Annotated in this window: 49 protein-coding genes, 1 tRNA gene and 2 riboswitches (2 of these 52 running past the window's edge); of the genes, 27 read left to right on the top strand and 23 right to left on the bottom strand. The window is 40.5% G+C overall.

Annotated features, from left to right (window positions below; genetic code table 11):
• The 14 genes from DC083_RS09540 to scpB form a co-directional block, all read right to left on the bottom strand.
• On the bottom strand, positions 1-648 hold the 5' portion of the coding sequence (locus DC083_RS09540; protein ID WP_109189968.1) for an aminotransferase class V-fold PLP-dependent enzyme. Its footprint begins 570 nt before the window's first position; only the first 648 of its 1,218 coding nucleotides appear in the window; its start codon is at positions 646-648; its stop codon lies off the left edge, out of view.
• A gap of 217 nt (positions 649-865) precedes the next feature.
• Positions 866-1,948 carry a SufB/SufD family protein gene (locus DC083_RS09535; protein ID WP_157954924.1) on the bottom strand — a complete coding sequence of 361 codons (1,083 nt, stop codon included), beginning with the start codon at positions 1,946-1,948 and terminating at the stop codon, positions 866-868.
• 10 nt (positions 1,949-1,958) lie between these two features.
• Positions 1,959-2,729, bottom strand: coding sequence for a Fe-S cluster assembly ATPase SufC (gene sufC / locus DC083_RS09530; RefSeq protein ID WP_109189966.1), 771 nt, complete (start codon positions 2,727-2,729; stop codon positions 1,959-1,961).
• 75 nt (positions 2,730-2,804) lie between these two features.
• Entirely contained in the window at positions 2,805-4,262 is a 1,458-nt protein-coding gene (gene sufB, locus DC083_RS09525; protein WP_109189965.1) for a Fe-S cluster assembly protein SufB, read from the bottom strand.
• A 109-nt stretch (positions 4,263-4,371) separates the two neighbouring features.
• A complete protein-coding gene (locus DC083_RS09520) occupies positions 4,372-4,794 on the bottom strand; it encodes an SUF system Fe-S cluster assembly regulator (RefSeq protein WP_109189964.1) in 423 nt (140 codons plus the stop codon).
• 184 nt (positions 4,795-4,978) lie between these two features.
• A complete protein-coding gene (gene eno / locus DC083_RS09515; protein WP_109189963.1) occupies positions 4,979-6,265 on the bottom strand; it encodes a phosphopyruvate hydratase in 1,287 nt (428 codons plus the stop codon).
• Between the two features lie 113 nt (positions 6,266-6,378).
• Entirely contained in the window at positions 6,379-7,656 is a 1,278-nt protein-coding gene (locus DC083_RS09510; protein ID WP_109189962.1) for a citrate synthase, read from the bottom strand.
• Positions 7,657-7,838: 182 nt separating this feature from the next.
• On the bottom strand, positions 7,839-8,870 hold the full coding sequence (locus tag DC083_RS09505) for a quinone-dependent dihydroorotate dehydrogenase (protein WP_109189961.1): 1,032 nt from the start codon (positions 8,868-8,870) through the stop codon (positions 7,839-7,841).
• A 395-nt stretch (positions 8,871-9,265) separates the two neighbouring features.
• Positions 9,266-9,508 (bottom strand): type B 50S ribosomal protein L31, encoded by a 243-nt coding sequence (locus DC083_RS09500; protein WP_026879614.1) that lies wholly within the window; start codon positions 9,506-9,508, stop codon positions 9,266-9,268.
• A 192-nt stretch (positions 9,509-9,700) separates the two neighbouring features.
• Complete coding sequence (gene rho, locus DC083_RS09495) at positions 9,701-10,957, bottom strand: transcription termination factor Rho (protein WP_109189960.1); 1,257 nt, start codon at positions 10,955-10,957, stop codon at positions 9,701-9,703.
• A 213-nt stretch (positions 10,958-11,170) separates the two neighbouring features.
• Positions 11,171-11,842, bottom strand: a complete 672-nt coding sequence (locus DC083_RS09490; RefSeq protein WP_109189959.1) for a DedA family protein — start codon at positions 11,840-11,842, stop codon at positions 11,171-11,173.
• A 137-nt stretch (positions 11,843-11,979) separates the two neighbouring features.
• The gene (gene lolD / locus DC083_RS09485) at positions 11,980-12,714 is read right to left on the bottom strand and encodes a lipoprotein-releasing ABC transporter ATP-binding protein LolD (protein WP_109189958.1); all 735 of its coding nucleotides are present in this window, start codon (positions 12,712-12,714) and stop codon (positions 11,980-11,982) included.
• Positions 12,707-14,044 (bottom strand): lipoprotein-releasing ABC transporter permease subunit, encoded by a 1,338-nt coding sequence (locus tag DC083_RS09480; protein ID WP_109189957.1) that lies wholly within the window; start codon positions 14,042-14,044, stop codon positions 12,707-12,709. Before DC083_RS09480 ends, lolD begins: the two co-directional genes overlap by 8 nt.
• 164 nt (positions 14,045-14,208) lie before the next feature.
• A complete protein-coding gene (gene scpB / locus DC083_RS09475; RefSeq protein ID WP_109189956.1) occupies positions 14,209-14,814 on the bottom strand; it encodes an SMC-Scp complex subunit ScpB in 606 nt (201 codons plus the stop codon).
• Between the two features lie 838 nt (positions 14,815-15,652).
• On the opposite strand from scpB, the gene DC083_RS09470 reads away from it, so the two are divergent.
• From DC083_RS09470 to DC083_RS09460, 3 genes are all read left to right on the top strand, one after another.
• A complete protein-coding gene (locus tag DC083_RS09470) occupies positions 15,653-16,945 on the top strand; it encodes an L-cysteine desulfidase family protein (RefSeq protein WP_229822538.1) in 1,293 nt (430 codons plus the stop codon).
• Between the two features lie 128 nt (positions 16,946-17,073).
• Positions 17,074-18,516: a cation:dicarboxylate symporter family transporter gene (locus DC083_RS09465; RefSeq protein ID WP_109189955.1), complete on the top strand. Its 1,443-nt coding sequence runs from the start codon at positions 17,074-17,076 to the stop codon at positions 18,514-18,516.
• Between the two features lie 144 nt (positions 18,517-18,660).
• Positions 18,661-19,995 (top strand): CoA-disulfide reductase, encoded by a 1,335-nt coding sequence (locus DC083_RS09460; protein ID WP_109189954.1) that lies wholly within the window; start codon positions 18,661-18,663, stop codon positions 19,993-19,995.
• 196 nt (positions 19,996-20,191) lie between these two features.
• On the opposite strand, the gene holA is transcribed toward DC083_RS09460, so the two are convergent.
• Complete coding sequence (gene holA / locus DC083_RS09455) at positions 20,192-21,229, bottom strand: DNA polymerase III subunit delta (protein WP_109189953.1); 1,038 nt, start codon at positions 21,227-21,229, stop codon at positions 20,192-20,194.
• A 128-nt stretch (positions 21,230-21,357) separates the two neighbouring features.
• Entirely contained in the window at positions 21,358-21,945 is a 588-nt protein-coding gene (locus tag DC083_RS09450) for a TetR family transcriptional regulator (protein WP_109189952.1), read from the bottom strand.
• A gap of 126 nt (positions 21,946-22,071) precedes the next feature.
• Between DC083_RS09450 and DC083_RS09445 the strand changes: the two genes are divergently transcribed.
• From DC083_RS09445 to DC083_RS09405, 9 genes are all read left to right on the top strand, one after another.
• The gene (locus DC083_RS09445) at positions 22,072-23,580 is read left to right on the top strand and encodes an MFS transporter (RefSeq protein WP_109189951.1); all 1,509 of its coding nucleotides are present in this window, start codon (positions 22,072-22,074) and stop codon (positions 23,578-23,580) included.
• A gap of 317 nt (positions 23,581-23,897) precedes the next feature.
• On the top strand, positions 23,898-25,184 hold the full coding sequence (locus DC083_RS09440; protein WP_109189950.1) for a M20 family metallo-hydrolase: 1,287 nt from the start codon (positions 23,898-23,900) through the stop codon (positions 25,182-25,184).
• A 139-nt stretch (positions 25,185-25,323) separates the two neighbouring features.
• Positions 25,324-26,508 (top strand): amidohydrolase, encoded by a 1,185-nt coding sequence (locus DC083_RS09435; RefSeq protein ID WP_109189949.1) that lies wholly within the window; start codon positions 25,324-25,326, stop codon positions 26,506-26,508.
• 367 nt (positions 26,509-26,875) lie between these two features.
• Positions 26,876-28,366 carry an AbgT family transporter gene (locus DC083_RS09430; RefSeq protein ID WP_109189948.1) on the top strand — a complete coding sequence of 497 codons (1,491 nt, stop codon included), beginning with the start codon at positions 26,876-26,878 and terminating at the stop codon, positions 28,364-28,366.
• A gap of 195 nt (positions 28,367-28,561) precedes the next feature.
• A riboswitch (PreQ1 riboswitch) is annotated at positions 28,562-28,606 on the top strand.
• 4 nt (positions 28,607-28,610) lie between these two features.
• The gene (gene queC / locus DC083_RS09425; protein ID WP_109189947.1) at positions 28,611-29,264 is read left to right on the top strand and encodes a 7-cyano-7-deazaguanine synthase QueC; all 654 of its coding nucleotides are present in this window, start codon (positions 28,611-28,613) and stop codon (positions 29,262-29,264) included.
• Between the two features lies 1 nt (position 29,265).
• Positions 29,266-29,691 carry a 6-pyruvoyl trahydropterin synthase family protein gene (locus DC083_RS09420; RefSeq protein WP_109189946.1) on the top strand — a complete coding sequence of 142 codons (426 nt, stop codon included), beginning with the start codon at positions 29,266-29,268 and terminating at the stop codon, positions 29,689-29,691.
• Positions 29,688-30,410 carry a 7-carboxy-7-deazaguanine synthase QueE gene (gene queE, locus DC083_RS09415; RefSeq protein ID WP_109189945.1) on the top strand — a complete coding sequence of 241 codons (723 nt, stop codon included), beginning with the start codon at positions 29,688-29,690 and terminating at the stop codon, positions 30,408-30,410. The genes DC083_RS09420 and queE overlap by 4 nt, the downstream gene beginning before the upstream one ends.
• Before the next feature lie 432 nt (positions 30,411-30,842).
• Complete coding sequence (locus tag DC083_RS09410) at positions 30,843-32,570, top strand: thiamine pyrophosphate-dependent enzyme (protein ID WP_109189944.1); 1,728 nt, start codon at positions 30,843-30,845, stop codon at positions 32,568-32,570.
• A 223-nt stretch (positions 32,571-32,793) separates the two neighbouring features.
• Entirely contained in the window at positions 32,794-34,521 is a 1,728-nt protein-coding gene (locus DC083_RS09405; protein ID WP_109189943.1) for a thiamine pyrophosphate-dependent enzyme, read from the top strand.
• A 221-nt stretch (positions 34,522-34,742) separates the two neighbouring features.
• On the opposite strand, the gene DC083_RS09400 is transcribed toward DC083_RS09405, so the two are convergent.
• A complete protein-coding gene (locus tag DC083_RS09400; protein WP_109189942.1) occupies positions 34,743-35,102 on the bottom strand; it encodes a DMT family transporter in 360 nt (119 codons plus the stop codon).
• Positions 35,099-35,455, bottom strand: a complete 357-nt coding sequence (locus DC083_RS09395) for a DMT family transporter (protein ID WP_229822540.1) — start codon at positions 35,453-35,455, stop codon at positions 35,099-35,101. Before DC083_RS09395 ends, DC083_RS09400 begins: the two co-directional genes overlap by 4 nt.
• Before the next feature lie 342 nt (positions 35,456-35,797).
• On the opposite strand from DC083_RS09395, the gene DC083_RS09390 reads away from it, so the two are divergent.
• The 7 genes from DC083_RS09390 (at position 35,798) to icd (ending at position 43,370) form a co-directional block, all read left to right on the top strand.
• Positions 35,798-35,874 (top strand) — tRNA-Met (locus DC083_RS09390).
• 82 nt (positions 35,875-35,956) lie between these two features.
• Complete coding sequence (rimP, locus tag DC083_RS09385; protein ID WP_109189941.1) at positions 35,957-36,433, top strand: ribosome maturation factor RimP; 477 nt, start codon at positions 35,957-35,959, stop codon at positions 36,431-36,433.
• Between the two features lie 22 nt (positions 36,434-36,455).
• Positions 36,456-37,949 carry a transcription termination factor NusA gene (nusA, locus tag DC083_RS09380; protein WP_109189940.1) on the top strand — a complete coding sequence of 498 codons (1,494 nt, stop codon included), beginning with the start codon at positions 36,456-36,458 and terminating at the stop codon, positions 37,947-37,949.
• A gap of 58 nt (positions 37,950-38,007) precedes the next feature.
• Complete coding sequence (gene infB / locus DC083_RS09375) at positions 38,008-40,677, top strand: translation initiation factor IF-2 (RefSeq protein WP_109189939.1); 2,670 nt, start codon at positions 38,008-38,010, stop codon at positions 40,675-40,677.
• Positions 40,677-41,096 (top strand): 30S ribosome-binding factor RbfA, encoded by a 420-nt coding sequence (gene rbfA / locus DC083_RS09370; protein WP_109189938.1) that lies wholly within the window; start codon positions 40,677-40,679, stop codon positions 41,094-41,096. The genes infB and rbfA overlap by 1 nt, the downstream gene beginning before the upstream one ends.
• Positions 41,080-42,012: a tRNA pseudouridine(55) synthase TruB gene (gene truB, locus DC083_RS09365; RefSeq protein ID WP_109189937.1), complete on the top strand. Its 933-nt coding sequence runs from the start codon at positions 41,080-41,082 to the stop codon at positions 42,010-42,012. Before rbfA ends, truB begins: the two co-directional genes overlap by 17 nt.
• 104 nt (positions 42,013-42,116) lie before the next feature.
• A complete protein-coding gene (gene icd, locus DC083_RS09360) occupies positions 42,117-43,370 on the top strand; it encodes an NADP-dependent isocitrate dehydrogenase (protein WP_109189936.1) in 1,254 nt (417 codons plus the stop codon).
• A gap of 389 nt (positions 43,371-43,759) precedes the next feature.
• Here the strand turns inward: icd and DC083_RS09355 are convergent, their stop codons facing one another.
• Positions 43,760-43,963 (bottom strand): cold-shock protein, encoded by a 204-nt coding sequence (locus DC083_RS09355; RefSeq protein ID WP_094568408.1) that lies wholly within the window; start codon positions 43,961-43,963, stop codon positions 43,760-43,762.
• A 149-nt stretch (positions 43,964-44,112) separates the two neighbouring features.
• Here DC083_RS09355 and folK point away from each other — a divergent pair, with 149 nt between their 5' ends.
• The 7 genes from folK (at position 44,113) to truC (ending at position 51,310) form a co-directional block, all read left to right on the top strand.
• Positions 44,113-44,607, top strand: coding sequence for a 2-amino-4-hydroxy-6-hydroxymethyldihydropteridine diphosphokinase (gene folK / locus DC083_RS09350; protein ID WP_109189935.1), 495 nt, complete (start codon positions 44,113-44,115; stop codon positions 44,605-44,607).
• 120 nt (positions 44,608-44,727) lie between these two features.
• Positions 44,728-45,321: an RdgB/HAM1 family non-canonical purine NTP pyrophosphatase gene (gene rdgB, locus DC083_RS09345; RefSeq protein WP_109189934.1), complete on the top strand. Its 594-nt coding sequence runs from the start codon at positions 44,728-44,730 to the stop codon at positions 45,319-45,321.
• 422 nt (positions 45,322-45,743) lie between these two features.
• Positions 45,744-47,066 carry a branched-chain amino acid transport system II carrier protein gene (gene brnQ, locus DC083_RS09340; RefSeq protein ID WP_109189933.1) on the top strand — a complete coding sequence of 441 codons (1,323 nt, stop codon included), beginning with the start codon at positions 45,744-45,746 and terminating at the stop codon, positions 47,064-47,066.
• A gap of 399 nt (positions 47,067-47,465) precedes the next feature.
• A complete protein-coding gene (locus DC083_RS09335) occupies positions 47,466-48,236 on the top strand; it encodes a transporter substrate-binding domain-containing protein (protein ID WP_109189932.1) in 771 nt (256 codons plus the stop codon).
• 461 nt (positions 48,237-48,697) lie between these two features.
• Complete coding sequence (gene aroA, locus DC083_RS09330; RefSeq protein WP_109189931.1) at positions 48,698-49,987, top strand: 3-phosphoshikimate 1-carboxyvinyltransferase; 1,290 nt, start codon at positions 48,698-48,700, stop codon at positions 49,985-49,987.
• 14 nt (positions 49,988-50,001) lie between these two features.
• The gene (gene gspG / locus DC083_RS09325) at positions 50,002-50,451 is read left to right on the top strand and encodes a type II secretion system major pseudopilin GspG (RefSeq protein ID WP_109189930.1); all 450 of its coding nucleotides are present in this window, start codon (positions 50,002-50,004) and stop codon (positions 50,449-50,451) included.
• A gap of 37 nt (positions 50,452-50,488) precedes the next feature.
• Positions 50,489-51,310, top strand: coding sequence for a tRNA pseudouridine(65) synthase TruC (truC, locus tag DC083_RS09320; RefSeq protein WP_109189929.1), 822 nt, complete (start codon positions 50,489-50,491; stop codon positions 51,308-51,310).
• A 196-nt stretch (positions 51,311-51,506) separates the two neighbouring features.
• On the opposite strand, the gene DC083_RS09315 is transcribed toward truC, so the two are convergent.
• Together DC083_RS09315 and DC083_RS09310 are read right to left on the bottom strand one after the other, a co-directional pair.
• Entirely contained in the window at positions 51,507-53,996 is a 2,490-nt protein-coding gene (locus tag DC083_RS09315; protein ID WP_189364607.1) for a tetratricopeptide repeat protein, read from the bottom strand.
• A gap of 536 nt (positions 53,997-54,532) precedes the next feature.
• Positions 54,533-55,747 carry an MFS transporter gene (locus DC083_RS09310; RefSeq protein ID WP_026879578.1) on the bottom strand — a complete coding sequence of 405 codons (1,215 nt, stop codon included), beginning with the start codon at positions 55,745-55,747 and terminating at the stop codon, positions 54,533-54,535.
• A gap of 318 nt (positions 55,748-56,065) precedes the next feature.
• Positions 56,066-56,110, top strand: a riboswitch (PreQ1 riboswitch).
• 3 nt (positions 56,111-56,113) lie between these two features.
• On the opposite strand from DC083_RS09310, the gene queF reads away from it, so the two are divergent.
• The gene (gene queF / locus DC083_RS09305) at positions 56,114-56,587 is read left to right on the top strand and encodes a preQ(1) synthase (protein ID WP_109189927.1); all 474 of its coding nucleotides are present in this window, start codon (positions 56,114-56,116) and stop codon (positions 56,585-56,587) included.
• A 228-nt stretch (positions 56,588-56,815) separates the two neighbouring features.
• Here the strand turns inward: queF and DC083_RS09300 are convergent, their stop codons facing one another.
• Positions 56,816-57,211, bottom strand: a complete 396-nt coding sequence (locus DC083_RS09300; protein WP_109189926.1) for a DUF1622 domain-containing protein — start codon at positions 57,209-57,211, stop codon at positions 56,816-56,818.
• Positions 57,212-57,216: 5 nt separating this feature from the next.
• On the bottom strand, positions 57,217-57,671 hold the 3' portion of the coding sequence (gene pyrE, locus DC083_RS09295; RefSeq protein ID WP_109189925.1) for an orotate phosphoribosyltransferase. 211 nt of this gene lie beyond the right edge of the window; the window shows 455 of its 666 coding nt (coding positions 212-666); the start codon falls outside the window, past its right edge — the gene reads right to left on this strand; the stop codon is at positions 57,217-57,219.

Below are 57,671 nucleotides of genomic sequence, written 5' to 3'. Positions count from 1 at the left end.
AGCATCAAGCGCCATAACATCCAAAGGCTGATGCACTACACCTTGTGCGCCATCAATCAATACTTTTGCCCCAACCTTGTGCGCCTCATTAACAATTGTAGCAACATCATTGATTGTGCCTAGTACATTAGAGACTTGGGTTACTGAGACAATTTTCACTCGATCATTCAACATTGCTCGATATTGATCCATCTCTAGTTCACCGGCATCATTGATCGGAATCACCTTTAAAATAGCCCCTTTCTCTTCACAGATCATCTGCCAGGGCACTATATTAGCGTGATGTTCCATCTCTGAAATAATCACGATATCTCCTGCTTGTAGCACTTTACGTCCATAACTTTGCGCCACAAGATTAATACTTTCAGTTGTCCCTTTGGTAAAAATAATCTCTCTTGGATCTTCCGCTTTAATAAACGCTCGAACTAACTCACGAACCGCTTCATATTCTTGCGTTGATTTTTCACTAAAATAGTAAACACCCCGATGAATATTGGCATAATAGTGCTCGTATACCGCTCTTTCAGCATCAATCACCTGTTGCGGTTTCTGTGCTGAAGCACCGGTATCTAAAAATGCTACCGTTTGGCCTTTCACCGCTTGTTGTAAAATTGGAAATTGCGCTCTTATTTCAGGTAGTGCGATCATGATAACGTCCCCACTTATTTGAATGATGAAATCTTTCGATTAATTTTCGAGATTAATAATTTTTTGATTTTTGGCGATGAGTAGATTGTGAGTAAAAGGCGTATGTGTGGCTCACAATTATCCGCTATTGCACTCACCCATTATCTATACCGTATCTCTCAATGTAAGAAGAGGGATAAATTCCCTTTATCCCCCCAATAATATTGCCTATTTTGACTTATAGTAAAATTGCAATATCGTGATCTAATCTATGCGCTAACCAGTCACGAATAGATTCACTACGAATTGTATCCACAATCTCAACCGCATAAGCCCGAATCAACATCTTCTTCGCTTCTTCCGCAGAGATACCCCGAGAACGAAGATAGAATAGATGATCAGGTTCGATAAAACCGACCGTAGCACCATGAGTACAGCGCACATCATCCGCATAAATTAATAAACGAGGAATGGTCAATGCACGAGCACCATCATTCAAAAGTAGTGAACGAGTCATCTGGTCCGCATCGATCTTTTGTGCATCTTGAAAAACATGAATTTGTGCATCAAACAGTGCTTCGGCACGATCTTTTAAGATGTTTTTGACCTGTTGATTACTGCTACAATTAGGTACTTTATGATCTAAATCGACCACATGCGAGATATGTTCCCGACCTTCAGCAATATTGAGCACATTCAGTTCACTATAAGCACCTTCCCCTTCTACAGAGAAAGCAATATCAGAGCGGGTAATCGCTCCTTGAGATTGATAGCTCATATAGTGCAATTGACTCTCTGTTGCTTGTGTTGCCACAAAATCAAAAAGGCTCGAACCCACTTTGCTATTAATCCCCGCATGGACAAATTCAATATTCGCTGATTCAGCTAGTGAAACACTCATTGTGCCTAAGTTAAGATATTCTCCATTACCCGCTTCTACTAATAGAAATGAGGCTTGAGATCCCTCTTCAGCGGTTACGACGATATTAAAATCAACTTGTACTGCTGCATCTTGCCCATCTGTTACGTGATAAATCACGATCGGGCGATCAACCACAGCACCATTCATTAGGCGAATTTCTAATAGATTACTCGTTGCTCGTACTAAAAGGCTTTCTGGTAATGAGAGTTCATGAATCCAACGGGAAGCAACTTCACCATTGTAGATGGGGAGAATAATAGCACCTTCCGGCAATGTTTCATTAACCGGCGCTGAAGCTTCTTTTGACACAGGCGCTTGCCACGCTGTTGAAAAGAGCTTCCGCAATGGCGTATCTCTAAAGCGCTCACGATGCGCATTATCTTGATATTTTGTTAGCATGATGATCTCCTTATTTATGAACTCGAGTACCGCCCGCTTCTTCACCGCGGAATGCAACATACCCTTCTTTCTCAAGTTCAAGCGCTAACTCTTTACCCCCACTTTTCACAATTCGACCATCCGTCATTACATGAACAAAATCTGGCTGAACATAATCAAGTAGACGTTGGTAATGGGTAATTAATAAGAAGCCACGATTGGCATCCCGTAACGAGTTGATCCCTTCAGAAATTACACGAAGTGCATCGATATCAAGCCCTGAATCCGTTTCATCTAACACCGCAAATTTAGGCTGAAGTACTAACATTTGTAAAATTTCGTTGCGTTTCTTCTCACCACCAGAGAAACCTGCATTGACAGCACGCTTGAGGAATGAAGAATCCATTTTTACAGTTTTCATCTTCTCTTGCAGCATCTCATAGAATTCAAGCGCATCAACTTCCTCTTCCCCTCTTGAACGGCGAATCGCATTAAGCGCGCTGCGTAAAAAATAGTGATTATTCACGCCTGGTAATTCTGCAGGATATTGGAACCCTAAGAAAATCCCTAATTGTGCTCGTTCATCAGGATCCATCTCTAAAATTGAACGTCCTTCAAAAAGGATATCGCCTTCAGTGATTTCATAACCCTCTTTTCCCACGATCACATTTGCAAGAGTACTCTTCCCTGAACCATTAGGCCCCATAATTGCGTGTACTTTTCCTGCTTCGATCTCTAAGGTCACGCCTTTAAGAATCTCGGTACCATCAACTTCTACATGTAAATTTTGAATGCTTAACATATTTTCTACTCTCAATTAATTTTTATAAATTCTGTTATAAACGCCGATATAGGTTTAACTGGTCAAAATCAACGATTAACCCACACTACCTTCTAATCGTAGCTCTATCAAACGTTGCGCTTCTACGGCAAATTCCATCGGCAACTCATCAAAGATCTCTTTACAATAACCATTCACAATAAGGTTAATTGCATCTTCTTCTGATAATCCACGTTGTTGACAATAGAAGAGCTGCTCTTCTGAAATCTTCGAAGTAGAGGCTTCATGCTCTACTTTTGAACTTGAATTACGGACATCAATATAGGGGAAAGTATGTGCCCCACATTTATCTCCCATCAAGAGCGAATCACACTGAGAGTAATTGTAAGAGCCTGTTGCATTAGGACTAATTCTCACTAATCCACGGTAAGAGTTCTCAGAGTAACCTGCAGAAATACCTTTTGAGATAATCGTCGAGCGAGTATTTTTACCTAAATGGATCATTTTAGTACCGGTATCAGCTTGCTGACGGTCTTTGACGAGTGCCACAGAGTAGAATTCGCCAACAGATTCATCCCCTTTGAGGATACAGCTTGGATATTTCCAAGTAATCGCCGAACCTGTTTCTACCTGTGTCCAAGTGATTTTAGATTGAAAACCTTCGCAAATACCCCGTTTTGTCACGAAGTTATAGATTCCACCCTCTCCATTTTCATCGCCAGGATACCAGTTTTGAACCGTAGAATACTTAATGGTTGCCTTCTCTTTTGCCACCAACTCAACAACGGCTGCATGGAGCTGATTCTCATCCCGCTGTGGCGCTGTACATCCTTCAAGGTAAGAGACATAACTCCCCTCATCTGCCACGATCAATGTTCTTTCAAACTGACCGGTATTAGAAGCATTAATTCGGAAATAGGTAGAAAGTTCCATTGGGCAACGAGTGCCTTTAGGAATATAGACAAAAGAACCATCGGTAAATACTGCCGCATTCAGTGCAGCAAAGTAGTTATCATCGTGTGGCACAACCGTACCGAGATGCTCTTTTACTAATTCAGGATACTCTTGAACCGCCTCACTAAAAGAGCAGAAAATAATGCCTTGCTCTAACAAACGCCCTTTATAAGAGGTTGCCACAGAAACTGAGTCAAAAACCGCATCTACGGCTACACCGGCGAGGATTTTTTGTTCTGAAAGTGGAATCCCTAAACGCTCGTAAGTGTAGAGTAATTCAGGATCTACCTCATCTAAACTCTTAGGACCATCGGCCATTGATTTAGGCGCTGAATAGTAAGATATCGCTTGATAATCGATCGGATCGATCTGTAAATGTGCCCAATCCGGCGCTTCCATCTCAAGCCAAGCACGATAAGCGGTTAAACGATATTCTAATAACCACTCTGGCTCTTCTTTAATCTTAGAGATATGACGAATCACATCTTCATCTAAGCCGGGGGGAAGCGTTGTCTGTTCAATATCAGTGGTAAAGCCATATTTGTACTCTTCACTGGTGATCGCTTCAATTCTATCTTTTTCTGTAATTTCTGCTGTCATAATTTGTTATAGTCATCCATCAATTAGATTTATCAAGGATCTATTCTTATCTTCTACCCTATCTATATATTGTTATATACAATCAGTGCCTAAAAAGTGATTCCGTTACTTACTCTACTAGCTTCCTTAAATCTTGTGCTGATCCAAGCAGCGATTTTAAAGTCACTTCCGAGAAACTCTCGTAAAGCTTATGATTAATCACTCTCCAATGCGGTGCTAATGTGCAAACAATCGCTTTATCACAAGGATTCTCCATGTCATTACACGCATTCACTGCTACCGGCCCTTCGATCGCTTCAATAACTTCCAATAAAGTGATCTCTTCAGGATCTCTTTGTAATTGATAGCCACCGTAAATCCCGCGAGTAGAGGTTAAAAGCTCTGCTTTAACCAGTAATTTTAAAACCTTACTCACTAGCGAAACATTGAGCTCACATATTTCAGCTAAAGCCGAAGCGCTTAGCTTCTCTTCACGAACCGCTAATTTCGTCAGTACTAACAGGGCATAATCTGTTTCTCGAGTAATTCTCAATGTATAGACTCTCTAAAAATAAATATAGGACTAATATAGTACTATATTAGTCCTAATTCAAATTTGTTTTACTAATGATGCTTAATTAAAGCTTAAATCTAAAGTTTATTTCTCAAGCGCCAAGATCAAAATAGCGATCTAAAACGATCAGATCCTCACTTTAATGCATCAAGACAATCGTTGCTTAAAACTTCACCGCTTTAAATGCTTTTTGACCCGCATATTCCGCTTTATCACCAAGTTCTGCTTCGATACAGATTAAACGGTTATATTTTGCAACCCGATCTGAACGGCAGAGTGAACCTGTTTTGATCTGCGTTGCTACTGTTGCAGCTGCAATATCCGCAATGGTCGTATCTTCCGTTTCACCAGAACGATGCGATACAACTGCAGTGTAGTTCGCATCATTTGCCATATTGATCGCATCGATTGTTTCAGTCAATGTCCCAATTTGGTTTGGCTTAATAAGAATTGAGTTGGCAACGCCTTCTTTGATACCACGTTCAAGAATTTTGGTATTCGTCACGAAAAGGTCATCCCCAACGATTTGCACACGATCGCCGATACGCTTAGTAAGGATATCCCAACCCTTCCAATCTTCTTCATCCATACCATCTTCGATGGTGATAATAGGATAACGATTTACCCAATCTTCTAAGAATGCTGCAAATTCTTCAGAGGTAAAGGCTTTGTTTTCAGAAGCCAATACATATTTACCATCTTTATAGAATTCAGAAGCGGCAATATCTAAACCTAAGAAAACATCTTTTCCTGGCTCATACCCTGCACGTTTAATCGCTGTCATAATGACTTCTAATGCTTCTTCGTTAGAACCTAAGTTTGGCGCAAAACCACCTTCATCACCAACACCTGTAGAAAGGCCTTTTTCCGTTAATACTTTACGTAGCTCATGGAAAATTTCAGAACCGTAGCGAATCGCTTCAGCAAATGTGGGTGCGCCTACAGGAAGAATCATAAACTCCTGAACATCAACAGAGTTATCCGCATGTGCGCCACCATTAACGATATTCATCATCGGTACAGGAAGTGTATATTTTGCACGATCTGCAAGATATGCATACAGCGGTAGACCTTTCTCATTCGCAGCTGCATGCGCACAGGCAAGTGATGCCCCTAATAGTGCATTTGCACCTAATTTGGACTTATTATCGGTGCCATCTAATTTGATTAAGATCTCATCGATTTTTTTCTGATCTGAGACTTCAACGCCCTTTAATGCTTCAAAAATAGGACCATTGACATTACTACAAGCTTGCAACACACCTTTACCGCCATAGCGTTTTTTATCACCATCGCGAAGCTCTACAGCCTCTTTAGCGCCGGTTGATGCACCGCTTGGAACTGCAGCCTCACCCGAAATGCCTGAATCTAAAGTTACTTTAACCCAAACTGTTGGATTTCCACGTGAATCTAAGATTTCTCTTGCGATAATCGAGTTAATTGCTGACATATAATATCTCCAAATAGTTATTATTGAAAAAATCAGAGGGTGTAGCTACAAAGCAGCTACACCCTCTATTATTTATTGTTCTTGATGAAATATCAAATTGGACTTACCAAAACTTATTTTACATCACGAATTTTAGGTCCAATATAACGTTGACGTGGACGACCAATCTTCATATTAGGATCTGCAATCATCTCTGCCCAATGGCTAATCCAACCACTTGTCCGAGCAATAGCGAACATTGGGGTAAACATCTCTACAGGAATACCCAATGCTTTATAGATAATACCTGAGTAGAAATCCACATTTGGATAGAGTTTACGTTCAACGAAGTATTCATCTTTCAATGCGATCTCTTCTAAGCGAACGGCAATCTCCATTAATGGATCTTTACCATATTTTGCTAATACTTGATCCGCGATGCCTTTAATAATACGTGCACGTGGGTCGAAGTTTTTGTAAACACGATGCCCAAAGCCCATTAAACGGAATGGATCATCTTTATCTTTCGCTTTTGCCACATATTTATCGATATTGCTGACTGAGCCGATCTCTTCAAGCATTACCAATACAGCTTCATTCGCACCCCCATGTGATGGCCCCCAAAGTGAAGCGATCCCTGAAGCAATTGCCGTAAATGGATCCGCACCTGAAGAACCTGCAAGACGTACAGTTGAAGTCGATGCATTTTGCTCATGGTCTGCATGAAGTGTAAAGAGCATATCGATTGCTTTCTCTGCAACAGGATCAATCTCATAATCAGAGCAAGGTGTTGAGAACATCATTTGCAAGAAGTTACCTGCATAAGAGAGATCATTGCGAGGATAACGAATCGGTTGACCTTTTCCATGTTTATAACAAGCCGCAGCAATCGTTGGCATTTTTGAGATCAAGCGATGTGCGATAATCATACGATGCTCAGGATCAAAAATATTCATCTTGTCATGATAGAATCCCGCCATTGAGGCTACTGAACCTACTAACATCGCCATAGGATGAGAATCATAGCGGAAACCTTGTAAGAAGCGTTTCATGTTCTCATGCATCAATGAATGCGTCATGATGATCTCTTTGAATTCTTTCGATTGAGATGCATCTGGCAATTCACCATTCCAAAGTAAGTAAGCAACATCAAGATAATCTTTCTTCGCTGCTAATTGCTCGATTGGGTAGCCACGATAAAGTAACTCACCTTTCTCACCGTCGAGATAGGTAATGGCACTTTCACAACTTGCCGTTGAAACATAACCTGGGTCATAACTGAACATCGACATCTCTTTATTGAGTTTAGCGATATCGATCACAGAATTGCCATACACAGAATCAAGAATAGGAAAATCTGCTTCCACACCTGTTCTATTGTTAATAAAGGTCACTGTATCTTTTTTACTCATACTAATAATCCTCCGACTAGTCAGTCGCCATTCCCCTGCATAGAAAACAACTTCTACTTCGAAAAATAGTGAGTGCTAGCATACTTTTATAAAAAAACTCAAACTTGAGATAAATCATATATTCCGACCATAGTAGTACATATAATGGGAATTTAAAATAGATAAACCGCTTAGTGAGCTATTCAATTTTCTAATCGGTCTAGTAAAGCTTGGTTTATTTCCTCAATTAAAGCAGGACCTTCGTAGATAAAACCTGTATAAATCTGTACTAATGAAGCACCAGCATCGAGCTTATCTAAAGCATCTTGAGCCGACATTATGCCGCCTACACCTATGATAGGGAATGCACCTTGACTCTCTTTCGCTAAAAAACGGATCACTTCTAATGAGCGTATAGTTAAAGGTGCACCACTTAAACCACCCGGTTCCGCGCTATCTGGTGACTGCAATCCTTCCCGATTAATTGTCGTATTCGTTGCAATAATGCCGGCAATTTTAGCCTCTAATACAATATCAACAATTTCCCGAAGCTGATCTTCAGAGAGATCCGGCGCAATTTTTAATAGGATCGGTTTAGGTTGATCATAACTTTGATTCTTATTCTGCAAGGTTTTTAGTAGATGCAATAACGGCTCTTTTTCCTGTAATGCTCGCAAATTAGGGGTATTAGGAGAACTCACATTTACCACAAAATAATCCACCACATCAAAAAGTGTTTCAAAACAGATCAGATAATCATTGACCGCTTCATCATTCGGCGTTGCTTTATTTTTCCCGATATTACCACCAATAATAAGCTGATGACCCCGTTTTAAGAGCCGAAGTTTCGCGGCATCTACACCATCGTTATTAAACCCCATCCGATTGATAATCGCTTGATCTTCTACTAAACGAAAAAGTCTCTTACGAGGATTACCCGGTTGCCCTTTCGGGGTAATCGTACCAATCTCTATAAACGAGAAGCCAAGCTTTCCTAGCGCATCATATACCTTCGCATCTTTATCAAATCCGGCAGCAAGTCCTACAGGATGACGAAAATGTAGCCCCCAAAGTTCTTGCCCTAATCGTGAATCATTCGATGCGGTCTGTTTGCCAAGCACTAACTGCGTTAGAAAGGGAAGCGCTGTCAAAGCACGAATCCCCCAAAATGAGAGATGATGTGATTTCTCAGGATCAATTTTAAAGAGCATTTGTTGAATGATCGATTTAAGCATAATGATGATCTCCCCATTTTATGCACATAAATAGATAACCGTTTTGCTTATTCTTATTAAAGCTCATAACAGTCAAAATCGTTGTATAGTAATATCAGTTCAAAATAAGCTTATTTAAATGCCGGCGAATCAACTGATAGAGGCAAGAAAGCTGTTATATCCGGCATCTTGCAAGTGTTGGTGAGTCAGGTTTGATGTTCTTTCAAAACCCCACAATAGCTGTTTAAAAACTATTTTTCTTAAACCCAATTTACTATAATTCGCAAAGTTACTTTAGGATATTAAGGATTTTTGGATACGAAAAAAAAAGCATCTCTAAGAGATGCTTTTCTAACTCTAAAATAGTACTGCGTTGTTCATTAACAATCCGCCAGTCATTAGGAATACAATTCCCATTAACGACCGTATTTTTTACGGAAGCGATCAACACGACCTTCAGCGTCAAGAATATTTTGTTGACCTGTGAAGAATGGATGTGATGCAGAAGTAACTTCCATACGCACTAATGGGTACTCGTTACCATCTTCCCATTTGATTGTATCTTTAGTTTTGATTGTTGAACGCGTTAAGATTGCAAAATCGCTTGATGCATCTTGGAACACAACAGGGCGATAGTTAATTTGATTTTCTTTTGACATAGTTATTTATCCATTAATTAATGTTATGAAGCTATTTTCTAAATACGCCGGAAAGATTCGTCAATCTTCAGCTTAATGTATTAAAAAATAATCAAGAGGGGAATTTTACTGCAATCCCCCACTCTTTGCAAATTTTTAAGATTTTGTCAGCTCAATGGTAGGCAACTGTCTGCCCTTTTTGAGCGGGATATCTTAACCTTTCATCATTTGGAAGAATTCCGCATTTGTCTTTGTCTCTTTCATTCGATCAAGTACAAACTCCGCTGCTTCAATCTCATCCATTGGATGAATTAATTTGCGTAAAATCCACATTTTTTGTAACTCTTCAGGATTCATCAAGAGCTCTTCACGACGGGTTCCTGAACGATTGACATTAATCGCCGGGAAAATTCGTTTCTCAGCAATACGACGATCAAGTTGAATCTCCGAGTTACCCGTTCCTTTAAATTCTTCAAAGATCACTTCATCCATCTTCGAACCTGTATCGACCATTGCCGTAGCAATAATCGTGAGGCTACCACCATTTTCAATATTTCGCGCAGCACCAAAGAAACGCTTAGGACGGTGAAGCGCATTCGCATCAACCCCACCCGATAATACTTTTCCTGAAGATGGAACCACGGTATTGTAAGCCCGCGCAAGACGTGTCATCGAATCGAGTAGGATCACAACGTCGCGACCATGTTCAACTAAGCGACGCGCTTTTTCAATCACCATTTCAGCCACTTGAACATGTCGAAGTGCCGGCTCATCAAAGGTTGAAGCGACCACATCTCCTTTCACAAGACGTTGCATCTCCGTTACCTCTTCAGGACGCTCATCAATCAAAAGAACAATCAAGTACGCTTCAGGATGATTAATCGCAATTGATTGAGCGATATTTTGCATCATAATGGTTTTACCCGCTTTAGGCGGTGCCACGATCATGCTTCGTTGACCTTTACCAATCGGTGCAACGATATCGATCATTCTTGCGGTAATATCTTCGCTAGAACCATTCCCAAGCTCCATTTTGAGCGGTTGATCAGGATGGATCGGCGTTAAATTTTCAAATGCAATTTTCCGGCGATTTTGGCTGACAGGCTCATAGTTGATCTCATTGACTTTCACGAGCGCAAAGTATTTTTCATTATCCTTCGGCGCGCGAATAACCCCTGAAACAGTATCACCCGTACGAAGATTAAAGCGACGAATTTGTGAGGGACTAATATACACATCATCGGGGCCGGCTAAGAAAGAGCTATCTACACCCCGTAGAAAACCATAGCCATCATTCAGGACTTCAAGCACGCCATCGCCGATGACCTCGCCCCCTTTCTCAGCTTGCGCCTGCAAAATAGCGAAAATTAATTCATGCTTTTTAGCACGCATTAACCCTTGGATATCCATAGCTTCAGCAATATCAACGAGCTCTTGCGCGGTTTTCTGTTTTAATTCTGTTAGATTCATAGATTGATGGTAGATATTTATTAAATATATAAAAAGGGTTCTAAACGACGTTAGAATCTGATAGATCAATAATGGGTGATAAGTGGGCGATACAGATGCCCGAACAGCCTTTTCTCAACAAGTCTTTTAATTTTAAACTTGCACATAACTCAAAAAGGGCGAAAAGAAAATTGTATAAAAAATCTGTATAGAAAATCTATATTAGCGGAAAGTTTATGCTTTATTATCTTTTCGTGCAACTTTATTTCTTGAACGAGCCCACATCGCCTTTAAAATTTCAATTCCGATAGGCAGTGCCGAGATAATCACAATGCCTATAACCACTAAGGAGAAATTTTCTTTCACAACCGGCATAGTTCCGAAAAAGAACCCTGCACCTAGCATACTCGTTGTCCAAAGTAGCGCTCCCGTTACATTATAAAAGCCAAATCGGCGATAACACATCTGACTTGCGCCCGCGACAAAGGGGGCAAAGGTTCTCACTATCGGAATAAAACGCGCCAAAATAATCGTTTTACCCCCGTGACGTTCATAAAAGGCTTCCGTTTTTTCAAGATATTTGAGCTTAAAGATCTTTGCATCAAGTTTAAAAGGCTTAACCCCTAAATGTTTACCGATCTGATAATTAACCGCATCGCCGAGAATCGCCGCAATCAGCAATGTTCCCCATAATACCCAAATATTCATTGCGCCAATCGCCGCAAGTGCGCCGGCCGCAAAAAGTAACGAATCGCCCGGCAAAAATGGGGTAACAACGAGCCCTGTTTCGCAAAATACCACGAGGATTAAGATAGCGTAGATCCAATACCCATACTCCGCAACGATCACTTCAAGATAGCGATCAATATGCAGAAAAATATCTATAAATTGTGTGATCCACTCCATCTCTTTTCCTTAATCAATTATCCAATAAAGGACTCATCATAAATCATTAATAATAACGTGCCATATCGCTCAAGCAATATCAATCTCGCTATACCAACCTAGCCCGAACAACATTGGTGAATAAACATTCAATTGCCTTAAAAATCCGTAATGGGATTAAGCTGTAGATCCTTTAATTGCCAACATTGATCCATTTTTCGTGCAAGTGATAGATCATGCGTGACGACAATTAAGGCCGTTCCTACTTCATCATTAATTTCACACATCAAATCAAAAATCGCATGCGCATTATCTTCATCCAAATTCCCCGTTGGCTCATCTGCAAGTACTGCCGCCGGCTTAGTCACTAAAGCTCGCGCAATGGCAACCCGTTGCCGCTCACCACCCGAGAGTTTTCCAGGACGATGACTTAAACGATGAGAAAGCCCTACTCGCCCTAACAATACTTCAGCTTCCGCTCTTGCCGCCTGAATATTACCGCCACCAATCACTAAGGGCAATGCCACATTATCAAGCGCCGTAAACTCCGGCAATAGATGATGAAACTGATAGATAAAGCCCAAATACTTATTACGCAGATAGCCCCGTTTCGCTTCAGATTCCCGATTAAAATGGTGCCCGTTGAGATAGATTTCACCGCTTGTGGGTTTATCAAGTCCCGAGATCACGTGCATCAAAGTACTCTTACCTGCACCCGAAGCGCCGACAATCGCAATACGATCCCCTTTATGAATTTGAAAACTCAAATCTTTAAAGATCGCAATCTCCTCTTTCTGATCAATAAAGACTTTTGAGATTTTCTCTACATCCAGCACGACCTCATTTGAAGTAGATGATGCCCCTGAAAGTGACGAGGATAATAATTTACTCATAGCGTAGCGCCTCCGCAGGTTGAGTTCTTGACGCTTTCCAAGCGGGATAGAGGGTTGCTAAACTTGCTAATAGGAAAGCAATACCGGCAATCGTTGCCACATCTGAGAAGAGCACAATTGACGGGATTTCTGAGATCGGATAAATACTGGGTTCAAAGAGTGTTTTACCCACTAAGTGCTCAATCCAATGGACAATATCCGCCACATTAAAGGCAATGAGCAATCCTAAAATGATCCCGATAACCGCACCAAAGAATCCAATAAAGGTGCCTTGTACCATAAAGATTGCCATAATTTTCCGAGGAGGAAGACCTAGCGTACGCAAAATCGCAATCTCTGAACGTTTCTCGGTTACCACCATTACGAGCATTGATACCACATTAAACACAGCAACAGCGACAATCATACTCATAATAAGGAACATCGAGATCTTTTCGATCTCAATCATCTTAAAGAGTGCCGCAAATTGATTCACCCACGTATAGACAGCGTAAGATTCTTCAACATTATTACCCTCATTCATCCCTTGATGTTGCAATTGCATTTGGGCACGATCTTGTAATTTAGTTTGTAGATAAAAGGCGGTTTCTCTCGCCTTCATTGGCTCGGCTAATTTTAAACGAACGCCGGTCACACTCTCTTTCGGTAAACGGTAGAGAATCCCTGCATCTTTAAGATTCACAAAGATATTACTAATATCATATTCATATACGCCGGCTCTAAAGAGCGCCACCACTTTTAAGCGCTTCATCCGCGGGGTTGCGCCGGCAACGGTAACATTAATATCTGAGGTAATCAGGGAAATATAATCGCCGATACGCACCCCTAAGCGATTGGCCATATCTTGACTAATCATCACTCCAAAGGGTTGTGTTGAGAGAATATCAAAAGTCCCTTCTGTCAGTTGGCCATTATCATCTTGAATGGTAATCGTGTTTGCAATCGGCGATACTTCCGCCTCATATTGTGGATCAACACCATAAACTTGAACGGGCAACATCAATCCTGAGGCATTAATCAAGCCTTGCCCTTCAATAAAAGGCGCACCCCCAATCACGTTATCCTCTGCTTTTGCTATCGGAATCAATGCTTCCCATTCAGCAATATGACCTGTGCGATCATTGAGAATTTGATTATGAAAAGCCATCGCAATACTGCGTTCAGCCACCTCTTTTTGGAAGCCATTCATCACCGATAACACCACAATCATCGTCATTACGCCTAGCGCAATCCCCCCGATTGAGACAAAAGAGATAAACGAGATAAAATTATTTTTGCGTTTAGCGGCGGTATAACGTAAGCCGATAAAGAGCGGTAAAGGTCTAAACATAATCACTCATTTTATAGGTAAATTAAGGGGTTATTATAAAGCAAAAAACGATGCTGTCAGAAGATATTCCCTAACAATAGGTAAAACTGATCAGGCAATGTTCTTTGAGTATAACTGATAGAGACATTATAGAAGATCAAATATAGAGGATTAAATATAAAGGATTAAATCACAAGATCTTCTTCCTCACCGGCAAGCTCTTTAAAGAGGGTTTCTAATTCCGGCAATGGCGGCAGTTCTTTGAGAGATTTGAGGTTAAAGTCATCTAAAAACTGCTCTGTCGTTCCATAAAGAATCGGCCGTCCCGGCGTCTCTTTGCGCCCTACCACCTTAATCCATTCCCGATCTTCTAAGGTTTTAATAATATTACTATTGACCGCGACGCCACGAACAGCTTCAATATCGCCGCGAGTCACAGGCTGTTGATAAGCAATCAGGGCAATGGTTTCAAAAAAGGCGGTGCTATAACGCTGTTGTCTCGCTTCAAAGAGCTTACCGACCCAAGGTGCAAAACGCTCCGGCACTTGAAAACGCCAACCAGAAGCGACTTCGACTAATTCGATTCCCCCTTTTGCTTGACGATAATGATGTTCTAACTCAAAGAGCGCGCGAATAATATCACTCTCACCGTATGCTTCACTTTCTAAAATGGACAGAATCTCCCGCAGGGATAGCGGTACTTCTGAAGCCATCAAGATCGCTTCTAATAATGCTTTTAAGCTCTCATCACTGCGCTCTTGCTCTTCACGCTTCTCAGTTATCTCCTGCATACTTCCTCTCTTCTTACGCTATCTTACACATTATCTTATAGATCTTGTTGATCGCTACATTGATCACTCAGATCGTAATTTTATGTTCTTTTCCCCTAAAAACATAGCCCAAGATCACGATGATTGCTGAAATATTACGATCTATCTCCTCGATACAACTCTCATAAATTCTCAATTACACTCTAACAAACCCCCAATTATGCGTTAATTAATGAAATTAATTGATCATCTTTAAAATGTCACTCGGTCAAAAACAGCTTGATAGGATTATCAATAGGCATTGATTTAAAATAAGCTCCTGTAAGCTCAAAATAAGATTGAGCACAACCGATTAACCTTATACCTTTCAACAAGCTATCTATTCGATTCTATCTGTTTTATAGACCTTGAGCTCCAATTTCTAGATTGTTTTCTAGCATTATTGAGAGAATATACCTCTATTTTCATTAGGTTAGCGTCTAACGAAATAATTCCCTAGGCAAATACTTTTTAGATATAAGGGCTCATCACGCATAGTGCAATAGAAATCGATATTGTTCTGAAAAAGCTAATTCACTATAAATCACAGTAAATTACTGAAAATAAATTATTTTAAAAAGGGTTTTCCCGCTAAATATTCAACAATATTTGACGCTTATCATAAACAATATAATAACTTTTTATTATTAATAATAATCGTGATAAATTTTTAATATCTTATTACTAGGATGATTATGTGAAGTTACTTCTCTCATTTGAAATTAAGCAACCTTACATAACCCCAAGAATCTGATAAAAAATGTGAAACTATACCCTAAAAGGTTTCATACAAATCCATCGCATTATTGAGGAGATTGCTATGCGAGACAATCAAAAATGGGTCGAAATGCTCAAAGCGGTCAAAAAAGAGGTCTTACCTGCTTTAGGTTGCACAGAACCAATTTCACTCGCTTTAGCCTCTGCTATTGCAGCCTCTCATCTCGAGGGTGAGATCGATTATATCGATGCCAAAGTCTCCCCTAACTTAATGAAAAATGGGATGGGCGTAACGGTTCCCGGCACAGGAATGCAAGGTTTACCTATTGCAGCTGCGGTTGGGGCTCTCGGAGGCGATCCTGAAGCGGGGCTTGAAGTGCTCTCAACCTTAACGCCAGAGTTAGTCTCTGCCGGTAAAAAGCTATTAGAAGAGAATAAAGTATCCGTCAGCATCTCACCAAAACCGAAACTTCTCTACGCCGAATCAACTGTTGTTTCAGGCGATCATAGTGTCAAAGTCGCCATTGCTGATTCTCATACTCATGTCATTCTCATTCAAAAAGATGACCAGGTTCTCTTTGAAGAGATTGAAGAAGTTGGACAAGAAGAGAGTAGTGCTTACTCCTTTGACGGTATTAATACCCACGATCTCTTTGAGTTTGTGAGTAATGTACCCTTTGAAGAGATTCAATTTATTCTACAAGCCGAAAAACTGAACGATGCCCTATCTCAAGAGGGACTCAAAAATAGTTATGGTCTTCATATCGGTGCAACGTTAAAACGGCAGATGGAAAAGGGTTTCCTTGCAGATGACCTTCTCACCAAAGTATTGATTCGTTCCACTGCGGCGGCAGATGCCCGAATGGGAGGTGCGACATTGCCGGCCATGAGTAATTCTGGTTCTGGTAATCAAGGTATTACAGCAACAATGCCGGTGGTAGTGGTCGCCGATTTTATCGATGCTTCACCTGAGGATCGGGCTCGTGCGTTAATGCTCTCGCACTTAATGGCGGTCTATATCCACGATAAATTACCCCGTCTGTCTGCGCTTTGCGCCGTTACCACAGCAGCAATGGGTGCAGCGGCAGGTATGGCTTATCTTTTAGGCAAAGGTGAATATGAACCGATTAGCCGAGCGGTTTCGAGCATGGTGGGGGATCTAGCCGGCATGATCTGTGATGGCGCTGCAAATAGCTGTGCTATGAAAGTTTCCACCTCTGTAGGCTCTGCATTTAAGGCGGTATTAATGGCATTAGACAATACCGGCGTAACAGGCCAAGAGGGAATCGTCAGTCATGATGTCGATGATTCTATTGATAATTTATGCGCTTTAGCAAGCGGCAGTATGCAACAAGTAGATACACAAGTTCTACAAATTATGGTGAATAAGAAATAGTGCGTCATAACAAAATCCCTAGTTAGCTAACTAATATTTTGTTATTTCACGTTACGCTCGTTTCAATTTCACCGCTTCAGCTTCACTTTGTTTAATTTCACTTCTTCAACTTCTTTAGGGGTAAACTTATGAACGTGTTCGATTCTGGCCCAATATTTGAAGGGACCTTCTTTGATAAATTCCTCGCGATTACACACTATCAAACATTGGTCTGTATCTTTATTCTTCTAGTCTGTTTCTATATTATGAAGCAGCTCCAGAATAGAAAGATGACCTTCTCAATGCGTATGCTTGTAGGCCTTATTTTAGGGGCTGTGCTTGGTTTAGTGATTCAACTTGTGGCGGGCTTCCCAGATAGTCCTGCAGTTTGGATGAAAGAGACTTCCGTTTGGTACGGGCTCTTTGGACGCGCCTTTATTGCCTTCATCCGAATGCTCGTTATTCCACTGATCTTTGTATCGATTGTAAAAGTCATCATCGACTTTGCAGGTAAAGAGAATCTACCGAAAATTGCTTTTAGAGGGATCTTCTGGTTACTCTTCACTACGGGAATAGCCTGTATCGTGGGCATTATTCTCGCGAATATCTTTAGTCTTGGTGAAAATCAAACCAATATTGAGATCGCAACCACCGCAACTGCAAAACAATATACCAATCTTGTAGATACCTTTATCCGCCTCATTCCAAGTAATATCGTTTCAGCAATGAATACTGAGAATATCGTGGGTTTAGTGATCTTCTCTGCACTACTCGGAATTGCGGCAAACCGTATGGAGAAAAAGAATCCTGAAGCCATCGGGGCTTTTAAACTCTTCATGCAAGGTTTCTATAAAATTGTGATGTCTGTGGCAATGACCATTATTAAATTCATGCCTTATGCAGTGATTGCATTACTTGCAAATACAATTGTTTCAAATGGTATTCCGGCGATTATTGAAGCATCTAGTTTCGTCTTAGCCGTCTATATCGCTATGATTGTTATGGTCATCGTTCATATTATTATCGTTGCGATCCATGGTGTCTCTCCGGTGATGTTTGTGAAAAAATCATTAGGCGTATGGTTAATGGGATTCACTAGTCGCTCATCAGTCGGAACTTTACCGATGACCATTTCAACCTTAACAGCTCGTATGGGGGTTAACGATGGTACAGCTAACCTTGTAGGTTCTTTAGGAACAACCATGGGGATGAATGGTTGTGCTGGTTTCTTCCCTGCACTGATTGCCGTCATGGTCGCCCACATGGTAGGGATTGAGACAGATCTACAGTTCTATGTCATGATGGTTATTGTTGTGGTCATTGGCTCTATCGGTATTGCTGGTATTCCAGGTACAGCTACCGTTGCGGCAACAATCGTCTTATCAGGGATGAATATGGCAGAGTACTTCCCACTAATTGGTATGGTATTAGCTATTGACCCAATCATCGATATGGCGCGGACATTAACAAACGTATCAGGCACCTTAACTGCAGCTGTGGCAACAGATAGAGAGGTGGGTACGATGAATATGGAAGTCTTTAATGATCCCAATGCAACCTTAGAAAACTTAACAGATGATCATATGGATTAATGGAATAGCATAATATTGATCTTCTACGTGACTCTAAAAGAGTACACTAAGGAAATAGGTTAAAACTTAAATAAAAGTATTCAATCAGAATCGCCCCTTTCGAGGGGCGAATTGTTACCGAAATCTCGTTAGAGGTGAAATAAAATGAATTATCTAATTTTAGGGGCAAATGCAGCCGGAATGTCTGCGGCTGTCAGAATTCAAAAATCGGACAAATCCGCAAAGATCACTGTACTTGAAAAGAGCGATGTAGTCTCCTTTGGTTCCTGTGGTATCCCTTACTTTGTTGCTGGAGAATTTACCTATATTGAGCAGATGACTGCGCGCCCCTTAGAAGATTTTCTAAAAACAGGCATTGATATTCGTTGCTTTCATCAAGCTATTAAGGTTGACCCTGAGCAAAAAAGCGTAACGGCTCGCAATCTCCAAACAGATGAGACTATTCAATTTTCTTTTGATAAGCTCCTCATCGCAACAGGCGCATCACCAAGTGTTCCGCCGATTACCAGTTTAGATGCCGAACATGTCTATACAATGCATTCTCGATATGATGCGAAAGCGCTCGTTGAACGTTTACCTCATACACAAAATGTGGTCATTATTGGGGGTGGATTTATCGGTGTTGAAGCGGCAGAAGCATTTCAAGAGCGCGGCAAAAATGTCACGCTTATTGAGTTTGCACCTCGTATTCTCGAAAAAACCTTTGATGCCGAAATTACACCGCTATTAGAAGCAGAGCTACGACAAAAAGGGGTGAATCTTCGTACGGAAGAACGGGTCATCGAAATTGAAAAAGAGGCTACCGGCAAAGTCAGCCACGTTATCACGAATCAAGGTCGTTATGCTGCGGATTTAGTTGTGTTAGCCACAGGGTTTAAACCCAATACCGAGTTTCTCCAAGGTGTGATCGACATGACGCCGCAAGGGGCCATTATCATTGATGATCTATGCCAAACCAATCAAACCGATATCTATGCTGCCGGTGATTGTGCTACCGTACAACATCGTATTGCCGGCGATCGTTATCTTCCACTGGCCACAACGGCTAATAAACTTGGTCGTTTAGTTGGTGATACCATGGCGGGTAGACCTCGCCCCTTTATAGGCACTTTAGGATCAAGTGGTATTCGGGCATTTAATCTAGAAGCAGGTCGCACCGGTATTGGCGAAGAGGAAGCAAAAGCCCTTGGACTCGATTACAAAACGGTCTTTATCCAAGATAAAAATCATACTGATTATGTGCAACCCCAAACGAATATCTGGGTAAAACTGATCTATGATGCCAAAACACGCGTTATTTTAGGGGGACAGATGTGTGGTGCTTATCTAGGTGGCGCGGTACATCGTGTAGATGCCTTAGCGGTTGCCATTTATAGTGGTTTAACTGTAGATGAGCTTGGCTTTATGGACTTTATCTACGCCCCACCTTTTGCTCGCACTTGGGATGTGCTCAATATTGCCGGCAATGTTGCCAAGTAATATCCCGATAAATATTCTCAATAAGATCAATCTCTGATACCCAAACCCTATCTGATTCATCTATTTACGAAAAATAAATAGTGAGAGATAGGGTTTTCTGTAATTGAAATGCTCGTAATAGCAAGACTCATCATTGAGATCTTCGGGATTAATATTCTGTGACTAGAGAATGCTAGATGGGATGATAACACCATCACTAGCGAACAACGGCAACAGCACTTAATGAGAGTAGACGTTCACCTGATAGTGCAAAAGCCACACGTCGAAGCGCATTCCAAGGATTCTCTTTCAGTTGTCCTTTCGTCGCTTGGTCGATCTGTACCATCATCTTCATCACATTTTTAATCAACGGTAAACTGATTCTCGATAAGGCCCGTTGGTAGAGCGGTTGTTTATTACGCCAAACTTTTGAGAGCACCTGTTGCATACTCTGTCCTGCCTGCAAATTAAGTAACATCTCCCGAAGCGTCGCCACCTCTTTTTGTAATAAAGAATTAACTAATACCGCCGACTCATTCTCCTCCTCAAAGGCGTTAATAATTCGATGAATACGCGCAATATCGCCCTCTAAAATGGCATCACTTAAATCAAAAGCGATAAATTTCGAACTCTGCGTTAATGCATCTTTAAGATGGGCTTCTGAAATTGATTGATCCCCGTAATAGAGCGCAAGATAATCTAACTCTTGAATCACCGAGAAGAGATTTCCCTCATTATTTTGCGCTAATAGCTCAACGGCTTCCCGCTCAAGATGCAAATTTCGGCGTTTCGCTTCATTAAAAATCCAACCAGGGTATTCATGAACTCTCGGAGGATAGAGAAATGAGACAATTCCGGTCTTATCGATTGCCGTTACCCATTTAGTTTTCTGCTGTGCGGATTTTAATTGCGGTGTAGAGATCAACAGAAAAAGATCCGGTTCAGGATGAGAAAAATAGGATTCTAATGCCGTTTGCGCCTTACGATCAGGAAGATTATTAAAGCGTAATTCAATGATCTTCTTCTCAGAAAAGAGTGAAAGCGATTGTGTCGCCTCGGTAAAAAGGTTCCAATCAAATTTGGCATCAATCTCAAAGAGATCCCGTTCAGTAAATCCCGCTTCTCTGCAAAAGGCACGCGCTTGATCCATTAAACTCAGAACTAAATAAGGCTCATCACCTGCCGCTAATAGCGCCGAAACTTTACTGCCATGTTTTGCTAATGCCGGCATCACTTCATAAGCACTTAATCGCATATCTCTCTACCCTTTACAACCATTATCTCAAATGGAATCTCGAACGAATCTATTCATCTATATAGAATCCAACATCTTACTATAGACCGAGATGAAGTATGGACTTTTTCTCTGCGCGCAACAATCAACTAAGTCGCTTTGCCATCTACTTGTAAGATTTGTGCGATATGCCGGCGAATAAGCTGCCGATTAACTCTGAAATCCTCAACAACTGAAAGACTATCAAAGCCACAACTAACCGCTATCAACATCCAAGTGGTCTCTGACGCACTTTGGATATGAAAGCAACCTTGTTGAACACCTTCTTTAACTAGCTGCAAAATTTGCTGATACCAATCATCAATCGACTGTTTATACGCTTTTTTAATCTCGGCATCCTGCTCAGCAAGAAATTGTGACTCACTCCACAATCGGCGCATCGTATTGCCAATATCCCCTTCTTCATAAGGACAGAGTAACTGGATTAATTGATCTAAGAGTGTCATCTCTTTTAGCATTACATCATTCTGTTTCAGTAACGCTTTAGAAATTGTCTCTAAGGCCATCGCCTTCAATTGGCTAATCGATTGAAAGTGATGATGCACTTGTCCTACTGCAATTTGCCCTTTTGTTGCAATGTTCCGAGCTGTAATAGCAGATAACCCTTCTTCTCGAGCAATCATCGTTGCAAGATGTAAGATCTCCTCATAACGTTCTTGTTTCGTTAAATATGCCACAACTCATCCTTTACCAATAGTGATTACGAGATTATAAAAAAATATGGACATGTGTTCAACTTCTATATAAAATTCAATTTGAATTATTGTTCAACTTATTCAAAACGCATAACAAAAAGGATTTTTATGCATCTCAAATGGAAGATTTTAGCCCTTATTATTTTAATCTACCTTCCTGTTTCAATTGATGCGACGGTACTACATGTCGCCCTCCCTACACTCGGTTTAACACTCTCCGCCACAGCAACAGAACTCTTATGGATTATCGATATCTATTCGTTGATGATGGCAGGATTACTATTGCCCATGGGGGTTTTAGGGGATCGAATGGGCTATAAGAAACTCGCAATCTTAGGATTAATCATTTTCGGATTCTCCTCCCTTTTCGCAGCACTCAGTACAAGCCCGATGATGTTAATCGTTGCCCGCGCATTTTTAGCCGTTGGAGCGGCAATGATCCTACCGGCAACACTCTCCGGCGTTCGCAGTACCTTTACGGATGATGCAGAACGCGCCATGGCTTTAGGGCTTTGGACCACCATTGGGGTTGCCGGCGCAGCTATTGGGCCTCTTGTCGGCGGTTATCTCCTTCAATATTTCTACTGGGGCTCTGTCTTTCTCATTAACATCCCGATTGTGATTATTGCCATTATCGGTATTCTTTGGATTGTTCCGGCACAAAAAGAGAATCCCGCACAGCAGTGGCAAATTGGCAAAGCGTTACTGCTTATTATCGGAATTTTAATGACGATTTATGCGTTAAAATCCTTCATCAAAATGGATGGCAATCTTCTATTGCCGATAACTCTTGGAGTATTGGGGATTGCGCTTTTAATCTATTTTGTCAGACGAGAATTGCAACTAGAAAACCCGATGTTCGACTTTGGATTACTCAAAGAACGTACTCTCGCTATCGGAGTCATTATCGCTATTACAGCGATGATCAGCATGGTGGGATTTGAGTTTGTGATGGCGCAAGAATTACAATTTGTTTATGGATTTACACCGCTTAAAGCAGGGTTATTTATGCTCCCGTTAATGCTTGCAAGTGGCTTAGGCGGTCCGATTGCAGGTTGGCTTGTGGCGCGTTTTGGTTTACGAGCTGTGGCAACTATTGGTATCGGTATTAGTGCGATTAGCTTCTTTGGCTTAGCCTTTACCAATATTATGACGCAAACTTACTTAGTATGGGGCTTCTTAATCTTATTAGGATTGAGCATTGGTATTGCCCTGCTAGCTTCAACAACCGCAATTATGTCAGCAGCGCCACCGGAAAAATCCGCATCTGCTGGTGCAATTGAAGGGATGGCTTATGAATTAGGGGCCGGCTTTGGTGTCGTTTTCTTTGGTATGTTCTTAACCTTGATCTTTTCTCACCATATTATGGTGCCGGCAGATCTACTTCCTGAACAAGCACAAATGGCTTCAAGCTCTATTAACCAAGCCTTTTTAGTGGCTGAACAATTAAGTAACCAAGAAGCAGCACAGCGCCTCGTCGAAACGGCACGAGAATCTTTTGTCTTTGCCCATTTCTTCTTACTTCTGCTATCAGGAATCTTATTATCCCTGTTAACAGTGATCGTTTGGCGCTTCTTACCTAAACGAATGATCACATCCGGTTCAATAAGCCACTAATTAGAAAGGGATCTTGTAGAGTGCAATATAGTGTTTTATTTTAATCAATAATCACTATTGAATAATCTCGTTACAATTTCTGTATCATTTATAAAATTACAAAAGCGCTATCTGCCTTAAATCCGGCAATAGCGCTTGATCTTTTTTAGACAAACCTAAAGTATTTAAGTTATAGATATAGAGGGTTCTAGTGATCTACCTTTGAATCATTACCCACCCATAATATCTATTCGTTATATCTACTTGCTATATCCAATTCTAATAACTACTAATATCCCGATGTTTCCCGTGAAACATTCATACCCCTAAGGAAGAATATGACCTACGATTGCAGCCTTTTATCGTCCACCTTACAGACTCAGGTTTTCACAGATATCAATGCCTTGAAAGCGATTACCGAACCTGACAAACCTTTTACTCGTAGGGCTTTTACTGAAAAGTATCAAGAGGGTCGGGCATATCTGATTGCGCAACTTGAGCCACTTGGATTAAAACCTTTTATCGATAATGCCGGAAACTTACGGGCTCGTTTACATGGGAAAACTGAAAAAACCCTTTATATCGGCTCTCATAGCGATACTGTTCCAAATGGTGGCATATTAGATGGGATTCTAGGGGTTATCGCCGGTGTTACTATTTTGCGTTACTTTGTGGAGAATAACCTTACGCCACAATATAGTCTTGAGCTCATTGATTTTCTAGCGGAAGAAACGAGCGATTGGGGAATTTCTTGTATCGGCAGTCGCGGTTTATCGGGTCAATTATCCGCTGAGCATCTTGCGTTAAAGCATCCGAAAACAGGTGAAATATTAGCAGATGCCATTCAACGTATGGGCGGTTCACCAGCAACACTTTCAGAATATCAAGCGATATCAAATCCTCTCACTTCGCAAACGGAAAATTATTTTCTAGAACTGCATATCGAACAAGGCCCGGTATTAGAACGGACAGAGAAACAGATCGGTATTGTAACCCATATCGCCGGCATCACACGTTTAAAACTCACGCTATTGGGCGAAGCTAACCATTCCGGCACGACGCCAATGAGTATGCGCCAAGATGCTTTAGTAAAAGCCGCAAAAGTTATTATCGCAACCGATAAAATCGCGCAACAAATCGCCGAACAAGCGCAAATAGAAGGCGATTCTTTTGTCGCAACCTGTGGTTATATCGAAAATGTTCCAAATGCTATTAACGTAGTCCCCGGTAAAACAGTTTTGATTCTTGATATTCGCACCACGAATATGAAGTTATTAGAGACTTTTCAAACATCATTAAAACACTCTTTAGAATCTTTTGCAGGTGATTATCTCGAAGAAGTATTGAGTCAAGCAGAACCTGTGCCGATGAATTCACAACTAATATCGCTCAGTGAAAATCTTGCCAAAATCACCCATATCTCCACGTTAAAAATGGCAAGTGGTGCAGGTCATGATGCGGCCTTTATGGCATCCATTGCAAAAACAGCCATGCTCTTTATCCCCAGCATTGCCGGCATTAGCCATAATCCCAAAGAGGCAAGTTACGAGAAAGATATTCTGTGTGGTATCGAATTACTACTACAGCTGACAATAAAACTTGCACTTAATGAAAAGAAGTTGTAGCTTGTATTCATAACAATAATTACAAAAAAGAAAACAAAATTTATCAATTGTCAAGATTCTTAATGCCTTATATCTAGGATTTTGCGTTTCAAATGTCGATAAATTTTGTGACAAACCATCAAAAAATACGGAGAGAAACATGAAAAGCTTGGAAGTCTTGCAATCTTGGCAATCTGAAGCTCAAGAAATTAGACGTTCAATTCACCAACACCCAGAGCTTGGCTTTGAAGAACAACAAACACAAAAGACCATCAACGATCTCTTAACACGATATGGTGTCGATTCTATCGATCTCAGCTTTGCTAAAACTGCCGTTGTTGCCGTTATCAAAGGAAATTTACCAGGCCCGATGATCGGTTTACGCGCCGATATCGACGCGCTCCCGGTCACCGAAGATAATACCTTTGATCATCGTTCTCAACATCAAGGTACTATGCACGCTTGCGGGCATGATGGTCATACCACTATGCTCTTAATGGCTGCAAAATATTTAGCAAGCCATCGAGATTTTGCCGGCACAGCAGTACTCTTTTTCCAACCTGCAGAGGAAGGACGAGGCGGTGCGGAAACACTCGTTCTAAAAGAGCAAGTATTACAAAAATACCCCGTAGAAGCAGTCTACGCCATGCACAATTGGCCAAGCCTACCGGCAGGATGTTTTGCTATTAAACCCGGCAGTATTATGGCAAGCTCTGACCGTATCTTTATCGATATTAAGGGAAAAAGTGGCCACGCGGCACAACCGCATCATACCCAAGATCCTCTCTTAGTGGCGACCCATATTTATCAGGGAATTCAAGGATTAGTAGCAAGAACCATTGACCCACTCTCTCCGATCGTTGTTGCCATTACCCAACTCCATGTAGGAGAAACGACCAATGCGATTGCCGGTACAGCAAAAATGGCAGGAACAATCCGTACCCACAATGAAGCTGTTCGCGCGGATATTCTCGCAAAATTAACCGCACTTGTGGAAAATATGGGCGCAGCCTTTGGTATGGAAGCAAGTATTAAACTGGGCCCTGTAAGTCATCCGGTAACTGTCAATACTGAAGCAGAAGCAGCTCGAGCAATTGCGGTTGCGACTGAACTGGTTGGTCCTGAACATGTTGTATTAGATATTACTGAACAGATGACGAGCGAGGATTTTGCTTTCTTCCTACAAGAAGTACCGGGATGTTACCTCTTCATCGGCAATGGTGATCAAGCAGAAGGACATTCTGTGGGATTACATAACAGTCATTATGATTTTAATGATGCGATTATTCCTTTAGGGGCCTCCTTTTTAGTTGAGGTTATTCGCTCGTACCAACAAGCAATTTAACCCTTAAGATCGATCTCAGTATTATCTGAAATCGATTCTATTACATTCAACGATTCTCCATAGATGCCTGCGAGATGATGCAGTAATGATCTTTCATTGTCTGTATCATCTGCCGGTATTTTTCTCTGCCTGCGAACGGCTAAAATAATTAAAACAATCAAAATAATAAATAAAAATAACTAATTAAACAAATTATCAATTTTATTGATAACTATTCACGCAAGATCTTATCGCATTTGACGATTATAATCCGTGAAAATCAGGATTTATAGAATCCACAATTAAACCTTCATGCTACCCAATATAGGGCGAGCGCTTTAATACTTATAGATCAATAACGCCCGGTTTACTGGGTTGGAGGCTACTTATGCAGAAAAAAAGTTGGTTCGATTATATTGAAACCATCGGGAATAAAATTCCAAATCCACTCTATCTCTTTATGATTTTCTGCCTGATTATTGCAGTAATATCAGCGATTATGAGCGGTTCAGGACTCAATATTACCCATCCTGTTTCACATGAAACAGTGCCTATTCGCAATCTCATTAGTGGCGAAGGATTAGTCTATATTCTTCAATCAACAGTCACAAACTTCATTAACTTCAAACCCTTAGGGCTTGTGCTCTGTATGATGATTGCGGTGGGCTTAGTCCAAGAGGTTAAGTTAGCCGATGTTGCCATTAAAACATTACTCCTTAATGCGCCTCGCCGGTTTGTAACAGCGTCTATCTTTTTAGTGGGCATTGTGGGTAACTTAGCCTCTGATGCCGCCTTTGTGTTAGTGCCTCCCCTTGCCGGTATTATTTTTGCCGCAACAAAACGCAATCCAGTTGTAGGAATCTGTGCCGGATTTGTGGCGGTTGCAGCCGGTTTTACAGCCAATATCTTTATTGCCGGTACGGATGTATTACTCTCTGGCGTCACCAATGAAGCTTCCGCAACGATTAATGGGGCTGAAATTACACCGGCAGCAAACTGGTATTTTATGCTTCTTTCGGTGCCATTTCTCACCATCATGGGCACTTGGATTACGGAAAAACTTATTGAACCCCGCTTTCCCGTAGAGGAAGATTTTGGGGCAAAAGCTTCTGATGAGAGTCAAAAATATGCCGTTTCCGATCGAGATCGCCGGGCACTTAAATATACAGGGCTCTTTGCGCTACTCTTTATTGCGCTCTTAGTCATTACGATCTATCCCGAAAATTCCCCACTGCGTGGTCCTTCAGGTGGATTAGTACCCTCTCCATTCTTAAGCGGCATGATTCCGATTATTATGACTTTCTTTATCAGCTGCTCAATCGTCTTTGGTGTTTTAGCTGGCACAATTCAAAGCTTTGATGATCTTCCAAGATTAATGACGAATGCTCTTAAAAATGTGGGCGGTTACATTGTTTTGGTTTTCTTCATTGCGCAATTTATCGGCTGGTTCAATTGGACGAATCTCTCCTTATGGCTTGCTGTATCGGGTGCGGACTTCCTCTCAAGTGTAGAATTGCCCTCTATCGTAATGTTAGGTGCACTTATTATTCTGTCGGGTTTAGTCAATCTTGTAGTCTTCAGTGGTTCAGCACAATGGGCGATGATGGCACCGATCTTTGTACCGCTATTGATGCTCTTAGGCATTGAGCCCGATGCCATTCAGATGGCTTATCGAATTGGTGATTCCACAACCAATGTCATCTCCCCGACAAATCCTTACCTTCCGATGGTATTAGCGCTTATCGCCCAATACAACAGCAGAGTGAAATTTGGCACATTCCTATCGATTATGTTCCCCTACTCGATTATCCTTGTCACCACTTGGGGTGCACTCTTCTTAGGTTATTACGCCTTAGGATTACCCTTAGGGCCGATGTAGTCATCGGATCACCTATTTGATATAAGATCTAATCAATTGATAGAACCTCGGAATTTTCCGAGGTTTTTTTACTATAAAAATCAAGCTAATAGATTGATTATTAAATTAATATTTTCAGAAATGTAAATGTTATTTGTAAAAAATTCTATTTCCCTTTAGCTTCTTTTTTTAATTTTGCTATACTTTTGCGACGCTATTGAAGAGGTTCTAGCGCAACCCTCTATAAAAAACTAAGGAGATTCATGTGAAACAGCAGCGAGCAATCGTCGTATTTAGCGGCGGTCAAGATAGCACTACTTGCCTTTTCTGGGCAAAAGAGAGATTCCAAGAAGTTATTGCTTTAACGTTCGATTACGGACAACGCCACCAGCAAGAGGTGCAACATGCTAAAGCGATTGCCAAAGAGCTTGGCGTAGAATGGCTTCCTTTCCAACTCGATCTCTTCTCTAAACTCACGCAAAATGCTTTAACCAGCAATCAAGTCAACATCGAACAGAAAGAGGGAGAATTACCTTCAACTTTTGTTCCCGGCCGTAATCATCTCTTCTTCTCTATTGCAGCAATGGTCGCTTATCAGAGAGAAGCTCAACATATTATTGTGGGCGTCAGCCAAACCGATTTCAGTGGTTATCCTGACTGCCGAGATAATTTTGTAAAATCCCTCAATGTCACATTAAATTTGGCAATGGAGGCCGATTTTCAAATTCATACACCTTTAATGTGGTTAGATAAAAAAGAGGTATGGGCGCTCTCTGATCAATTAGGCGCTTTTGATTATATTCAACAAAAAACACTGACTTGTTATGAAGGGATTCCGGCTTCTGGTTGCGGTGTTTGCCCGGCCTGTATTTTACGGCAGAAAGGATTAGAGGCTTATTTAGCGGAAAAGGGGGAATAAGATGTTACAGCAATTCTACCCAACGCCGGCCCATCCTTTTCGTTATGAGCTAAATAAGGATCTTCATTTTGCGGCAGCGCACCATATTCCAGATCCATCCGCTGGCATCTGCCAACAAATTCATGGCCATACCTATTTTGCCAATATCACAATTGTCGGAGATGCGCTGGATGAGTGTGGTTTTTTAGTGAATTTTCAGCTGATTAAAAAGCTTGTTCATGCCCCCTATGATCACACTCTACTCAATAACCATGAGGATTTTAGTACGCGCCCACCATCCACCGAAGTAGTCACCGAAGCGATTTGGCGACGAATACAAGATCATCTAAATACCCTTCCCCACCAGCCCCGTTGCCTCCAAGTCTTAGTGCGCGAAACACCGACAAGCTATGTCTGCTATCGACCCAAAGCGGAGGATTTTATATGAATTTCCCGGTATTAGAGATTTTTGGCCCGACGGTTCAAGGTGAGGGAATGGTCATTGGGCGCAAAACTTGCTTTGTTCGTTTTGCTGCCTGCGACTATCAATGTGTTTGGTGCGATTCGAAATTCACTTGGGATGGATCGGTCAAACCCACTTTAATGAATAGTGAAGAGATATTGGCCGCACTCATTGCATTGCAACAAGATCATTTACAACACAATCGTGTAGATCATATTACCATTAGTGGCGGTAATCCGGCGCTCTTTAAGGGATTAGATCAATTGGTGAATTTGCTCCATCAGGCAGGTTTTAAAGTTGCGATTGAAACTCAAGGATCTCATTGGAATGAGGCGCTTTTAGAAATTGATGAGGTCACCCTCTCCCCTAAACCACCCTCAAGTGAAATGATCACCAATTTTCCCTTATTAACTGAAATAATTCAGCAATTAAGAGGACGGAATATCTCCCTTAAGGTTGTGATTTTTAATGATGAGGATCTACGCTATGCCGAGGAGATCTACCAGCTTTATCCGGATATTCCCCTCTATCTACAAGTAGGAAATGATCAATTAGAGGATGAAGATGAAACTGCGACAGCTTACTATCTACTCCAAAAGTATCGGCAGCTAGTCGATCAAGTGATGCAATCGACCACTCTCAAAAATGTTCGTGTATTACCCCAACTACATGCCCTGCTCTGGGGAAATCGCCGAGGCGTTTAGGCGCGTTTAAGTCATCTAACATTGATGATTCAAACATTCAATTTTTATGATCAAGTTTCAAATATTTAAACTCTCCCTCTCTATCGTAATGATTTTCTAAAAATAGACCTATCATTAATAAAACAAATGATAACAATGGATTAGGTGATGGTAAAATAGAGAGTAGATCCAATTTAGCTTGCCATCATCTTTTTGATTTGTAGCCGAGCACACTTATGATCGATCCATAAAAAATCATAGATATAGCCCATAGAGAAGGGTTCATATTGGTTGATTAGCATCTGTTGATGTGGATATATGTGGATATATTTATTTATATTAATTTATTTACATTAAATGATTATTATTTATAAAAATAAGTGATTCCCCTATAATAGAATCTGTTTAAGATGATGACATCTTATCATTTGACTAAAATTATGGGAGTAGACAATGGCTAAGAAAAAAGTTGCCCGAATTGTGGTAGAAACATTAGAAAACTTTGGGGTTAAACGGTGTTATGGGGTGGTCGGTGATACCCTTAATGAAGTAACAGATGCAATGCGCTACCATAGTAAAATTGAGTGGGTGCATATGCGTCATGAAGAAGCAGGTGGTTTTGCCGCTGGTGCAGAAGCATTTATGACCAAGAATCTTACTGCCTGTGCAGGCTCTTGTGGTCCTGGTAGCTTACATTTTATCAATGGCCTTTTTGAGAGTCATCGTAACGGTTCCCCTGTTGTCCTTATCGCTAGTCAATTACCGACTAATGTCCTTGGCACCAATTTCCCGCAAGAGGTAGATTACACACCTATCTATAAAACATGTTCTGTCTTCTGTGAAACTGTCACAAACGCGCAGGAAGCCAAACGGATCTTAATGAGCGCTTGCCAAGCGGCAATTACAGAGAAAGGAGTTGCGGTTGTCATTCTACCTTCTGATATCAGTGCAACAGAAGTAGAAGATGCCCCAGTATTACAACAGTATCAACCTAAAAACCCTGTGGTTCGTCCGCAAGATGATGAAATTCAAGCAATGGCAGCACTCCTTAATGCCGATGGTAAAATCGGAATTTATGCCGGTGCAGGCTGTGAAGATGCAAGAGATGAAGTATTAGCGCTATGTGAAAAGCTCAATGCCCCCATGGCTCATACCTCTCGCGCGAAAGATTTTGTTGAGTGGGATAATCCTTACAATGTAGGCATGACCGGAATGTTGGGCGTTAAATCAGGTTATGAGATGCTGATGCATTGCGATACGCTCTTAATCCTTGGTGCAGATTTTGCTTGGTCTCAATTTTATCCAAAGCACGCCAAAATTATTCAAGTGGATATTGATCCTAAAAAACTCGGCCTTCGTCATGCAATCGAATTAGGGGTAATTGGTAATGTCAAAGATACCATCAATGCCCTGCTCCCTTATCTACATCAGCGAGAATCCACAGAATTTCTCCACACCTATACCGAGATGCACAAAAAAGCGATGGAGAAACTCAATGAGAAAGCTATCGCTCACGATCATGATCTGATTCATCCGCAATATCTCACAGAGCTACTCAGTCAATATGCTGATGAAGATGCCCTTTTAACCGCAGATACAGGGTCAGCAATGGCTTGGTCTTTACGCCATTTCCATACGAATGGTAAACGCCGAACACTACTCTCTATGAAACATGGCACAATGGCCAATGCAATGTCTCAGGCGATTGGTCTTCAGAAAGCCTATCCAACACGCCAAGTAATCTCTCTCTCCGGTGATGGTGGTTTTGCGATGTTAATGGGCGATCTCTTAACACTGGTGCAGGAGAAGATTCCTCTTAAAGTGGTGATTCTCAATAATAGTACGCTCGACTTTGTCGAACTTGAGATGAAAGCTGAAGGGATTGTCAATAGTTATACCGATCTCCAAAATCCTGATTTTGCTAAAGTTGCAGAATCTGTCGGCATTAAAGGTTTCTCAGCAAAAGATTCACATACCTTAGAAGAGACTGTGAAAAACTTCTTAGCCTTTGATGGCCCTGCGGTCTTAGATGTCTACGTCAATCGTTTAGAATTAATCTGGCCGCCACACCCTGAATTTAGTAACTTCGAAAATATGGCACTCTATGGTACTAAAGCTATCTTAGGAGGTGAGGGTCATACTTTCATTGATATGCTTAAAGACAACTTCATCAAGAAATAATCATTAATATGAAGAAATCTATCGATGAAATAGATCGATAAGGTTTAATCAAATAACCTTTCATCAATGAACGAACCCCGATGATGCAGTAGATCAGATAAGAATCTTTGCCCATTGGGGTCTCTTTTATCTCGGATTGTTCATCCCATTAAGAGTACTCAAGGATGAAGTATCCGTCAGGAAGACGGGTGATGAAGATCCTGATCAACAAAAGGATACTAATATGTCTCACAAAAAAGTCGCCCAGATTGTCGTAGAAACTTTAGAAAATTTTGGTGTAAAACGTTGTTATGGGGTTGTCGGAGATACCCTCAATGAAGTCACTAATGCGATGCGCTTTCATACCGATATTGAATGGGTACATATGCGCCATGAAGAAGCAGGCGGATTTGCTGCCGGTGCCGAAGCACTGATTAGTGAGCGTTTAACTGCTTGTGCAGGCTCTTGTGGTCCCGGTAGCTTACACTTTATCAATGGTCTTTATGAAAGTCACCGCAATGGTGCACCTGTTGTATTAATTGCTAGCCAACTCCCCACTCATGTCCTTGGTACGAACTTTCCACAAGAAGTGGATTATGCACCAATCTACCAAGGTTGTTCGGTATTTTGTGAAATAGTCACTCATCCCGGCGATGCTAAAGCCATTGTGACTCGAGCCTGTCATGCTGCGCTTAGTAAACGGGGATTAGCGGTGGTTATTCTTCCCTCAGATATCAGTGCAGCAGAAGTAGAAGATCCATTGGTATCTCAACTCTATATTCCAGAACAACCGCTCGTTCGACCGAAAGATCGAGAAATTGCAAAGATTGCTGAACTACTCAATCAATATCAAAATATCGGAATTTACGCCGGCGCAGGCTGTGCAGATGCGAAACCTGAACTCTTAGCCCTTGCCGAAAAACTCAAAGCACCCATTGCTCATACCTCTCATGCAAAAGATTTTGTAGAGGGGGATAATCCTTACAATGTAGGGATGACTGGTATGATGGGGATACGCTCAGGTTATGAGATGATTGAGCATTGCGATCTGCTTCTGATCTTAGGAGCCGATTTTGCGTGGTCCCAATTTTATCCTAAGAATGCCAAAATTATTCAAGTGGATATCGATCCTGATAAGCTTGGTCTGCGCTTCCCAATCACCTTAGGTGTAATAGGTCATATTCGCGAAACTATCACCGCCCTACTTCCTCAATTGACGGCTAAAACCGAAGATCATTTCCTCAAAACGTATCAAACACTCTATCAAAAAACGAAAGATCATCTCAATAAGAAGGTTATCGCCGGCGATGATGGCTTAATTCACCCGCAATATTTAACATCCCTTATCAGTCAATATGCCGATAAAGATGCCCTAGCAACGGCAGATGGCGGTTCAGCTACTGTCTGGTTACTGCGCCATTTTGCGATTGAAGGGACTCGCCGGACACTGATTTCACTCAAACATGGCACGATGGCAAATGCGATGCCACAAGCGATTGGATTACAAAAAGCCTATCCTCATAGACAAGTCATTGCTCTCTGTGGTGATGGAGGGTTAACAATGCTGATGGGCGATCTATTGACCATTGTTCAGGAAAAACTCCCCCTTAAAATAGTGATTTTGAATAATGGGACGCTCGATTTTGTAGAACTTGAGATGAAAGCTGAAGGATTAGTGAATCACTATACAGAACTACAAAATCCCGACTTCGCTAAAATGGCTGAGGCTATAGGCCTTAAAGGCTTTAGCGCTACGAATCCACATACATTAGAGGCAACAGTGCAAGCGTTCTTAGCCCACGAAGGTCCTGCACTTTTAGATGTTCACAGCAGTCGATTAGAGTTAATCTTTCCACCGCATGCAACAGTGGCAAACTATGAACACATGGCACTGTATGGCACCAAGGCTATTTTAGAAGGACAAGGAGAAGATTTTATCGATCTATTAGAGGATAACTTTCTTAAAAAATAACAAATATAGTAAATTTGGTTTAAGAAAAATGGTTTTAAACAACACTTGCAAGATGCCGGATAGAACGGCTTCCTTACTTATTACAACCGATGCGCCGGCATTTAAACAAGCTTATTTTGAACCAATATTACTGATAATAACCTCACTAGCAACAATAGATATCAATAAAAAGCCCAGACATTTCTGGGCTTTTCTACAAATCATCAATGAATAACAAGCGATTAAGTCATCGACATATCCGCTAAATTGAGTAAAACAACGCCGAGAACTACTAATGTTAAGCTGATGATCTTCTGCACAGTAAGATGTTCTTTGAAAAAGATCGTTCCTGAAATCGTCATTAAGACCGTCGAAAGCCCGGCCCATACTGCATAACCGATACTCATATCAATACGACGCATCACTAATGTGATGAGAAATAGAAAGAGTGCATAACCGATGACAACGCCGGCTAAAGTCAATTTAGATGCCCCACCGCCTAAAAATTTAAGACTCGTTGTAGCAAATGCACTACAAAAGATCGCAAAAATCAGCAGCACCCAAACGTTAATACTGTCGATAAAATGAATGACTGTGCTCATGCTTTTTTATCCTTTTTCTGATCAACATTACGGGGTTGAGGTTCAAAAGTTAAACCTATGACGCCAAGACTAATGAGGATAAAGGCTACAATTTTAAGACCGGAGATATGGGCATCAAAGAAAGCAATATCGATAAGTGAAATCGCCACCATACCAATTGCCGTCCAAAGTGCATAAGCGATCGAAATTTGAATACGGGCAATGCAGGCTACAAAAGCTAAAAAACCAAGGCCATAGAAAAAAAGCATAAAGAGAGAAGGTATCACTTCGTGAAATCCATTCGATAGCTTCATACAGACGGTTCCGAGTACCTCAAAACAGATGGCGAGCGCCATTAAAAATCCTGCCGGCATAATCTCCCTTTCTCAACGATCTTTATAAATTGATGACAACATTCTACACATTTTTTTTAAATTGATCTGTTCTAATTCCGTAAAAATGATGATTCTGTGACTTATTACGGCGTTTTATCCTAAAAAGTCGACAAAATAGAGCTCTATTAAAAATGATTTCCAAAAATAGATGCGATCTTATCCACTCCCTATCTTTCTATCCTCATCCTATTCAGCCAAAAATCACCTATAAACATCATCAAATAGATCCTTTAAAAACAACACAATGCCTCTTATTTATCTATTTTTATAAAATAATATTTGCATTTAACAGATTCCTGTATATAATAGCTACTTCATTGACGCGGGGTGGAGCAGTCTGGTAGCTCGTCGGGCTCATAACCCGAAGGTCGTTGGTTCAAATCCGGCCCCCGCAACCAAATAATAATAAAAGCCCGTTTTTAAACGGGCTTTTTGCATACTCGAAATTTTATTTAACCTAAATGGAACATTATCACCTATATGCGTAAAGATCCTTACAATCTTACAGAACTCCTAACACCTTCCGTAGAGGCATTAGGATACCGGTTATGGGGGATTGAATTTCATCCAAATACTAAAAATGCTATTTTGCGCGTCTATATCGATAAAGCAGATGGTATTGGTATTGAAGATTGTGAAATCGTCAGTCACCAAGTAGCAGGACTTTTAGATGTCCACGACCCTATCACGATGGCTTACACGCTTGAAGTATCATCACCAGGATTGGATCGATACTTTTTTAATGCAGCACAATTTGCTGAATACCCCGATCAACTCATTGCTTTTCAATTACGTTCTGCGATTAATAATCGCCGTAAATTCCAAGGTAAAGTCTTGGCTGTCACAGATACAGATCTCTCTGTCTCTATGCGCCTTGAAAACAATCAGTTTTCGGAAGAGCCCGTAATGATTCCGCTATCTAATATTGATCGAGCACAGCTTGTGATCGACTTTTAATTTTATCAAAGAGAGTTCTCAAATGAATAATAAAGAAATACTACTCGTTGCAGAAACCGTCTCAAATGAGAAAGGGATTTCTCGTGATGAGATCTTTGCGGCATTAGAATTCGCATTAGCTGCAGCTGCACGCAGAACTTATACTATTGATGTTGATCTTCGTATCGAGATCAATAAGGCCGATGGCTCTTATCGTACTTTCCGTCGTTGGATGGTGGTTGATGATAATCTTCCAAAAGAAGAGCAAGTGCCTACAAGACAAATTACCCTTTCAGCAGCACAAATTGATGATCCTGATATTCAAGTCGGTGATTTCATCGAAGATGAGATCGAAAATATCCCATTTGCGCGAATTGGCGCACAAACCGCTAAACAGATCATTTTCCAAAAAATTCGGGAAGCGGAAAGAATGCAAATGGCTCGTCGCTATGAGAATCGTATTGGCGAACTCATTCGTGGCACCATTAAGCGTATCGATCGTGGTAATTTCTACGTGGATATCGGCGATAATGATGAAGCATTTCTCCCAAAAGAGAATATGATTCCTCGTGAATCACTACGTATTGGTAATCAAGTACGTGCCGTGCTTGAAGAGATCAGCATGGATAACCCTCGCGGTCCTCAAGTAGTGCTTTCTCGTAGAAGTGATGCTTTAATCAAAGCGCTCTTTGAAATCGAAGTACCTGAAATCAATCAAGGTTCAATCGAAATTATCGATGCAAGTCGTGATCCCGGTAGCCGTGCGAAAATTGCCGTAAAAACCCACGATCAACGAATTGATCCTGTGGGCGCTTGCGTAGGGATGCGCGGTTCACGTGTGCAGAACATTACGAAAGAGTTAGCCGGTGAACGTGTTGATATCGTGCTTTGGGATGAAAATCCTGTGCAATTTGTCATTAATGCGATGTCACCAGCCGAAGTAATGTCTGTCGTCGTTGATGAAGATCGTCACATGATGGATATTGCAGTCAGCCAAGATAAACTTTCTCAAGCGATTGGCCGTGGTGGTCAAAACGTTCGCCTTGCTTCAAAACTCACCGGTTGGGAATTGAATGTGATGGGTAGCGATGAAGCGCAACAAAAATATGAGAAAGAATCTGGTCGCATTATTGATCTCTTTATTGACGGTTTAAATGTCGATGAAGAAGTTGCGGAAATCCTCGTACGTGAAGGTTTCTCAACACTTGAAGAAGTAGCCTATGTTCCTGTTTTTGAAATGCTTGAAATCGAAGAGTTCGATGAAGAAATTGTTGAAGCATTAAGAGATGCGGCAGTTGAAGCGCTCAATAACAAGAAAGCGTTACTACAAAATTTAGGTGAATCAGCACCTACGCCTGAACTTATTGCGCTATTAGATGACAATGAGTTACTTGCAATTACCCTTGCGAAGAGTAATATCCGTACCATAGATGATCTTGCAGAGCTTTCAACTGATGAGTTATGTGAACTGATTGAAGTTGAAGAAGAAGATGCAAGTCGGTACATTATGGCAGCAAGACAGAGCTGGTTCGAATAGTATGAATAGATAAAGATAACATTGAAATAGACAGATTTTGTCTACTTGGAAGATAAGAATGAGTGAAAAAGATAAAGCAAAAAGCCCATCTAAAATTACGCTAAAACGCAAAACCCATACAGAGTTAAAGGTTGAAACAGCCCCAGGACAAGCACGTACTGTGCCTGTAGAGGTTCGTCGTCGTCGTACTTATGTGAAGCAGAAAGTTGAAGATAACGTGATTGCACCAGAAGAAGCTGCAATTGCAGAAGTTACTTCAACGGCTAATGAGGCAGTAGCAGAGCCAGCGGCAACACCTCCGGTAGATAAATCTGTCCCCGCATCTTCAGAAGCTAAAGCGGCAGAAACCGCGACTCAGGCAGATGACGTTGTTGCGCCTACAGAATCTCTCAAAACACCTGCAAAAGAGATGGATCAAAAAAATGATGCCGAAGCGAAGCGTAAAGCTGAACTAGAAGCAAAACGCCTTGAGGCAGAAAAACAAGCACAAGAGCGTCAATTAGCAGCAAAAGAACGCCTTGAACGTGAACAAGAAGAGAAACGTGAAGCTGAACGTCTCAAAAAAGAGCAACGTGAAAAAGCACAGCAAGCAGAAATTGCTCGTCTTAATAAGATGGCATCTGCGACTGAAAAGCCACTCTCTAAAGTTGCGATTCAGTTCCAAACACAAGAGGAACCTGAAGTTCCGGATGTTATTGAAACAGTAGATATTGATGATCCTACTCTCATCAAAGATGATGAAGATGAAATCACCGTAAAACCTGTCAAAAATGTAGCTAAACTCACCGATGATAAAGCGAGTGCTAAAAAATCTCGTAAATCAGGTAGTCGCCGTCGTGGCCGTGATGACGATGATGATCGTGCTGAAATTACGCTTAAACGTGAAAATAAGAAAGGTAACCGTCGCCAGACTAAACGCGGTAGTCAACCACAGCAACAACATGGTTTCCAATTACCTACGGCAACAAAACAAGTTGAAGTTGAATTAGGGGAAACAATCAGCGTTGCTGATCTTGCCCACAAAATGGCAGTTAAAGCAGCAGAAGTTATTAAAGTTCTCATGAACTTAGGATCGATGGTTACGATCAATCAATTACTTGATCGTGAAACTGCAGCGATTGTGATTGAAGAGATGGGACATACTTATAAGTTTGTAAGTGAAAACCCATTAGAAGAAGAGTTAATTGCTTCTATCGAACAAGGGGATCAAGATCTTCTCAAACCACGTCCACCAGTTGTCACTATCATGGGTCACGTGGACCATGGTAAAACATCGCTCCTTGACTATATTCGTAAAGAACATGTAGCAAGTGGTGAAGCAGGAGGTATTACTCAGCATATTGGGGCATATCATGTGCAGACAGACAAAGGTGTCATTACATTCCTCGATACCCCTGGACATAGTGCCTTCGCCGCAATGCGTGCACGTGGGGCGAAAGTAACCGATATCGTAGTATTAGTCATTGCTGCAGATGATGGGATTATGCCTCAAACAATTGAAGGAATTCAGCATGCGAAAGCATCTGATACACCGATTATTGTCGCCGTAACCAAAGTGGATAAACCTGCTGCGGATAAAGATCGTATTATGTCTGAATTGACACAATATGGCATTGTTTCTGAAGAGTGGGGTGGTGATAATCTCTTTGCTTTTGTCTCTTCAAAAACAGGTGAAGGAATTGATCATCTGCTCGATCAGATTTTAGTTCAGTCAGAAGTGCTTGAACTTAAAGCCATTTCTGAAGGCCCTGCTCGCGGTTCCGTTATTGAATCAAAACTCGATCGTGGTCGTGGTCCTGTGGCTTCTATCCTCGTACAATCAGGTTGCCTCAAAAAAGGCGATATTCTCCTTGCAGGTTATGAATATGGCCGCGTAAGAGCTTTAATTGATGAAAATGGGCAACCCGTTGAGAGTGCATCACCATCGATTCCTGTAGAGGTAATCGGCCTTTCTGGTGTGCCGAATGCGGGTGATGAGGTGATGGTGGTTCCTGATGAGCGTAAAGCTCGGGAAATTGCCCTCTTCCGTCAAGGTAAATTCCGTGAAATTAAGCTTGCAAGACAGCATAAATCAAAACTTGAGAATCTCTTCAACTCAATGGGTGAAGCCGAAACGAAACATGTTAATATCGTGCTTAAAGCGGATGTCCAAGGTTCCGTTGAAGCGCTCACAAATGCACTACATGAGCTCTCAAATGATGAGGTCACAGTAAGCGTTATCGCAAGTGGAGTGGGCGGTATTACTGAATCTGATGCAAACCTTGCAGTCTCTTCTGATGCGCTTGTAATCGGCTTTAACGTCCGTGCCGACAATAGCGCACGTAAGATTATCGAAGATGAAGGCCTCTCTCTTTATTACTATAGCGTCATTTATGATGTAATTGATGAAGTGAAAAAAGCCCTTATCGGTAAACTTGCACCACAATTTAAAGAAGAGATTATTGGTATCGCTGAAGTGCGTGATGTCTTCAAATCTCCAAAATTTGGCGCAATTGCCGGATGTATGGTAACGGAAGGTTTAATTAAACGAAATAGCCCTATTCGGGTACTTCGTGATAATATCGTTATCTATGAAGGGGAACTTGAGTCACTTCGTCGCTTTAAAGATGATGTTGCTGAAGTAAGAGCTGGTATCGAATGTGGTATCGGTGTGAAAAACTACAACGATGTGCGCCCTGGCGATCAGATCGAAGTATTTGAAACTGTGGAAGTAGAACGTAAATTATAATGAGTACTAATTCACGATTAAAACGCATTAATGAGCAGCTCCGTCAGGAGCTCTCGATGCTTATTCGCAAAGAGATTACTGACCCTCGGGCGATGTTAGTCTCTATCACTTTGGTGGAAACTGTACGGGATTTCTCCCAAGCAAAAGTCTACGTGACCTATTTAGGTCCTGATGAAGAGCGGCAAGAGATCATTGATCTACTCCATGAGTATGGTCCTGAGTTCCGCCGGCAACTAGGTAAGATCCTACGCTTACGGACCATTCCACGTTTTCACTTTGTCTACGATGATCTGTTAGAAAAGAGTAATGCGATTACGTCTCTCATTACCGAAGCGATCCGCTCTGATGAGCAAAAAGCCAAAGAACATCCTAGCGAAGAAACTTCTCACAGTGAATTTGAAGATGAATCAAAAAATTAAACATAAACGCCGTCATCTTGACGGCATTTTGCTTTTAGATAAACCTAAAGGCATGACAAGTAATCACGCTTTACAACGAGTAAAGCGTCTTTTTAATGCCGAAAAAGCGGGTCACAGTGGTACGCTTGATCCTATGGCAACCGGAATGCTTCCAATCTGTTTTGGGGAGGCGACTAAATTTGCAGGGCAACTACTCGATAAAGATAAGCAGTATCAATTTACCTGTAAATTAGGGGAAAAAACGGCAACGGGTGATGAAGAGGGGGAAATTATTGAAATGTGTTCCCCACCACAAAATTTAACACCAGAAAAACTCAATAACATATTACAACAATTTATAGGTGAAATAGCGCAAGTGCCCCCTATGGTTTCGGCACTACATCATAATGGTAAGCGTCTCTATGAACTAGCGCGTGAAGGGATTGAAGTAGAACGAAAACCTCGCTTGATTACTATCTCAGCTTTAACGCTTGATCATCTGGGCGAATATGAATTTACCGCTACTGTGACTTGTTCAAAAGGGACTTATGTACGCGTTTTAGCGGAAGATATTGCACAAAAACTCGATACAGCAGGTCACTTAACAATGCTTCGCCGATTAGCCATCGATCCTTTTATCGATACGCCGATGGTCTCTTTAGAAACACTCGAAACTATGATCAATAATGATCCAAATCCGTTACAACTTGATCAATTTCTCTACCCTATTGATCATGCTTTAACAGACCTGCCCATCCTGACATTTAATGCGATCGATAGCGATCGGATTCTCCATGGACAACGCATCCATATAGAGGGTACACTCGAGTATCCACTTTATCGCCTTTATAGCGATCAAAACCAATTTTTAGGCATTGGTGCACCTCATACGCCAACCTCCATTGGCCCTAAACGCATCATTCAACCCAGAATTTAAAGGTTATACATTCAAATTACGACAACTATGTTGACTGTATAACCAATCTTTTTAGTAATTTTATTTTTTATTTCTATTTAACTTTTAAAAATTTTGGAGGATTTATGCAGTATCAACATATTATTGTGCCGGAAGGCGAGAAGATTACGATTAACTCAGATTTTTCGCTCAATGTACCAAATCAACCCATTATTCCTTTCGTTGAAGGTGATGAAGTCGGTGCAGAAATTACGCCTGTAATGCAAAAAGTGATCGATGCGGCGGTTCAAAAAGCCTATAACGGTGACCGTAAAATCGCTTGGATGGAGGTCTATGCCGGCGAGAAATCAACAAAAGTGTATGGGGAGAATGAATGGTTACCACAAGAGACTTTAGAAGCTTTAAAAGAGTATATTGTCTCAATCAAAGGCCCTTTAACAACCCCAGTTGGCGGCGGTATTCGTTCTCTGAATGTGACGATGCGTCAAACACTCGATCTCTATCTCTGTATGCGCCCTGTGCAATATTTCCAAGGCGTACCTTCGCCGGTTAAAGCCCCAGAAAAAGTAGACATGGTGATCTTCCGGGAAAACTCTGAAGATATCTATGCAGGAATTGAGTGGGAAGCCGGCTCTGCTGAAGCGAAGAAAGTGATCGACTTTTTACAAAATGAGATGCATGTCACTAAAATTCGTTTCCCTGAAACTTCAGGTATTGGTATTAAACCGGTATCAGAAGAGGGAACAAAACGTTTAGTGCGTAAAGCGATTCAATATGCGATCGATAATGATAAACCGAATGTCACACTCGTGCATAAAGGAAATATCATGAAATTCACTGAAGGGGGCTTCCGTGATTGGGGATATGAGTTAGCAAAAGAAGAATTTGGCGCAACATTGATTGGTAACGGTCCTTGGTGTGAGTTTAAGAATCCTAAAACCGGTAAAATGATCACTATCAAAGATAGTATTGCTGATGCCTTTTTACAACGCATTCTCTTTGAACCAGAGAAATACACCGTTGTGGCCACTCTCAACTTAAATGGTGATTACATCTCTGATGCACTTGCCGCTCAAGTAGGCGGTATTGGTATCGCACCAGGCGCAAATCTCTCTGATTCCATTGCCATCTTTGAAGCAACCCATGGAACGGCGCCTGATATTGCCGGCAAAAATATTGTTAATCCAGGTTCGATTATCTTATCAGCTGAGATGATGCTTCGTCATTTAGGTTGGACAGAAGCGGCAGATTTAGTGATTAAAGCGCTCAATGGCGCTATCTCATCGAAGAAAGTCACCGCTGACTTTGCTCGTATGATGGAAGGTGCAACTGAAGTCTCTACAAGCGAATTTGGCGATGTCATGATTGCAAATATGTAAAGATAGAGATTTTGTTGTCATTTCTATAACGTAATAAGTAATATATAAAACCCTTCGAGCAATCATCACTGCTCGAAGGGTTTTTATTGTTCATTAAATTATAGTCAATTTGGTTTAAGAAAAATGATTTTAAACAACACTTGCAATATGCCGGATAGAATGGCTTCCTTACTTATTACAGCCGATGCGCCGGCATTTAAATAAGCTTATTTTGAACCGACATTACTATATTTACTAAAACCTAATGAATAAATAAAAGAAAAACCTTCTAAGTTAGACCTAGAAGGTTTTTTTATGTCCGGTAATTTTTGTTCTAGAGGTTACTAATTACGCATAACTAACAATCTTGGAACAATTAAACAACCTAACTCTTACTTAATAAAAGAATATTAAGCAGGCTTACAAACAGTTGTTTGAAGACCACGATCGCTCTCTTTGGCTTCAAATTCAACTTTTTGACCTTCCGCTAAAGTACGGAAGCCATCGCCTTGGATAGTTGAGAAATGTACGAATACATCAGCACCACCATCATCAGGAGTAATAAATCCGAATCCTTTAGATTCGTTGAACCATTTTACAGTTCCAATACGCATAAAAAACCTCAAAAATAAAACTTATATGATCTAAAATCATATTTAAAAAAAGAAACTGTCAAACCTGTTTTAGGTAGACAGTAACTAACATTAAGCGTAAATTCAATTAAATGCAAGATATATATTTATTATTTTTTTAAAAGGATCCCATGTCTATCGCTTACCTCTCTCTTGGATCGAACCTGAACAATCCTATAAATCAGGTTATATCAGCAATTTCAGAGATTTCATCCCAACCTGATATCAATCTGTTAGCACAATCATCCCTCTATGAAACACCTCCTATTGGTCCAAAACAACCGAACTTTATCAATGCAGCGCTCAAAATAGAGACGAATCTCTCCGCAGATGAGTTATTGCAAGCGATGCAAAAGATTGAGCAAGATCATCAGCGCCAGCGCACTATCCATTGGGGACCTAGAACCCTCGATATTGATCTACTACTTTTTGATAATCTCTCTATTGATAAAAATAATTTAACAATACCCCATCCTTTTTTAGCAGAACGTGCCTTCGTACTCGTCCCTCTCTTAGAAATTGAGGCCGATCTTACAACCCCTCAGCATGGTAAATTGCAAAATTGTCTTATTCAACTTGAGGATCGATTTGATATTAAAGCGATATCTACTCTCAAAAATGATTAAAAAGAATGAGAATGAGAATGAGAATGAGAATGAGAATGAGAAAAAAATCTCTCACTTTTTAGGTAATTACCGTACGAATAATGTACATTTTTTAACCATTTACAAAGAAAATTTTAGCTTATGAAACAAATTCTTATTGCCAGTAACAATATAGGTAAAATTACTGAGTTTAAATCACTATTTACCCCTCTTAATATTGAGGTTTTATCCCTTAAAGAGGTCGGTATCACCTCAGATCCCGAAGAAACAGGTCTGACATTTATTGAAAATGCCCTGATTAAAGCGAGAAATGCAGCCAAGATAAGTGGTCTTCCTACACTTGCAGATGATTCAGGATTAGTCGTTCCAGCGCTCAAGGGCATGCCGGGAATCTACTCAGCCCGTTATAGTCCGGAAGGCTCAGATCAGGCCAATAATACGCTATTACTTGAAAAAATGACGAAATTTCAAGGGGAAGAACGCACAGCTTACTTCAAAGCAGTTTTAGTACTATTACGTTCAGAAAAAGATCCTGTGCCACTTATTGCCGAAGGTGAGGTTCATGGCTTTATTACGGATACTATCTTAGGAAAAGGGGGATTTGGGTACGATCCTCTTTTCTTTTACCCCCCTCTTTCTCGCACCTTTGGTGAACTTTCAGCCTCTGAAAAAAATCAAATTTCTCACCGCGCCATCGCTCTTCGTGCATTATCCTCAAGACTATCTCAAATATAACCCTTCATAAATAGCTACTTACCGCTATTATCCACATTTATTGTTAAAATCTATCAGGATAAGTTATCCACAAAAATGTGGATAACTAGTGGATAACTTTCCTCTTTTTTATCGACAAATTCATACAGATATTTATGCGTGGACTTTTCAACAGCAAAAAACTGTCTTAAGATAAGTTATTCACTGAATTTTACCAAAATCTGTGGATAACTCTGCATACTCATCATCATCTATTCTTTATAAAAGAGATGTTAATAATAAAAGAAGTACAAGATTTCTATTATTTGATGGCAGGCTGGCATAGATCTTCACAAGATCTCTATTTTTCAAATAAAGGCTGTAACCCTCAGACTTTTTGAAAAACTCTTTTTATTTCAATTAAAAATACAAGCATGATGCATCTGTATTAATAGAGAATTCTTATGTCTAGAAAAACATTATTTATTGGATTTATGCTATTTGCGCTTTTCTTTGGCGCTGGCAATTTAATTTTTCCCCCGACGGTTGGTCAATTAAGTGGTAGTCACTTTGTACCAGCGATTATCGGATTTATTGTCACGGGTGTCGGTTTACCGCTCATTGGAATTATTGCGGGCTCATTCTCAGCAGAAGGCTTCCGTTCAGAAGCAAAACGGGTCCATCCAATTTTTGCAATTCTCTTTATGGTTGTGATCTATCTGACTATCGGACCATTCTTTGCGATTCCTAGAACAGCGATGGTTTCATATGAGATGGCGGTATTACCTTATCTTGAAGGTGGTGTTGAGACTTTTAGCTCAAAAATTATCTTTGCTTTAGTCTATTTTGCACTCACTTTCTATCTCGCTCTTAATCCATCAAAACTTGTTGATCGTGTTGGTAAAATTTTAACGCCACTCTTATTAATCACGATTATCCTATTGATTGTTAGAGCCTTCTTCTTACTCAATGACCCCATTACCGAAGTCTCTAAACCTTTTATCGGTAAAAATGCTTTCTTTATTGGTTTCTCTGAAGGCTATCAAACGATGGATACCATTGCGGCTGTAGCTTTCTCTCTGATTGTTTTAAGTGCAGTAAAAGCAACCGGTTTAGTGGAACAAAAATCGATCTTTAAACAAGCGGTGATCGCTGCGATCATTGCCGGCGTTGGTCTTGGTTTGGTCTATATTTCATTAGCTTGGATTGGTAATAACTATCCTTTGACCGCAGATCAGCTTCAAGGCGGTAATATGGGTACCTCTATTTTGACCGGTGTGGCTCGTTTAACATACGGAGAAGGTGGACGGTTCCTTTTAAGCTTAATCGTGACACTTGCTTGCTTAACGACCGCTATTGGTCTTATTGTGGCTGTTAGTAGTTACTTTAATGAACTCTATGACAAGATCTCTTATAAGGTCTATGCAGTGATTTTTACCCTTATTAGCTTTATTCTTGCAAGCCAGGGCTTAAATAGCATCATTATGGGAGCCGTTCCGATTCTCTTAATCATCTATCCGATTACAATCGTATTGATTATTCTGATCTTCATCGATCGTTTATCAAAAGGGATCTCAAACCTTGCTTTCCAATTACCGATTTATGTCACGTTGATTATCAGTTTCTTATCTGTTCTCCTTAGCTATATGGGAGAATCGAGCTTCAAATCGCTTTTTGACTTACTTCCCTTCCAAGATAGCTCTATGGGATGGATGGTACCGGCTGCGATAGCTTTAGTGATCGGTTTAGTCTTTGGTAAACGTCGTCCTAGAGCGAAAACAATCTAATTTTTTAATAGTTAGTTAAGTTTAATCAATAAGTTACTAATGTATGATAAATTGATTTAGTTCGAAAGGATCCGTAGGTATGGATCTAAAGCTACATTTGTAATCAATATATTGAGATATATTTTTAAACAAGATTGGATAATTATCCGCAAAAAAGCGGTAGAAATCTGTGGATAACTTTGAGATAAAAAGATCGAGAGGTTATCCATTTTTTGATCCAAAGATTTATATCAAGAGATATTCACAGAAAAAATGAAGGCTAACAATTGAATAAATCAATGTTTTTATAGAAAAATGTGGATAACTCTGTTTACTCATCATCATTTATTCTTTATAAAAGAGAGATAAGAAGTAAAACATAACAAGAATTTTAATTTCATTTTCAAATCGAGGTTTCATATGTTAAAAAAATTATTAGTTGCATCCTCTTTCCTTCTTGCAAGCCAAGCAATGGCACAAGATGTCATTAAAATCGGAATTGAAGGGTCTTATCCTCCATTTAGTTATATTTCTGAAAATCAAACAATGGAAGGGTTTGAGCCTGATCTAGCAAGACTTTTCTGTGAAAAAATGAATCAAAAATGCGAGATCGTTCAAGTCGATTTTGATGCGCTAATTCCGTCACTTAATACACGTCGTATCGATGCCATCTTAGCGTCAATGTCTATTACAGATACCCGTAAAAAAGCCATTAATTTCAGTAATAAGTATTACCAAACACCCGCTAAATTTGTTATTCCTAAAGGTAAAACTGCTGATGTCACAGATGAGGGTCTAAAAGGAAAACGTATAGGAGTACAAAGCGGTACAATTCATGAAATTTATATGAATGATAAATATAAGCGCTCTGCAGATATCCGTAGTTATCGGAACCTTGATGAGGCAATGATGGATTTAGAAACAGGTCGTATTGATCTTATTTTTGCGGATGTTGTAGCCCTTGATACAGGTTATTTACAGAAAGATTATGGCGACCGCATTGAATTTATCGGTCCTGATTTCTTTGAAGAAGAATGGTTTGGTGAAGGCGTGGGTGTCGGCGTTCGTAAAAATGATAATGCATTGTTAGAACGTTTTAATGCCGCTATTAAAGCTTCTCGTGAAGATGGTTCATATCAAGCCGTTGAGAAAAAATATTTTGACTATGATGTTTATGGTGAAGATAAGTAATTATTTCAATTTAAATAATTTCAAGTAAATTTTAGCCTTAGTGATATCTTCAATCCACTAAGGCTTTTTTATCCGTCTTTTTAAATATATCGTAAATTTGTTTTAAGCAAAATGGCTTTAAGTGGCTCGTGTAAGATTTTAAAAGGACATCAAACCGTACTAAATAATACTTGCAAGATGCCGGATAGAACGGCTTCCTTGCCCCAATCAACCGATGCGCCGGCATTTGAATAAGCTTTTTTTGAACCGATCTCACTATATTTTCATAATGCAATAACAGCGTAAAATAGGATGTAATGCTTTTATCTCTATTAGCGAAAAGCTATTCTAAAATTGGGTTTCAATGCTATGATAAAAAACAAATAGGAATCAATCTTCACGCAGATAAAGTGATTGATATTCCAAAGGTTAGTAACATTAGCAATAATGATTGATATAAGAATGAACAGGATGATCAACAAATGACGGCGAAACACTTTTTACCCCATATTACAAAAGCCTCTGGTGAAGTAATGATTCCAGGCTCTAAGAGTATTTCTAATCGGATTTTACTATTAGCGGCGATGAGTGAAGGGGAGACGGTGATTCATAATTTGCTGAAAAGCGATGATACCGATCGAATGTTAGAAGCGTTATTAGAATTAGGTGTCGAAGTCACTGTTGTGGATCCGAAAACGCGCTCTTTCTTGGTGAAAGGTTGTCCTCAAGGTTTTCCGAATAAAGCTGCTCAATTATTCTTAGGCAATGCCGGAACTGCCTTTCGTTCTTTGACTGCAGCTCTTGCGCTTAATGGTGGGGAATATCGATTAACCGGTGTGCCGCGGATGCATGAGCGCCCGATTAAAGATCTTGTGGATGCGCTTGATGGTTTAGGCTTTCAGGTGGATTATCTTGAAAATGCAGGCTATCCTCCATTACAGATTCATCCCGGCAAGTTGCAATCTAAGCATATTACGTTGAAAGGGGATGTTTCAAGTCAATATCTTACGGCGCTACTTCTAACCTTACCGCAATTAAATCAAGCAATTGAGATTGAGATTGTGGGGGAACTCATCTCAAAACCCTATGTGGCGATTACGCTTATTCTACTTGAGCAATTTGGTGTAGAGATTCAACACGATAACTATCAACGATTTTTCATTCCAGAAGATGCCAAATATCGCTCACCCGGCGTTTTCTTTGTCGAGAGTGATGCATCTAGCGCTTCTTATTATCTTGGCTTAGGCGCGCTCTGTGGGCCTCTCACTGTAAAAGGTGTGGGAACAGATTCGATTCAAGGGGATATCCGCTTTATTGAAGCGCTTGAGATGATGAATGCGACTGTGGAGTGGCGTGCGAATGAAGTAATCGTTGGACCCCCTCAAAATGGCGTTTTAAGAGGCATTGATCTCGATTGTAATCATATTCCTGATGCAGCGATGACTTTGGCTGTATTGGCCGTTTTTGCCGATTCTAAGACGATTTTACGCAATATTGGTAGTTGGCGCGTGAAAGAAACTGACCGAATCAGTGCAATGGCCACTGAATTGATGAAATTTGGGGTTCAAGTGGAAGAGGGGGATGATTTCTTGGTAATTTATCCACAGGATAAGCTTAATGAGAATGTTGAAGTCGAGACTTATGATGATCACCGGATTGCGATGTGTTTCTCATTACTCTCTTGTAAAGTACCTTTAACCATTTTAGATCCGCAATGTGTGGATAAGACTTTCCCGACCTATTTCGAATGCTTTAGCGCAGTGACACAATAGTTGTGGATAAAGGTATGATGCTGACACACTCTTTTAAAACCTTCTATAAGCAAGGGCTGTCCCTTGTTGAGTTGATGATTATTTCGGTGATTATTGCCATTTTAATCGCAATGTTTTCGCAAAATGTGTTAGGGATTAATGATGAATCGAAGATTACCACCGTTCATCAAAATATCCGTTCTATCGAGGGCGCGTTGTCGATTTTTCGTGAAGATTTTGCCCGTTATCCAACGAATGAAGAGGGCTTAAAAATTTTAGTAGAAGATTCAGGTTCAGCCTTATGGCAAGGGCCTTATATTCAGCCTGAATTGTTAATCGATCCTTGGGGTATTCCTTATTATTATGAGATTACGCCTCAACAATATTTTCTCATTACGCTTGGGCAAGATCGCCGAGAAAGTGGTAAAGGTTTAGAGGAAGATATTGTCTATACTCGACAACTCTATTCATCACAATCTCGATAATGATTTTCAATAGCCTCTACTTTTAATGACGAATTTAATGACCTCTATAGCTGCCAATAGTGAGAATGATATCGCTGCACAATCTGCAGAGACTGCATCTCAACCCATTACACCTGACCCAATTACAACTCAAACATTAGAGATTCTCTATCAAGATGAGGAGATCATAGCGGTCAATAAACCTGCAGGCTGGTTTGTTCATCGATCTCTGTTAGACCCTAAAGTCACTGATATCGTTCTTCAACATCTGCGGAATCAGGTTGGGCGTTATCTCTACCCTATTCATCGTTTAGATCGACCGACTTCCGGTGTGCTTCTTTTTGCTTTTACTGAAGAGAGTGCGCGTATTTTATCTCAATCGTGGCAAGAGAATAGCGTGACAAAACGATATTTAGCTATCGTTCGAGGTTATCTCACTGATTCAGGGGAAATTAATGAGCCCTTAACTGTGATGAAAGATAAAATAGCCGATCGTTATGAGGGAATAAAAGAGGCACAGGAAGCGCGCTCTTTTTACCGAGGTATTGACTCAGTTGAGCTGCCGTTATCCACAGGGAAGTATCCCACTTCTCGTTATTCATTAGTGGAATTACGACCAGAAACCGGTCGAAAACATCAATTACGCCGGCATATGAATCATATAGCCCATCCTATTGTAGGAGATACAACACATGGTGATTTACGGCATAATAGGCTCTTCTCAGAGCATTATGGGGTTGATCGATTATTACTTCACGCTTATCAATTGGAGATTATTCATCCCACTCAAAAAACGACACTGATCATTACAGCCCCCTTAGATAACTTGTGGGTAACTCTGTTGATAGCATTGGGATGGAAAAATCCGATCACCCTATAAAAATAATCCTATATATACAAAATATGAATATAAAAAAGGATCGCTACCGCCTAAAATAAGCGCTGAAACGATCCTTTTTATTTTTTAGATATAGCCTATCGAATCTCTAATTCCATAAATACAATCTCATTGATTGTTGTATTTAATAGGCTATATCTAATACTATAATTTTAATATCAATGGGTTATTAGCACCCTTATTTTTCATCGGTTTGAATATTATTGATGATTTCTTTAAAGAGGTTTTTGATACCGCCTTCAATTTTTTGAGTGACTTCATCAATCTTCTGATTTTCAGCTTCAATAGCTGAGGCTAATTCAGAGACTTTATCACAACCATCACTATCGCCTAAAATACAAGCTTCATTGTACCAATTGCTGGCTTCAATCAGATCAATATCCACTGATTCCCCATTTTCATACATAAAGCCCACATTATAAGCCGCCGGCGCGTAGCCTAAACCTGCTGCTTTTTGGTAAAGCGCAAAGGATTGTTCATAACTTTGTGGTACACCTAGGCCAAGATCATAGATACTCGCTAAGTAGAAGAGTGCTTCAGCATGATCACTATTACGCAGTTTTTCAAAGTAATAACGTGCTTTAATCATATCTGAATCTGATTCAGCGGTATCAAAGTAGATTTTACCGAGATAGAAAGTTGCATCATTGTTACCCGCTTCCGAAGCAATCTCGAATAATTTGATAGCTTGATTGAGCGTATCGACATCTTCAGTATCGTAAGCTTCTAAGAGGAAGAGATAACCCGATAAGAAGAGGTTTTCGCCTGTTGTATCTGTTTTGATATTTTCAAGGATTTGAGGCATCTCTTCGATCAAGAATGCTTTTGCTTGAGCCGGATCTGCCGCTAAGATAGAAGTGCTATCGAGGGTTAAAGTGGGTTCAGGTGCCACACTGCCCATAATTTCATTAAAGAAAGATTGTAGAGCAGGCGTTTCTGCTTTAGCACCTTCCTTGTTTGCAGATATTGATGAGGATGATGAATCAACCGTTAATGGATTGTTTTGTGTCAGTTCTTCAGCGGCTTCTTGTGTTTCGAGTAATACCAGCTCAGGATCTTGAGTTTCTAATTCTGTTGATTCTACCGCAAGTGTTTCTGCAACTTCAGCATCTGTTTCTGCATTATCACCGCTATTATCCACTAATGTTTCATCGAAGTTGTCAGCAACAAGCTCTTCGTCAGCATTACTATCAGCCATCATATTGATCTCATCATTGGCATTCTCTGCTAATGCTTCATCATTATCATCTTCGATATCAAATGGGAAGTAAGATTGCACGATAGAATAAGCGTAGCAGCCATCTTGATATTGCATATCACAGGCTTTTTTATACCAATTGAGTGCTTCACGGAGATCTTGTTCGACATATTCCCCATGTTCATACATATAACCTACGTTAAAGGTTGAGGGGGCATGACCTAATGAGGCCGCTTGTTGATAGAGCTCTAATGATTTAGCATAGCTCTGATCAACGCCCTCTCCTAAATCATATTGAACAGCAAGGCTAAAGAGAGCTTCAGGATAATCGCTCAGGCTTGGATTTGAGTAGTATTCAAGTGATTTTTGATAGTCTTGTTCGACCCCATTACCATAATAGTAGAGCTCGCCAAGATTATAGAGCGCATCTTTCGATCCTAATTCAGCGGCTTTTTCAAAGATCACTTTTGCTTTCTGATAATCCGCTTCACTGTTATTCAGCTCCCCTTGCGTTTCATAGAGTAACCCGAGGAGATAAGTATCATCAGCATCTTGTGCTTCTGCACCTTCAACTAATGTTAAGGCATGATCATTTAAGAGCATGAGTCTCTCAAAAGTGTTTAATGCCAGGATATCTGCGACAAGTGGTAAGGCATCGGTGGCATTATTCACCGCTGGCATCTCTTTTTTAATTTGAACTAAAAGATCTTCAAAACCTTCAGAGCGAACGGTTAACTGATCTTGTGATTCACAGCTTGAAGCATTCCCTTGTTCACACCCTTTTTGATACCATTCAAGGGCTTTTTCACGGTTAGGAGCGATATCACCAATATTGCCATTTTCATAAGTATAGGCGAGGACATTAATCGAGTCAGGATGATTTAAATTCGCTGCTGCTTCATAGAGTTCAACCGCTTTGTTTTGATTCTCTTCTACACCCCGACCGGACATATAGAGAGATGCAAGACTAAAGAGGGCTTCTGCTTGACCTTGATCGGCGGCTTTTTGGTAATATTGTGCCGCTTTGGGATAATCTTGTTCAACGCCTTCTCCATAATAGTAGAGTTCACCTAAAAGGTAAGAGGCATCTTTAGAACCCAGTTTTTCTGCATCTAAGAAATATTGTTTCGCTTTGGCAAAAGTTTCGGGATTATTATCATTTTCCCCTTCTGAATAGTAGTAATATCCAAGGAGAAAGAGGTCATCAGGATTTTGTGCTTTAGCACCTTGCTCGATTGTATTGAGATTCGATTTGAGTGTTTGATGACGAGCTGTTTGAGATGAAGTGAGCAATTGTTCGATAGAGAGTTCTGCACTCTTATCTGCTGCAATTTTTGTTTCAGAAACTGTCTGATAACGATCGAGTGTCTGATCGATATAATCTTCGAGGGAATTTGCGGCAAGTGCTGGAGATAGCATTGCTGAAACAATCAAGGAGAGAAGTAATTTTTTGGAAGAAATCTTACGCATATTGAATAACTCCTGATAAGTAGTCATTAAGAGGTGAGTGCTCTTAAATTTAGTATTCGAATAAAGTTTATCTCTCAGATTGAGCATCTTTGTAGGATAGCTAAATGCTGTAACATTTTGAGAGAACATTAGATTCTGCATGAATCTCAGCAAGAATCTCTAATTCTTAGTCATTATAAACTGAAATAAGCTACAGTGGCATTATTACAGAGAATAAATTTCATTTTTAATAAATTTTAATAAAATTAAATATTAATAGGTCTTAGATTGTAAGAATAAAAAAAAGAGTAGAAATAAGCTGATTGCCTATTCCTACTCTGTTGTAGATGATCTATAGTTCTATTTATATTATAGCAGCTTATAATTTTATTATTATAATATATAAATATTAACATTATCAATGTAAAAGTGAATTAATCAATTAATTTATAAATAGTTTATGTTAATATTTAATATAAATATATTTTGTTTATATAATTATGCTAATAAGTGGCGATACCTCATCTTATATAAATAGCCTATAGTGATAATATGCCTTAATCGAGTATTTTACCTTTTGTTTCAGGAATTAAGAAGATAAAGGCCAGTGCCGATAAGAGATATACGCCGGAGATTAAGCCTAATGCATAGCTGATACTATATTGCATTGCAAGGGTGCCGATAATAACAGGTGCAAAGCCAGCAATACCACGACCAATATTAAAGATGATATTTTGAGCGGAAGAACGGGCTTCGGTAGGATAGTGCTCAGAGAGAAGGGCTCCATAGCCTCCCATCATGCCATTTACAAAGAAGCCCAAAATCGCGCCTAAGAACATTAATACATAGTAATTCGATTGTTGGAAATAGATCCAAACAAAAGCAGCGCTGACTAAAAGGAAGAGAATATAGACAGGGCGACGACCAAATTTATCGGATGCAGAACCAAAAGTGAGAGTACCGATCACCATACCGAGCGTTGTAATAAGCGTCCAATAGAAAGTCCCTGAAAGCGTAAAACCATGTTCTTTTGCTAGCATCGTTGGCATCCACACCATAATGCCGTGAAATCCGAAGTTTTGTACGCTTGTCGCGATAATAAGACCTAAAGTTGTGAGCGTTGTGCGCGTATCTTTAAACAGCGGTTTAATGGAGATTTTATTGCGATGCTCTCTCTTCACTTGTAACCAAATTTCAGGTTCACTTAGATTGCGGCGCGTCCACCACACTAATAATGCCGGCAATGCCCCAATAATAAACATGCCATGCCAGCCGATATAAGGAGAGAGTAACCCTACAACTGCCGCTAGCACAATCCCGATTTGAAAGCCGATTGCAACTACTGCCGTTGCTCTTGAACGTTTATTCGCCGGCCAGGTTTCCGCAACTAATGTCATTCCGATGCCAAATTCACCGCCTAAGCCTAAACCTGCTAAGAAACGGAAAACGGTAAACATCTCGGCACTTGTAGAGATCGCCGCTAATCCTGTGAAGAGTGAAAAGAGTAGAATTGTCCAGTTAAAAACACGCACACGACCATATTTATCGGCCAACATTCCAAAGACAATTCCCCCGATAACGGTTCCGATTAGGGTGATTGTCTGAATCATACCGCCTTCGGCATCTGTTAAGCCAAATTCGGCTTTAATAAGCATCAAGGCAAAAGCGAGAATCATAATATCAAGGCCATCCATAGCGTAGCCTAATGTAGATGCGAGAAGCGTCTTACGATCCCCTTTCTCAATTGTGGGGACGTGATTGTGCTGTGTCATAAGAGATCCTTCTGAACAAGTGTGAGATATGCAATAAGAGAATGTGAGAATTTGCAGAGGTGCAAATTTCAAGCGTTTAAAACGGGAAATATTATAGCAACTTATTCACAATGCTCATAAAAAAAGGGATTGAAAAAAACGATTCCTTTGATATCGCAGTGGTAAATTCTCTAGAGCTGGATTTAATAAATTAGTTTGTAGATAACGTTAGAGATAACTTCATCGTTGATTTGAGGGATCAACAAAGATCTGTATTTTTGACAGGAATATATTCTCCTTTTTTGTCATCAATAACCGAAGAATGGTATGATCACCTCTGATTTAGTGGTTCGTAACCCTCCCACAATAAAAAACTAAGGATCCATTATGACAACGGATAAAAAAACACAATTAGAAAATTTAACATTACTGGGGAATCAAGCAACGATTTACCCTACGGAATATTCGCCGGCGATTTTAGAAACCTTCAAAAATGCGCATCCTGAACGAGAATATTTTGTGAATTTTCATTGCCCTGAATTTACAACACTCTGCCCGTTAACGAATCAACCTGATTTTGCCACAATCTATATCTCTTATGTCCCGACCATTGAGATGGTTGAGAGTAAATCATTGAAGCTCTATCTCTTTAGTTTCCGCAATCATGGCTCTTTCCATGAGGATTGTGTCAATATTATTCTTAATGATCTAGTGACATTAATGGATCCGCTCTATCTTGAGGTGCGTGGTGAATTTACTCCTCGTGGCGGCATTTCTATCCATCCTTATGCCAACTACGGTAAAGCAGGAACGCGATGGGAAGCGGTTGCTCAAAGTCGGTTAGAGAACTTTCAGTTTTAAGATTCAAGTCTAAGAGAGTGATCTTAGAGTAGATTTAAAATAGAGATAAAAAAAGAGATCTATTTGAGTAGGACTGCCGTGTGGCGACATCCCAAGTAGATCTCTGTTGTTTTTTATCATGAGCATAAATAGTTGAACATAAATAGTTCATGATTGATCGATATTGATAGCATCCTTGCTTATATCGTAGCTATTTATTGTCGTTATCTCTGATGTTCTAATCTTAGATCAATCTTTTGTCTCAATTAATTCTTGGTCAAGTGGTTCTTTCTCTAATCGCTCTCTCTCGCCGGCTTCAATCTCTTTGCCTAAGAAGAAAGAGATGGCAGTACGAATGACCACAATGCCGCCTAAAATTAACATATCGTCAATCGAGGGATTCATAATGGTTTCGATAATATCAGAAGCTATGAGTATCTCTAAACTCAAGAGAATATAGGAACCGAGATAGATCTTAATACCATTATTTTTATGAGCGATAGCAAAGCGATCAGCTTTAGAACATTCATTTTTGATAAAGCCAAAAGCCGCTTTCACCACTCCGATTAAGAGTACAAGAATTGAAAAAATATTGAGAATATCGACTAAGAGCTCAACGCCCCATTCAATATAAGCAAATATCATAGTGATTACTTACCCCAGCTACTTGGATCTTTATTCCATTCAGTGAGGGCAACACGTTCCTCTTCGCTAATGATATTTTTACTAAGCGCTGTTTCAAGCAGTGCAGGATAATTACTTAGAGTTGCATAATGTAAACCTGCTTTACCAAAGTTTTCTGCTGCAATAGGTAAATCGTAAGAGAAGATTGCCGCAACACCAATCACTTCAGCACCGGCTTCTTTGAGTGCATCTGCACAGGTTAAAGAGCTGCCACCGGTTGAGATGAGATCTTCTACGATCACGACTTTTTGGCCCGGCTTAATAATTCCTTCGATCATATTCCCACGGCCATGTTTCTTCGGTGAGCTACGAACATAGACCATTGGTTTTTCTAAGACCGCACTCACCCAGGAAGCATGAGGAATACCCGCCGTTGCGGTTCCTGCAATGACTTCTACTTCAGGGAAGTTCTCTTGGATTA

The organism is Ignatzschineria ureiclastica (genome assembly GCF_003121845.1).
Taxonomy (GTDB): domain Bacteria; phylum Pseudomonadota; class Gammaproteobacteria; order Cardiobacteriales; family Wohlfahrtiimonadaceae; genus Ignatzschineria; species Ignatzschineria ureiclastica.
The sequence above is the reverse complement of the archived record's forward strand: the minus strand, read 5'-3'. Positions and strand labels throughout refer to the sequence as shown.

What these genes read in the sequence shown, in the direction of transcription:
- DC083_RS09460 (WP_109189954.1), top strand. Translation starts at nt 18,661, where the DNA reads ATGAATTATCTAATTTTAGGGGCAAATGCAGCCGGAATGTCTGCGGCT.
- rimP (WP_109189941.1), top strand. Translation starts at nt 35,957, where the DNA reads ATGCGTAAAGATCCTTACAATCTTACAGAACTCCTAACACCTTCCGTA.
- DC083_RS09335 (WP_109189932.1), top strand. Translation starts at nt 47,466, where the DNA reads ATGTTAAAAAAATTATTAGTTGCATCCTCTTTCCTTCTTGCAAGCCAA.
- rbfA (WP_109189938.1), top strand. Translation starts at nt 40,677, where the DNA reads ATGAGTACTAATTCACGATTAAAACGCATTAATGAGCAGCTCCGTCAG.
- DC083_RS09480 (WP_109189957.1), bottom strand. Translation starts at nt 14,044, where the DNA reads ATGTTTAGACCTTTACCGCTCTTTATCGGCTTACGTTATACCGCCGCT.
- rho (WP_109189960.1), bottom strand. Translation starts at nt 10,957, where the DNA reads ATGAATCTAACAGAATTAAAACAGAAAACCGCGCAAGAGCTCGTTGAT.
- DC083_RS09300 (WP_109189926.1), bottom strand. Translation starts at nt 57,211, where the DNA reads ATGATATTTGCTTATATTGAATGGGGCGTTGAGCTCTTAGTCGATATT.
- DC083_RS09430 (WP_109189948.1), top strand. Translation starts at nt 26,876, where the DNA reads ATGCAGAAAAAAAGTTGGTTCGATTATATTGAAACCATCGGGAATAAA.
- nusA (WP_109189940.1), top strand. Translation starts at nt 36,456, where the DNA reads ATGAATAATAAAGAAATACTACTCGTTGCAGAAACCGTCTCAAATGAG.
- DC083_RS09510 (WP_109189962.1), bottom strand. Translation starts at nt 7,656, where the DNA reads ATGAGTAAAAAAGATACAGTGACCTTTATTAACAATAGAACAGGTGTG.
- queE (WP_109189945.1), top strand. Translation starts at nt 29,688, where the DNA reads ATGAATTTCCCGGTATTAGAGATTTTTGGCCCGACGGTTCAAGGTGAG.
- DC083_RS09355 (WP_094568408.1), bottom strand. Translation starts at nt 43,963, where the DNA reads ATGCGTATTGGAACTGTAAAATGGTTCAACGAATCTAAAGGATTCGGA.
- DC083_RS09505 (WP_109189961.1), bottom strand. Translation starts at nt 8,870, where the DNA reads ATGCTTAAATCGATCATTCAACAAATGCTCTTTAAAATTGATCCTGAG.
- icd (WP_109189936.1), top strand. Translation starts at nt 42,117, where the DNA reads ATGCAGTATCAACATATTATTGTGCCGGAAGGCGAGAAGATTACGATT.
- folK (WP_109189935.1), top strand. Translation starts at nt 44,113, where the DNA reads ATGTCTATCGCTTACCTCTCTCTTGGATCGAACCTGAACAATCCTATA.
- DC083_RS09470 (WP_229822538.1), top strand. Translation starts at nt 15,653, where the DNA reads ATGCGAGACAATCAAAAATGGGTCGAAATGCTCAAAGCGGTCAAAAAA.
- DC083_RS09405 (WP_109189943.1), top strand. Translation starts at nt 32,794, where the DNA reads ATGTCTCACAAAAAAGTCGCCCAGATTGTCGTAGAAACTTTAGAAAAT.
- aroA (WP_109189931.1), top strand. Translation starts at nt 48,698, where the DNA reads ATGACGGCGAAACACTTTTTACCCCATATTACAAAAGCCTCTGGTGAA.
- eno (WP_109189963.1), bottom strand. Translation starts at nt 6,265, where the DNA reads ATGTCAGCAATTAACTCGATTATCGCAAGAGAAATCTTAGATTCACGT.
- sufB (WP_109189965.1), bottom strand. Translation starts at nt 4,262, where the DNA reads ATGACAGCAGAAATTACAGAAAAAGATAGAATTGAAGCGATCACCAGT.
- rdgB (WP_109189934.1), top strand. Translation starts at nt 44,728, where the DNA reads ATGAAACAAATTCTTATTGCCAGTAACAATATAGGTAAAATTACTGAG.
- scpB (WP_109189956.1), bottom strand. Translation starts at nt 14,814, where the DNA reads ATGCAGGAGATAACTGAGAAGCGTGAAGAGCAAGAGCGCAGTGATGAG.
- truC (WP_109189929.1), top strand. Translation starts at nt 50,489, where the DNA reads ATGACCTCTATAGCTGCCAATAGTGAGAATGATATCGCTGCACAATCT.
- DC083_RS09440 (WP_109189950.1), top strand. Translation starts at nt 23,898, where the DNA reads ATGACCTACGATTGCAGCCTTTTATCGTCCACCTTACAGACTCAGGTT.
- DC083_RS09310 (WP_026879578.1), bottom strand. Translation starts at nt 55,747, where the DNA reads ATGACACAGCACAATCACGTCCCCACAATTGAGAAAGGGGATCGTAAG.
- DC083_RS09420 (WP_109189946.1), top strand. Translation starts at nt 29,266, where the DNA reads ATGTTACAGCAATTCTACCCAACGCCGGCCCATCCTTTTCGTTATGAG.
- DC083_RS09315 (WP_189364607.1), bottom strand. Translation starts at nt 53,996, where the DNA reads ATGCGTAAGATTTCTTCCAAAAAATTACTTCTCTCCTTGATTGTTTCA.
- gspG (WP_109189930.1), top strand. Translation starts at nt 50,002, where the DNA reads ATGATGCTGACACACTCTTTTAAAACCTTCTATAAGCAAGGGCTGTCC.
- DC083_RS09435 (WP_109189949.1), top strand. Translation starts at nt 25,324, where the DNA reads ATGAAAAGCTTGGAAGTCTTGCAATCTTGGCAATCTGAAGCTCAAGAA.
- queF (WP_109189927.1), top strand. Translation starts at nt 56,114, where the DNA reads ATGACAACGGATAAAAAAACACAATTAGAAAATTTAACATTACTGGGG.
- brnQ (WP_109189933.1), top strand. Translation starts at nt 45,744, where the DNA reads ATGTCTAGAAAAACATTATTTATTGGATTTATGCTATTTGCGCTTTTC.
- DC083_RS09490 (WP_109189959.1), bottom strand. Translation starts at nt 11,842, where the DNA reads ATGGAGTGGATCACACAATTTATAGATATTTTTCTGCATATTGATCGC.
- DC083_RS09445 (WP_109189951.1), top strand. Translation starts at nt 22,072, where the DNA reads ATGCATCTCAAATGGAAGATTTTAGCCCTTATTATTTTAATCTACCTT.
- sufC (WP_109189966.1), bottom strand. Translation starts at nt 2,729, where the DNA reads ATGTTAAGCATTCAAAATTTACATGTAGAAGTTGATGGTACCGAGATT.
- DC083_RS09400 (WP_109189942.1), bottom strand. Translation starts at nt 35,102, where the DNA reads ATGAGCACAGTCATTCATTTTATCGACAGTATTAACGTTTGGGTGCTG.
- infB (WP_109189939.1), top strand. Translation starts at nt 38,008, where the DNA reads ATGAGTGAAAAAGATAAAGCAAAAAGCCCATCTAAAATTACGCTAAAA.
- DC083_RS09500 (WP_026879614.1), bottom strand. Translation starts at nt 9,508, where the DNA reads ATGTCAAAAGAAAATCAAATTAACTATCGCCCTGTTGTGTTCCAAGAT.
- DC083_RS09410 (WP_109189944.1), top strand. Translation starts at nt 30,843, where the DNA reads ATGGCTAAGAAAAAAGTTGCCCGAATTGTGGTAGAAACATTAGAAAAC.
- holA (WP_109189953.1), bottom strand. Translation starts at nt 21,229, where the DNA reads ATGCGATTAAGTGCTTATGAAGTGATGCCGGCATTAGCAAAACATGGC.
- DC083_RS09465 (WP_109189955.1), top strand. Translation starts at nt 17,074, where the DNA reads ATGAACGTGTTCGATTCTGGCCCAATATTTGAAGGGACCTTCTTTGAT.
- truB (WP_109189937.1), top strand. Translation starts at nt 41,080, where the DNA reads ATGAATCAAAAAATTAAACATAAACGCCGTCATCTTGACGGCATTTTG.
- DC083_RS09535 (WP_157954924.1), bottom strand. Translation starts at nt 1,948, where the DNA reads ATGCTAACAAAATATCAAGATAATGCGCATCGTGAGCGCTTTAGAGAT.
- DC083_RS09395 (WP_229822540.1), bottom strand. Translation starts at nt 35,455, where the DNA reads ATGCCGGCAGGATTTTTAATGGCGCTCGCCATCTGTTTTGAGGTACTC.
- lolD (WP_109189958.1), bottom strand. Translation starts at nt 12,714, where the DNA reads ATGAGTAAATTATTATCCTCGTCACTTTCAGGGGCATCATCTACTTCA.